We start from the raw sequence: 57,671 nt of genomic DNA, 5'->3' as shown, positions 1-57,671 counted from the left end.
GCCCGGGCCACCTCCGCGTCCCGCAGGAAGGTGTCCATCAGCCGGTCCCGCACCTGGTCCCACATCCAGCTGACCTCCTGCCGGCTACGAAGCTCGGTCAGGGCACCGTCTCGTTCGAGCACCTCCCGGTGTTCGACGACCTTGCCCCACACCTCGTCCAACCCGTCCCCGGTCAGTCCGCTGCACGTCAACACCGGCGGACGCCATGAGGGATGTGGCGGTCGGAGCAGCCTCAGCGCGCGCGACAGCTCCCGGGCGGCCTTGCGCGCGTCGTCCACGTGCGGACCGTCGGCCTTGTTGACCGCGACCACGTCGACCAGTTCCAGCACACCCTTCTTGATCCCCTGGAGCTGGTCGCCGGTACGGGCCAGGGTGAGGAAGAGGAAGCAGTCCACCATGGCGGCCACCGTGACCTCGGACTGGCCGACGCCCACGGTCTCCACGAGCACCACGTCGAAACCCGCCGCCTCCATGAGCAGCATGGTCTCCCGTGTCGCCCGGGCCACCCCACCGAGCGTTCCCGCCGTGGGCGAGGGGCGGATGAAGGCGTTGGGGTCCACCGACAACCGCGCCATGCGGGTCTTGTCACCCAGGATGCTGCCGCCGGTCCGGGTGGAGGAGGGGTCCACGGCGAGCACCGCCACGCGGTGCCCCTCCCCGGTCAGCTTGGTGCCCAGCGCGTCGACGAACGTGGACTTGCCGACCCCGGGCACACCGGTGATCCCCACCCGGTGGGCCTTACCGGTGTGCGGTAGGAGCCGGACGAGCAGTTCCTGTGCGGCCCGGACATGGTCCTGGCGGCGGGATTCCACCAGCGTGATCGCGCGCGCCAGCGTGGGCCGGTGCCCCGACAGCACTCCCTCGGCGAGGGCCGCCACGTCCACCGGACGGCGCCGTCTCGCACCAGGCGCCCCCGGCGCCGGAGCCCGGTCGTCCACGCTCTTTCGTCCTCCTCCCGGCCCTGGGGCCGCGTGTGCCGTCCCACGTGCGATGACCGGCGACCGTGGGTGTTCGCCGTTCGGCCGCGAACGGGCCGGTCGGTGGGTCCTGCCGATGGGGTCCACCGATGGGGCCGATCCCACCGACCCCGCGCCTACCCCGCCTTCTCCTCCAACTGGTCGATCAGGTCGATGGCCGCCTCGGCGATGACCGTCCCCGGAGGGAAGATCGCCGCCGCGCCCGCCTCCCGCAGCGGCGCGAAGTCCGCCGGGGGGATGACCCCGCCGACCACGATCATGATGTCCTCGCGCCCGAGCGCGGTCAGCTCCTCGCGCAGCGCGGGGACCAGCGTCAGGTGCCCCGCCGCCAGCGAGGACACACCGACCACGTGCACGTCGGCCTCCACGGCCTGCGCGGCGACCTCCGCGGGGGTCTGGAACAGCGGACCCACGTCCACGTCGAAACCCAGGTCGGCGAAGGCCGTCGCGATCACCTTCTGACCCCGGTCGTGTCCGTCCTGGCCCATCTTCGCCACCAGGATGCGGGGACGACGCCCCTCCTCCTCGGCGAACTCGTCCACCCTGCGGGTCACCCGCTCCATGCGTTCCGCCGCGTCGGCGCTGCCCGCCGCCTCATCCCTGTACACACCCTGGATGGTACGGATCTGCCCGGAGTGGCGCCCGAAGACCTTCTCCATGGCGTCGGAGATCTCGCCGACGGTGGCCTTGGCCCGGGCCGCGTCCACGGCGGCGGCCAGCAGGTTGTTGGTCAGGGACTCGTCGGCCCTGGACTCCCCCGCCGCCGCCTTGGTCAGCGCCTCCAGCGCCGCCTCCACACGCGCCTCGTCCCGCTCCTGACGCAGGCGGGCGAGCTTGTCCAGCTGCTGGGCGCGTACCCGCGTGTTGTCGACCTTGAGGACCTCGATCTCGTCCTCGGTGTCGGGACGGTACTTGTTGACGCCGATCACCGGCTGACGGCCCGAATCGATACGGGCCTGGGTGCGGGCGGCGGCCTCCTCGATGCGCATCTTCGGCAGACCGGCGTCGATGGCGGCGGCCATGCCCCCGGCCGCCTCCACCTCCTGGATGTGCGCCCACGCCCTCGTCGCCAACTCGTGGGTGAGGCGTTCCACGTAGTAGCTGCCGCCCCACGGGTCGACCGACCTGGTCGTACCCGACTCCTGCTGCAACAGCAGCTGGGTGTTGCGGGCGATGCGCGCGGAGAAGTCGGTGGGCAGGGCCAACGCCTCGTCCAGGGCGTTGGTGTGCAGCGACTGGGTGTGCCCCTGCGTGGCGGCCATCGCCTCCACGCACGTGCGGACCACGTTGTTGAACACGTCCTGGGCGGTGAGCGACCAGCCCGAGGTCTGGGAGTGGGTGCGCAGGCTCAGCGACTTGTCCTTGACCGCGCCCATGTCCTTGACCAGGCGCGCCCACAGCAGGCGTGCGGCGCGGAGCTTGGCCACCTCCATGAAGAAGTTCATGCCGATCGCCCAGAAGAACGACAGGCGCGGCGCGAACACGTCCACGTCCAACCCGGACCGCTGACCGGCGCGGATGTACTCCACGCCGTCCGCCAGGGTGTAGGCCAGTTCCAGGTCGGCCGTGGCCCCGGCCTCCTGCATGTGGTAGCCGGAGATGGAGATGGAGTTGAAGCGCGGCATCCGCTGCGAGGTGTAGGCGAAGATGTCGGAGATGATCCGCATCGACGGCTGCGGCGGATAGATGTAGGTGTTGCGGACCATGAACTCCTTGAGGATGTCGTTCTGGATGGTCCCCGAGAGCTTCTCCGGGGGCACACCCTGTTCCTCGGCGGCCACGATGTACAGCGCCAGGACGGGCAGCACCGCGCCGTTCATGGTCATGGACACGCTCATCCGGTCCAACGGGATGCCGTCGAACAGCTGACGCATGTCGTAGATGGAGTCGATGGCCACGCCCGCCATGCCCACGTCGCCCGCCACCCGGGGATGGTCGGAGTCGTAGCCGCGGTGGGTGGCCAGGTCGAAGGCGACCGACAGCCCCTTCTGTCCCGCGGCCAGGTTGCGCCGGTAGAAGGCGTTGGACTCCTCGGCGGTGGAGAACCCGGCGTACTGACGGATGGTCCAGGGCTGGTTGACGTACATGGTCGGGTAGGGGCCGCGCAGGTAGGGCGGAACACCCGGCAGTCCGGACACGAAGTCCAGCCCCGCGACGTCGTCGGGGGTGTAGAGGGGCCTGACGCCGATGCCCTCGGGGGTCTCCCACTCCAGGGCGTCGGCGGCCTTACCTGTACTGGCCTCCACGGCGCGACGCCATGCGGCGTCACCGCCTTCGCCGGAGAACTCGGGCGGCTCCGGGGCCACGGTGGAGAAGTCGGGGATCATGAACGCGCCCCCTGGGCTGTGGTGGACTGTGCCGGCGGATCGGTGAGCAGGGTGTCGAGCAGGTCGGTGAGCAGGGCGACGGCGTCGCAGCCGGCGTAGGCGAAACCGTCCACGCCCGCCTCGCGGTAGGCGTCGCGGGGCTTGCCTGCGAGGAGGACCCGCCGGGCGCCCGCCCCCTTGAGCGCTCGGGCGACGACCTCGGCCTGCTCGGCGTAGACCTCGTCGGAGGAGCAGATCACCGCGACGCGGTGACCCGAGGCCGCGAAGGCCGAAGCCACGGCCTCGGCGTCCTCCAACGGTCCGGGGTCGTGGGAGTCGACACCGCCCGCCGCGAGCAGGTTGGCCGCGAACGAGGCGCGCGCGGTGTGCACGGCCACCGGCCCGAGCGTGGCCAGGAAGGCCGTGGGCCGGTGCCCGGTGTCGCCCGCCTGGGTGTCGCTGCGGTCGCGCAACGCCTCGTACTCCTCGGCGTACCGGCGGACCGGGAAGCCTCCGGTGACCGGCGTGGCGGGAGGGGAGGCCGGGTCGGGGTCGCGCACCAGCGGGACCTCGGCCGCGTTGGGGAACTCGCTGACCCCGGTGAGCGGGGCGCGGCGATGGGCCAGGTCCAGGCGTCGACGCTCCCACACCGCGTCCACCCGCTCGCGCAGGAGTCCGCTCTCCAGGGCCTGGGCCGCGCCCCCCGCGGCCTCCGTCTCCTGGAAGAACGCCCAGCCCGCGCGGTACAGGTCACGGGTGAGGGCCTCGACGTGGAAGGAGCCCCCGGCGGGGTCCACGACCCGCGCCAGGTGCGACTCCTCGATGAGCAGGGACTGGGTGTTGCGGGCGATGCGGCGCGCGAAGTCGTCGGGCAGGCCCACCGCGGAGTCGAACGGGGCCACGGTGACCGCGTCGGCGCCGCCGACCCCGGCGGCGAAGCAGGCGACGGTGGTGCGCAGCATGTTCACGTGCGGGTCGCGGCGGGTCATCATCGCCTCGGACGTGGGCGCGTGCAGCCGCATGGTGCGCTGGTCGGCGGTCACCCCGCTCGCGGCCAGCACCTGGTTCCACATGGCGCGCACGGCCCGCAGCTTGGCGATCACCGCGAACTGGTCGGCGTTGGCGGCCAGCCGGAACTCGATGCGCCGAGCGGCGTCGGCCACGTCCAGCCCGGCGTCGTGCAGGGCGCGCAGGTAGGCGGTCGCCGCGGCGACGACCCACCCCAGTTCCTGGCCGTCGGAGCCGCCCGCGTCGTGCACGAGACGGCCGTCCGCCACCACCAGTCCCAGTCCGGGCCGGTTCTCGGCGCGGTCGACGGCGAAGCGCACCGGGTCGGTGACGTCGGGGCGCTCTCCCGCGCGAGCGGCGGTGGTGAGGGGGTCCACCCCCAGGTGGGAGATGATCCGCCCGTCGGGCACGTCGGCGTCGGCGTGGGCGCGCAGCAGCGCGTCGGCGGCGTCGGAGTAGTGGGAGCCCGCATCCAGCACCACGGGTGCCAGGTCCAGGTGGACGTCGGTGAGGGCCTCGCCCAGCGCCGAGGCCGGCAGGCCGGTACCGCCGACCGCGATCCACAGCGAGCTGACACCGTTCATCAGGTCGTTGTGCACGCGGCGGCGCAGGACGGCCGGGTCCGCGTCGGTGTGACGGGCACGGATGTCCCAGCCCTGGGCGACCCCGCCGCCGGGCCTATAGCCCCGGGTGAAGGGGGGCAGCCCCGGGAAACCGGGGTCGGCCGCCGCGGGCTCGGCGGTGGCGAGGGGTGCGATCGCGAAACCGTCGTAGGTGTGCGTGGCGAGCACCGACTCGGGTGCGTCGGCGAGCCTCTCCTCGGGAACACCGCTCTTGCGCAGCACTCCCGCGACGAGTTCACGCCACCGTCCGTACGTGGCGGCCGGGAACCCCTCGGCCAGGTCGGGCGCGCCGGAACCGGCGGCCCCGTTCTCAGGGACGTCCATACATCGGATGGTAGGAAATCACGCTCGGTCACGAAACGTCGGGGGTGCTCCCACCACCCGGATGCCAGTGCCTTGACCTGCTGAAGTCGTCTGCGTCTCCGCGCGTGTCGGGTGGGGTGGGAGGGGCGGATGGGGCGGGGCAGGCGGGTAGGGCGGATGGGGCGGGGCAGGCGGGTAGGGCGAGCGGGGCGGGGCAGGCGGGTAGGGCGAGCGGGGCGGGGCAGGCGGGGCGAGCGGGGCGAAGAGCAACCCTCACCCCGTGATCTTGCTCCGGGTGCCACTGCCGGACGCCCCCAGTGACGCTAGGAGCAAGATCACGGGGTGGAGGGGAGGCGGGCGGACGGGTGGTGGAGGGGAGGCGGCCGTCCACAGGCCGCAGGAAGCCCTGGTGGAGCGACGGCTCTGGACTCAGAGTGTGAGCATGAACCAGACGACCCCCTCACCAAGGCCTTCACGTGTTACCACCACCATGGCGGCGGTCGCGGTGGCGTCCCGGCAGTACGGAATGCTCAGCTGGGAACAGGCCCGCGACCTCGGCCTCACCAAGGACGACATCCGTCGGCTCCTGCGTGGCGGCGCATGGGGGCGTCCCCACCCCCGGGTGTACTCCGTCCGCTCCATGATCGAACGCTCTGATCCGGCCATGCGTCTGCGCACCTCGGCCATGGCGGCCCAGCTGTCCCTGGGGCCGCAGTCCTTCGCCGGAGGTCGCACCGCCGCCCTCCTGTGGGGGATGGAAGGGCTTCCGCAGTGGGACGGCCGGGAGGTGCACATGGTCATCCCCGCCCTCGGTGCCCAGCGCCACGTTCAGGGGATCACCCTGCACAGCTGGTACGTGTCCAGGGAGGAGGTCACCACGGTGGAGGGCGGTCTCCGCCTGACCGATCCCGGCAGGACCCTACGGGACGTCCTTTTGCACGTGGACCGGGAGACCGCCGTGTGCCTCATGGACTCGGCGCTCAACCAGGGTCTCATCACCCGCGAGGACATCCCGCAGTTGGAGAGGGCCAATCGGGGGCGCAGGGGCTGTGTGAACGTGCGCAGGTGGTGGCCGCTCGCCGACGGCCGCGCCCAGAGTCCTCTGGAGACCCGCGTGCGGCTGCTGTGCGTCGACGGGGGCCTGCCGCCCACCGATCTTCAGCACCGGTTCATCGATGGGCACGGCAGGCTCATCGGCATCGTCGATTTCTGGTGGGAGGACCTGCGTCTCATCGGTGAGGCCGACGGCGTCGGTCCGCACAGCACTCCGCAGGCGTTGGCCAGGGATCGGCAACGTCAGAACGCGCTTCAGGTCTGGTATCCGGACGTTCGGATCGTCCGCTTCACCTGGCGGGACCTCAAGCGCCCCGACTACGTGCTGTCCACCGTCGCCAGTGCCGGGCGCTGAGCGCCTTATCCCCGGTGATCTTGCTCCGGGCGACACTGCCGGACGCCCCCAGTGACGCTAGGAGCAAGATCACCGGGTTCGTTCCGGCTCCTCCCGATCCCGGCCGCCACCGTGGCACGCTCACCTGGCCCCGACTCCCACCGGGGGACGGCAGACGGCCTTCCTCGACGGCCTTCCTCGGTGCCGCCCGGGTGGAGAAGCACGCCTTTTCCCCGGTGATCTTGCTCCGGGTGACACTGCCGGACGCCCCCAGTGACGCTGGGAGCAAGATCACGGGGGAAGGCGGCAGACCGTAGAAGCGCCACGGGAAAAGGCAGGGAAAGGCGAGGGGCGGTCACCACACCGCTACATCGCGTGCAGAAAGCGAGAACCACCCCGACCCCAGGAGCATCACACCCCTCCGGAACGACGTCCTGTCCCCCTTTTCCCGACAACGACCACGAAGGAAACCCGACGATGCCCCTGCGCCCGTGGAAGTTCCTCCTCCCCCTGACGGCCGCTCTCGCCCTGACCGCGACCGCCTGCGGCGGCGGCACCGCCGAGGAGTCGGGCGGATCCGCGCGGGGGGATCTGAGCGAGGCCTCCCGGGAGGACCTGTCCGCGCTGCTCGTGGAGGGCGAGGTCCCCGCCGACCCGCCGGAGGCGGACCTGTCCGACCTGCCCGCCGAGCCCGACGAGTCTGCGCCGGTGCATGAGCGCGCCGCATGGCACCTGCTGTCGGACGTCTCGGGGGTGGCGGGCGAGGTCGATCCCGACGCCGTCGCCGAGTGCCCGGACGACCTGTCCACCGTGTGCACGCTCACCTACGGCGGGGTCGACCTCGAATTCCCGGTGACCTCCGAGGAGGTCGCGGGCGGGGTGGAGTTCTCGTTCGAGTACCCCGAGATGCCGGTGACCCGCGAGTTCCTGGAGGACTGGCTGCGGCACTACTCCGAGGCGGAGGCGGTGTTCTGCGACACCGACGACGTGGTCGTGATGGTGCCCGGAGCCGAGGACCCGGCGGACTTCCTCTGCTACGCGCAAGATGGCGGAGTGGCGTGGGTGGACTCCGCTGAGGACACCGTCAGCCCGTACGAGGCGTACATGATCAACGGCGGGTCGCTCGCCTTCTACCAGAAGCTTCAGACGAGCGGGGACTGAGCGGGGACGGCCTCTCCGCCGCCTGCCCCCGTGATCTTGCTCCCAGCGTCGACTTCGACTGTTCACAATGACGCTGGGAGCAAGATCACCGCGAATGGGACTTCTTTCTTTTATCCCCGGAGCCCAACGGCATCCTGACCAGCCAGAACACCCTTCCTGAGAAATTCTTCGGCGTTCTGTGCGAAAAGTGTGCACGCGGCCCCGCCGTGCCCTATTCTGGCCGCACAACCGAAGAAATCGTGACCCCGCGACGCTCTGTCAGCGCCCGGGGCCATGGCCAGCAATTCAACTTCTTTCAACCCAAGGATTGCCAGCGTGAGCCAGTTTAGTGCCGCGCTCCTCAGGAATGCCCTCGGGCTCCTGCGAGCGCTGTTCGCCTCTCCCCGTGGCCGTCACGTCCGCCGACGTTCGACCCGCGTGCGCCGCTACGCCGCCCACCCCGGTCCCGCCGTCCGACCGCTTCCCCCCGCCGCCCCGCGCCTGGCCGAGCCGCGCGAGGTCTTCCCGGCCGACGACCTTCCCCTGGTCAGGCCCTACTACACCGCCCACGAACAGAGCCGTGTCCAGGCCGCCGCGACCGCGCGCCTCCAGCGGTGGGCCGCGCCGCGCATCCCCGAACCCCGGATCGCCGAGGGCGACCTGCTCGCCTCCGACCCGCCGCCGGTCACCTTCGACGACCTCGCCGAGGCCGTCCGCCGGTGGCAGGCCCAGCAGGAGCACAAGCAGACTGCGGGGGTGGGAGCATGACCCCGACCCGCCTGTGGGAGCACCGCCTCTACCCCGGGGACCTCTCCCACCTGTCCCGGGTCCGCCGCGACCTGCGCGCCGACCTGGAGGGGTTCGACGAGGACGTCGCCGAGACGCTGGTCCTGTGCGGCAGCGAGCTGTTCGCCAACTGCGTCAAGTACACCGCTTCGGGAGGGGATGACGGGCGCGTCGTCCGGACCCTGTGGCTGGTGGACGACGGCTCGGTGACCCTGGGGTTCACCGACGACGGACTGTCCGGGGGCGTTCCGGAGATCCCCGAGGCGCGCACCGCCGCCGAGTGGGACGAGGCCGAGGGCCAACGCGGGCTGCTCATGGTCGGGGAGTTGTCCACAGCCTGGGGATACTCCCGCGTCTGCCGCTTCGGTGACCTCGGCACCCACACCTGGGCCGCCTTCGACCTCGCCCGATAGCGACACGGGCTCCCTCGCCGGCGGGCTCCCCCCACCCCAACGGGCTCTCCCGCCAGCGGCTCCCTCGCCGGCGGGCTCCCATCCCATCCCAGTGGGCCCCCGCCCCGGCGGGGAGCCCGCCGGGCATCAGCCACAGTCGGTTTCCTCGCGGACGGCCCGGTCGTCGCCGATCCCGCCGCCTCGGTCCACGAAGCCCCTTTCCGAGGCCACGTCGTCGGTTCAGCTCGCGTCGTCGGACGGCGAAGGGTTCGGAGAGGGGCTCGGTTCCTCCTCCTGCGGTGGGGGACCGTAGACGAAGCGCTGCCGGTCCTGCACGAGGACGGCGTGCCCGCTCTCGGTGACCGCCTCCACATAGGCCGGAAGTTCGTCCTCGACCACGTCCATCGTGACGGCGTCGAGGACGAGTTGCCGGTCCTCGCCCGTGCTGGCACGGGAGTCGCCGTAGACCAGACCGTCGAAGGCGAAGGCCGGCGAGATGGATCCGGCCTCCTCCTCCAGTCCCCACAGGACCTCTCCGGTGGCCAGGTCGATCGCGATCATGGGGGCGGCGCCGCTGGCCTGGGACAGCAGGAGGGTGCCCGTGGCGGCGTCGTGCAGGCCGCCCGGAGCCCTGGCCGTGTGGAAGGGGTCGGCCACCGGGTTGGTCCCCGGCTCCTCCAGGGACCACACCAGGTCGCCGTCGCGCGGGTCGTGCGCGGTGAGGACGGAGGGCGCCTCGGTGTAGGCCCAGCGCAGCAGCAGGACCTCGTCCGCGTCCTCACCGTCGTCCTCAGTGTCGTCCTCCTCCTCGGCCGGGGACTCCGGTTCGTCCCCCGGCAGCGGGTAGAAGCCGAGCACCTGCGGTGCGGGGGCGGGCGCTGAGGTCGACAGTCCCAGGTCCGCGTCCTCGCCGTCGACCGCCCACACCTTCTCGGCGTCGGCGTCCTCGTCGTCCTCGTCACCGGCGTCCTCGGCGTCGGGGTCCACCGAGTAGGCGTTCAGACCGGGACCGCCGTGTGCGAGCAGGACCAGGTCGCCCGACACCGCCACGGGAACGCCCGGTTCCGGTCCCCCACCGGACTCGTCCGGGTCCTCCTCGCCCTCCTCGGAGTCCTCCTCGCCCGAGTCCTCCTCCGGCTCGGGCGGCGCCTCGAAGTCGTAGGACCACAACTCGTCGCCCTCGGCGTCCAGCAGGGAGAAGGCACCGAACGGCTCTTCCGAGGACCATTCGTCGGGGCGGCGCACGGCCAGTCCGTCGAGGTAGACGTCGCCCTCCTCGGCGGGTTCCCACACCGTTTCGCCTCGGGCGTCCAGGACGAACGGCGCTCCCTCGGTGTCGGCCATGAGCAGGACCTGTCCACCGTCACGGTCGGTGTCGAAGCCTCGGAAGCGCGCCTGGCCCTCCCACAGGGTCTCGCCGGTGGCCGCGTCGTGCAGCAGGTGGCGGTCCTCGCCGCCGGAACTGATGAGGAGGGCGTCGCCCACCGGGCTGATCCGGACACCGAAGGGGTCGTCGAGGATCTCGTGGACGTCCGCGGCGTCACCGTGCAGGTACCGCAGGACCTCGCCCTCGATCCCGGGCGGGGCCTCGCCCTCGAAGGCCGTGGGGATCGGGCTCGGCTCCTTCTGCGACGGAGGCGCGGGAGGTTCCGCATCGCTTGTGCACGCGGTGATCAGCAGCACCGCGAGGCCACAGGTGAAAGCCTGGGGCACCCGAGAGCTGCGCATGGACGGTCTCTCCCCCACGAACGGTGACGTTTACGGCAAAATCCTAAGCCGCGTCATGACACGTGCACACCCTGGGGCGCCACTCGTTACTGCTACGTGAGCGTTTCCCCGCACGTCCTCAGGGCTCCACCTCCACCATCGTGGTGCCCTTCACCTCGAACTCTGCCCTGCCTCCGGTCAGTTCGGCCAGGCGGACCTCGAAACCGGGAAGGTCGTCCTCGGGCAGGGCCACCTCGATGCGGACCCGGTCGGCGTAGGCGACGTCCCGCACGGTCAGGGAGGAGTCCCGTAGGTCGCTCTCCAGGCGTCCGCCGAGCATGTAGTCGGCGAACACGTCCACGACGAGCAGTTCGCGGCGCTCCAGGATCCCGATCTCGTCCACGGCGGCCGACACCGCTCCGCCGTAGGCCCGGATCAGCCCGCCGGCGCCGAGTTTGACCCCGCCGAAGTAGCGGGTGACCACGGCGACGGTGTCGGTGAGGCGGCGGTGCCGGAGCACCTCCAGCATGGGCACCCCCGCCGTTCCGCCGGGCTCCCCGTCGTCGCTGGAGCGCTGCACTCCTCCGTCGTCCCCCAGTACGTAGGCGGTGCAGTTGTGGGTGGCGTTCCAGTGCTCCCTGCGGCGCTCGGCGATGAAGGCACGCGCCGCGTCCTCGTCGCCCACCCTGGCCAGCGCGCAGATGAAGCGGGACTTGCGGATCTCCAGCTCGTACTCGCCGTCGCGTTTGATCGTTCGCATAGCACCTGTTCGCCGCGGATCGTGGTCGATCACCAGTGTCCCATCACCACGGGAGCGTGGGCCACAGGGTGACGGGGCGACTCTCCTCGTACGCCACGGGCCACCGCGAGCGCGAACATCCGGAACCGCCGCATGGCCGAAAAGCGTGGTTCGGGCGCTCCCCAGAGGCGCATTCGGCCCTAGGCTGGACACCCAGGGATACGATCCCCCTTCGAGGAAGCCGAAAAGCGCCCGCTTCTGTCGTGTGAGCACCGACCCTGGTCGGGATCCTTCACACACAGGACGCCTTTCCCTCCCCGTCGACACAGAACTCGCACGCTCAGTTATTCATTCGATACCTTGGGTAGTCTTGCGTGCGACCGTCCAGAAGACATCGGGAGTCCGTCATGCGCACCGCACCCTTCGCCGTCGGCCTGGCCCTGACCGCGCTCCTCGCCTCCGGATGCGCCGACGCGGAGCCCCCCGTGGTCGAGGAGGAGTCGGCCGCCACGGACGACGCCCGGGGGATCCAGGCCACCGCGTCTCCCAGCGTGACGGCCTCCACCTTCCTGCCCCCCGGTGAGGGCACGGGGGCCATCACCTACGACGAGACGGCCGTTCCCGAGGGCGCCACCTCCGACGTCCAGGTGCGCGAACAGGACGGACAGACCTCCGTGCGGTTCACCGGCACCGGTCTGGAGGCCGACCGCGACTTCGGCGCCCATGTGCACACCCGTCCCTGTGGTGAGGACCCCGCCGACGCCGGCCCCCACTACCAGAACGAGGTCGACCCGGCGGCCACCGAGGACGAGCCTTCCACCGATCCCGAGTACGCCAACCCCGAGAACGAGGTCTGGCTCGACTTCACCACCGACGAGAGCGGGAACGCCGTCAGCGAGGCCACGGTGGACTGGGAGTTCCGCGAGGGTGAGGCCCGATCCCTGGTCCTGCACGAGCACCACACCAACACCGGGGAGGGCGAGGCCGGCACGGCCGGGGACCGCTTGGCCTGCGTCAGCGTGGACTTTTGACCGCCGACGCTCAATCGGGGATCACCCTGCGCAGAAGAAGCCGTTCGCCCAGTGCCCAGGCACTGGAGGCCAACAGGTACAGGCCTGCGGCCAGCGGCACGAACGCGGCCACCACCACGGTGACGAACTGCACGTGGCTCAGGAAGGCGAACTGCGGCCGGTGTGGGTCGGCCACCGCGTTCGCCCGCATGGTCGGCAACATGAGATAGCGCCGGTTGGCCCATGCCACGAGGGCGATCAGGGACAGGACGACGGCGAACACCGGCGCCACGACCGGCCCGTCGGCACCGGCCAACATGGTCGCGCCGAGTTCCACGCCCGCGAAGGTGTGCGCGAGCATCGGCTCCTCCGCGTCGCCCGCCCCGACGAACACCCCGTAGAGGGAGATCATGAGCGGGATCTGGGCGAGGGCGGGCAGACAGCCCGCCAGCGGTGAGGTGCCCGCCTCGGTGTAGATCCTGCGCTGTTCGGCCACGAGCTTCTCGGGGTTCCCTTTGTGCTTCGCCGCGATCTCGGCCAGCAGCGGGGCTATGCGCGCGCGGGACTTCTCCGCACGGACCTGGATCACCCCCAGGGGGACGAGCAGCAGGCGCACGACCACGGTCAGGAGGAGGACCGCGATCCCCGCCGCTCCACCTCCGACAAGGGGTGTGAGCAGTGAGGTGAAGGTGCTCAGGGTCGTCGAGAGCAGGGTCATGGCCGCGGAGATCGGCCCGAAGTCGTACATGGTGGGATGGCCCTTCGTCCGGAGGGGAGAGACAGACGTCGGGCCGCTCGGGACCGCCGCTCGACACAGGACCCCCGGGTCACGTCCCGAACGCGCCGAAGGCGCGGGGCACCGGGGCACGGCGGGGACGCCAAAAGGCGGGCGGAGACGGAACGGGCGCGCGAGGGCGCGCGGGTGGTCGTCGAGACGGTCAGCGAGCGGCCGGGAGGGCCGCTCCCGGTGCTCGTGGACGGGGATGTCCGTCCGCGTCGGGATCGCGAAGAGCGGGCACGGGCGCCCGCGCGGACCGGCGGCGCATCGCGTGTCCCGCACCCGTGGCGGTGTCCTTGGCGAGTCCGGCCCCGGCGCCGTGCAGGACGCACCAGGTGAGGGCCGCGCCGATGGTGATCAGGACGAGGGCCAGGGCGAGCGGGGCCGGCAGCAGTTCGGTGGGGACGACGCCCAGGACGAGGAACTCGAAGAACGCGAGAAGGAGGCTCATCGGGCTCTTCCTCCTCACTTCCGGGCGAATCTCATCCTATCCATGGCGCTCGGCCTCCCGTCCTCGACACCGCCGCACGCACGACCTGGAGAAATCCGCCGACACTCCGCCGGGGCTCCCCTCGGTTCCCGTGGTCCTGTAGCTAAATGACACAGAGTAATCAGCTCCGTACTCGTCAAGGGCCGTCGCGCCCACGCGAGCCCGGCAGAGAAGGGGAGTCACGTGCCGATCCGCCCTGCGAACCTCGCCACCATGTCCGCCACCATCGCCGGAGCGATCGCCGGGCTGACCCAAAGAGAGGAGCAGGCCCCCCAGGTCAGAGTCACCTTCGAGTCCGGCTACGAACAGAAGGTGGAGAACGGGGGGTGCCGCACCCTCAAGACCGGGCAGGGCGGCGTCACCGGGATCACCACGGAGGGCAAGGTGAAGTTCGCGCTCTTCTCGGGTACCAGTTGTCAGGGCAGTCGCGCCCTGGCCTCCGGGCACGGGTCGGTGAGTTTCGGCGATCCGGTCCTCGCGGGCGCCATCGTCATCGGTTGACCCTTCGATCCCATGCCTCGTGTGGCCCCGACCGAGAGCGCCGGGCCGGGTGCCACGCGGCGTTCGACGCGCCGGTCGGCGAGGGGGCTCAGCCGCGGTTCCTCCGGAGGGACCTCTGCCGGGCAGGCTGTCGGTGCGGCGCCCGTCCCGGACGCTGAACTCCCCGTTCACCAGGACGTGGTGGGTGCCCACCGGGCTCCGGCGGGACCGCTCGTAGGTGGCGCGGGCGGCCACGGCGTCGGGGTCGAAGACCACCAGGTCGGCGGCGCCCACGGGGACGGCGCCCCGGTCGGTGAGGACGAGGGCCGCCTGGTGGGAGGGTCCGCCGGTGTCGTCGGCCGTGGCCCGCGACAGGCCGCCGAGACGGAAATAGTGGATATCCCTCTTTCCGGTAAATACCGGGGAATTGGTCCGAGGTTTCCGCTAGCCTACGCGAGTCCGAAAACCCCTACCGATACAAGGAACACCATGATCATCTGGAAGGGTCGGGGCATCCTCGTCCTGCTGATCGGCGCGCTCTTCGCGGTCCCCCTCGGCTTCGGCGCCGCCTCCCTCCTGGGCACGGAAAGCGCCGGCTTCGGCGTCGGCCTGGGTCTGGCCCTGGCCTCGGTCGCCGTGTTCCTCCTCGGCCAGAAGTGGAACGCACCCGTCCAGGGTTTCCACCCCGGGACAGGACAGCCCGTGCTCTACCGCAACTCGCACACGTTCTTCTTCGTGCCGATGCAGTACTGGGCCTTCATCCTGCCCGTGATCGCCGTCGCGGCGATCATCTCCTCCCTCCCCACCCTGGCCTGAGTGGTCTGAGGCATCCGAGGACGACCGACGACCTCCCCGGTCCCCGGAGGTCCCTCAATCCTCCCGTTCGTCCTCCCACGGCCGCGCCTTCTCGCCCGAATCCTCGGCGAAGTCCTCCAGGCACAGCTCCAGAAGGGCCTGGATCCTGTCCCTGAGCAAGTCTCGATCCAGTGCGCGTAGCGCCGTCGCCCCCTCCACCCGCCGTACCCGGGTCAGTCCCAGCATCACCGCCGCCATCAGGGAGGCGTGGCCTCGGGCGCGGTCTCCTCCCAGGTAGACCGTCAGCGGATCGATCATCGCGCTGGTGATCCTCTCCTGGTAGACCAGTTGTAGGTCGGGGTCGCCCGCGGAGTCGTCCAGGGCCCGCTGGAGCGCGGTGCCCTCGCCGTGCAGACGGCTCACCGAGTGTTCGGCCAGACGTCGCGTGAGCGTGGCGGGATCACCCTCGATGACGCCGGGGAAGACGCCGTCCTCCCGCAGGAGCTCGGTCAGCAGTCCACGCTTGGCGCCGAAGTAGCGGTTGATCAGCGCCACGTTGACGCCTGCGTGCGAGGCGATCATCCTCGACGACACCGAGCCGTACCCCTCGTTGGTGAACAACTCCTTGGCGCTGGCGAGGATGCGGGCCCTGGTGGCCTCACGTCCCCGTGTCGGCCCGGTGCCGCCTCCGGTCTCCCCCGGACGGTCCATCTGCACACCCCTTGGCGGCTGCGGTCTGGTTTTCGGTCCTCCAGATTGGCACCTTCGTGGACCCCTCGCATACCGAAACGTGGGGAGAGATATCGATTTGACAGGTCAACAGTGTTTACATATACCTGAGGGAGAACGATGCCCCACGTGTCACCGCGGGGCCTTTCCTGCGTCCGCGATCGGGGGGCCTCGCGTGGAGTATTCATTGCGTCGGAGATCCGCGCCTCGCAACCCTCCCGCCGACGCCGAGTCCGACCCGGTCGTGCGAACGGAGACCTCCGATGATCCCTCCCTCAGCACCGTGAACCCCCCGAAGGCCCCCGCGCCGAACGTCTCCGTCCCCGGCACGTCCGCGCCCACGCCCCCGACGGAACCGTCCGACGCCCCCGCACTGCCCTCGCGTCGTGCCGTGCGCCGCATCATGTTCGGCCTCGTCCTGGCCATGCTCACCTCGATGCTCACCAACTCCATCGTGGGCACCGCGCTGCCCACGATCATGGGAGAGCTCGGCGGGCAGGACAGGCTCGCCTGGGTCGCCACGGCGGCCCTGCTGACCATGACCGCGTCCACACCCGTGTGGGGCAAGCTCTCCGACATCTGGGGCCGCAAGCTCCTCTTCCAGGTGGCCCTGGTCGTCTTCATCGTGGCCTCGATCGCGGCGGGTCTGGCGCAGGACATCAACTGGCTGATCGCCGCCCGGGCCCTTCAGGGGTTGGGGGTCGGAGGCTTGGCCACGCTGCCCAACATCATCCTCGGAGACGTCGTCGCCCCTCGTGAGCGCGGCCGTTACAGCGGTCTCATCGGCATGGTGTTCGGCGTCTCCACGGTCCTCGGCCCTCTGGTCGGCGGATTCCTGGTGGACAGTCCGCTCGGCTGGCGCTGGTGCTTCCTCATCACCGTTCCGCTGGCCCTGTGCGCCTTCGTCGTCATCCAGTTCATGTTCACCATGCCGTTCGTCCCCCGCAGGGACGCACCGGTGGACTGGCTCGGCGCGAGTCTGATCTTCAGCGCCGCCAGCACGGCGATCGTCCTGCTCAGCCTGGGCGGTACCCAGATCGCCTGGAACTCTCCGCCGTCCTACCTCCTCGGTGGGGCGTCCGTCCTCCTCACCGTCGCCGCCGTGGTGGTGGAGCGCCGTGCGCGGGAGCCGATCATCCCGGCGCGACTGTTCGGCGACCGCACGTTCGTGCTGGCCTCTCTCAGCTCGGTCTGCGTCGGCATGATGATGTTCGGCCTGATCATCTACATGCCGCAGTACCTGCAAATGGTCCACGGCATGACACCGACCGTGTCCGGCATGATGACGCTTCCTCTGGTGGCGGCCTTCCTGACCACCTCGATCGGCTCCGGCTACGCGGTCGGCGGCAACGGTCGGTGGAAGGCCTATCCGGTCGTGGGCATGCTGCTGTGCGTGCTCGGTTTCGCCTCACTCAGCCAGGCCCACCTCGACCCCGGGCTGACCACGGTGATCGTGGGCCAGATCCTGGTGGGTCTCGGTCTCGGCCTGTGCATGCAGATCCTGCTGTTGGCCACCCAGAGCTCCCTGCCGGTGAACGACATGGCCGCCGGCACGGCCTCCGTCGTGTTCTTCCGTAACCTGGGCGGAGCCACCGGTGTGGCCGCGTTCGGCGCGGTGATGGTGGGGCGGCTCAACACCCGACTGGCCGAGGCCGCGGCCCAGGCGCGTGCCCAGATGACACAGGACGCCGAGGCGGGGGTCGACTCGGGCGCACGGGAGCTGTCGATCGGGCTGTCCCGGGCGGGCGAGTCCGCGCAAGGGTCCCCCGAGTTGGTGCACGCCCTGCCCGCGCCGATCCGCGAGGTGGTCGTGGGGGCCTTCGACCACGCCATGCAGGGGGTGTTCCTGGCCGGCGTGCCCATCGCGGTGATCGGCCTGCTCACCGTGCTGTTCATGAAGGGCGTACCGCTGCGCGGCGGCTCGGAGAAGGAGTCGCGGCGCTGAACGAGCGGCGCACCGGTCAGAGGTAGCGGCGAAAACCCTCGGTGGAGTCCGCGAAACCCAGCGAGGCGCAGAAGCGGTGGGCCTCGGGCCCGCTCTCATGGAGCAGAAGCTCGACCTTGTGGCAGCCCGCCCGGGTCGCCCGGTCGAGCGCGTCCTCCATCAGGGCACGGCCGATACCGCGACCCCGGGTCTGGGGATCCACCACGACGTTCTCCACCACCGCCCAGGGCTGGGCGTCGTGGGTGAGGTTGGCCACCACCAGCAGACCCAGGGTGCCGATGATCTGTCCACGTTGCTCGGCGACGAGGATCGTGCGATCGGGGTCGTTCTCCATCCGCGTCCAGGCGCGCACGGCGGCCGAGGACATACGGACGTGAGCGCCCTGCGTGTGGGTGGTGTCGCCGAGTTCCCTGAGCAGACGCAGGATCGCACCGAGGTCGGACCTGATGGCCGCGCGGATAATCATGGTTGTCGGCATCGTAGCCGACAGCCCGCAACAAGGCGGACTTCGCCCTACAACCGACCACAAAACACCAGGGGGCGGGGCTCTGCCCCGCCCCCGGAAAAGCGGTTTCGTGGGCGGATCGACACCGATGCCCTCCGGCCGATCGCCTCACGTACGCGTGTGTTCGGCGCCCGGAAGCCCTCCGCCCCACGGGCGTCTACTGCTTACGGACGACCCGCACGCTCTCCTCGCCCTTGGGCGGCTGGTGGGGACCGACCTCCGGGTGCCGGTAGACACCGGTGATACCCGGGTCACCACCGACGGTCCGCGCGACCGACGGCCCCTGGGCGCCCTCCGGCGCGGGGCCGTTGAAGCGGCTGCCCTGCGGAGGACGGGAGACGGTCTGCGCCGGAGCGCTCTGGCCGCCCTCCTTCTTCCCCTCTCCCACCGAGGTCCGGTCGACCTTGGGCGCGTCCTGTCCGCCCCGGTCCGGCTTGGCCACCGGAGTGATCCGCACGGTCGCCTCGTCCGCCTCCGACTGGGACGGCGCGGTCACCTTGGTGGCCGCCTCTCCCTTCCCGCGGTCGGCCTCGGGCCTGGCCGCACCGGCGGGCTGGGGCTTCTTGTCCTGACCGGACGCGACCTGCTCCTGCCGGGGCTTCTTGTCCTGACCGGACGCGGCCTGCGCCCGCTCGTCCTTCTCCTCCCGATCCGAGGCGGTCTCCTCACGCCCCAGACCGGTCTCCAGCGGACCCGCCTTGTCCTCGGCCTCGACCAGGTCGGCCAGGGTCGAGTGCATGTCCTTGAGTCGCCGCAGGGCCTCGGCGTGGGTGGCGGTCAGCGTGGCGAGCCTGCGATCCGCCGTCTCATGGATCTTCTTCGCCCGTGCCTCGGCCTCGCTCAGCCGCCGCTCGCCCTCCTTCCGGGCCTGGTCACGCAGTTGGTCGGCCTCCTTCTTGGCGCTGTCGACCAGATCGGTGGCCTCCGAGCGCGCGGAGGACAGGACCCGTTCGGCGTGCTGCTCGGCGTCCTTGCGGTGCTTGGCGATCTCCTCCTGGGCCTTCTTCTGGGCCTCCTTCACCTCGGCCTCGACCTTGGAGCGACGCTCCTTGGCCTCCTCCTCGGCGATCCGCAGGATCTCCGCCATGCGCTCACTGATCTGCTCGTGCTCAGGCTTGACCTGAGCCTTCTCGCGGGCGATGGCGAGATCGCGCTTGTACTGCTCCAGTTCGTCGTCCATCCGTTGCAGACGCTCACGGAGGCTCTTGAACTGGTTGTCCATCCGTACGTAGTAGTCGTCGACGTGCGCCTTGTCATAGCCGCCCTTGCGCACTGTCGGGAACCTGTCTTGTTGCAGTCCGCCGCCCGGCAACATATCGCTCATGTGCCTTTCATGTCCTTACACCGTTTGACTGCACGTCACAGAAGGTGCGAGTTGACCCGTACCCATTGTCACAAGGACACCCATCGAGTCCTGTTAACGACATCCGACCGAAAGTGTCCTTCTGTTCTCTCCCGGTCCGCCCGCCTGGGGGAGAGCGGCGGCCGGGGAAGGGGTGTGACGCCGTGGACACCGTCCAGAAGACCAAGGTAGACACGCGTGGCGCGATCGCGTCAAGATCACCGACGGGGTACACCACCGTGTGGACCTTGGTCACGTTCTTACTAAGGTATGCGCGATCATCCCCGTACGGGGGCAGAGCGGTCAACTTCCGGCCGTTCCACCCGTCGACGGCTGGAACGGCGAACACCGGTACTCAGGGAGGGGCACGGATGGGCAGTGCGGCGGAGGCGGAGAACGGACCCACGGCACCGCGCGTGGGGAGTGCGGATTTCGGACGACCGGACATCCACCCCACGGCGTGGATCGCGCCCGGCGCGGTGGTGGTGGGACGCGTGCGCCTGGGCGAGCGGAGCAGCGTCTGGTACGGGTCCGTACTGCGTGCGGACAGTGAGGACGTGGTGGTCGGGGACAGGGTCAACATCCAGGACCAGTGCTGCCTGCACTCCGACCCCGGCGAACCCGCGATCCTGCACGACGACGTGAGCCTGGGGCACAAGGCGATGGTGCACGGAGCCGTCGTGGAGGAGGGCGCGCTCATCGGGATCGGCGCGATCGTCCTGGGCGGCGCCAGGGTGGGGCGGGGCGCCCTCGTGGCCGCGGGCGCCCTCGTTCCTCCGGGCAAGACCGTCCCCCCGAACACCCTGTGGGCGGGTGTGCCAGGCAAGGTGATCCGCGAACTCGGCGATGACGACCGGCTCGTGCTCCAGCACACCCCGGTCCACTACGCCGCGCTCGCCGAACGGCACCAGAGCGTCGACTGGGCCTGATCCGCGCGTCCGGCGAAGCCCTCGGAACCACGGCCGGGGTCGACCGGGAAGAGGGAGGTGGAGGGGCGCGGGGCGAGGGGGACGATGGTCCGAAAGCACCGTCTCCGCCGGTGTTCGATGCGCTCTGGCTAACCCGGGTGACCCCTCCACTGGTCCTCACGGGTCATGCGCGGTCCGGTCGCCTCCGCATAGCCTGGAGCCCCATGCCACGTGGGTCCGGCCCCGTCACGTCCGGAGTCCGCGTCGGCCTGTCCGCGGCCGACCGGCACGACCCTCCGCGGCGCCGTCGTCTCCGGGAGGTGAGCGCACATGGAATACGACACGTACCCGCGCCTGGGCGACCATCCCTTCCTCCATGACCACGTCGCCCTGGACGAGATCGAGCTGTACGCCGAGGTGCTCATCGCCGTCGCCGACGCCGATCACCCGCTCAGCACCGAGGAGATCGACCGGGTCCTGGGCCTGTCGTCCGTGGACGTGGACGCCTCGACCGGACCGGAACCCGGCCGGCTGCCCGGTCCGACGCACACGGGGGTCGGTCCCTGCGTCCCCGACGAGCGGGCCGGGAGGCCGCCGTCCCCGGAGCCGTGCCAGGAGGAGCCCCGCGTCCGTGTCCTCCCCGACACCGGCCCCCTGTCCTCCCAGGCACGCGTCCTTCCGGAGGCCGTGCCGTTGGGCGACATGTTCCCGCCACCGCTCGGTGTGCTCCTCTCGGCGGCCGGTCCGTCCACTCCTCCGCTCGTCGGCTGGCCCTTCTGACCCGGGCGGCGTCGCCTTCGCCGCGTGTACGGCGAACGGCCCCATCCGGCCATCCCACTTCGGATCTGCCGGCCCCTCCGCGGGGTATTGCCTCAGGCGGGGCGTCCGCCCCGAGGTGAAGCCCGCCAGGAGAGGCACGGAAAGCACATGCAGACGAAGGACCCGGACCACCGAAGGACCCCGGACGGTACCGCCGCGCGCCGCAGACCTTCGAGGGAACCGGACTCCGCGCGCAGGGTGACCCTGGTCGTCGCGCTCGCGGTGACCTCCGTCTTCCTGCTCGTGACCGCCGTCGGTCTGATCTGGTTCCTGTCGGGGAACGGGCCTCTGTCCTCGTCCTCGAAGGGGGAGGCCGCTCCCGACGGACGAGCGACCCAGGAGGACCCCGGAGCCCGGGACACCGGCGACACGTCCACCGCCGGGGAGGACATGGTCGATGATCCCGCGTCGGGGTTGTCCTACCGACTGCCCGATGAGGACTGGCGCCGGCTCGGCGACGACGAGGTCCCCCCGGAATACTCCTCCTACGCGGTGTACGGCTCCCCCGCCGATCCGGACGCGTTCATCGTCACGGGGAACCGGGACCTCCTGGCCGTGGAACCCCTGCCGGTGGCCGGGGCGCGTCTGGCTCTGGACGCACTGGGCGGCATGGTCTCGGACATCGGATCGTTGCGACTGGGAACCTCCGGCCCCACGGAGGTGGACGGCACCCCCGCCTTCGAAGCGGCGGTGGAGGGCGCGGAGGGGACCTACGGGCGTTTCCTTCTCGTGAAGACGGGCGAGCAGAGGGGCGCGTTCGTGTTGGGGCTCAACACGAACGGGGGCGAGGCGGTCTCCACCGCCATCGACGAGGCCTTCGACAGCCTGCGACTGTCCTGAGGCCGGTCACGAGGGGATGACCGCCCGGAGCAGGAAACCGTCGTCCTTGGTGCGTGAGGCGGACAGGGCGCCCCCGGCCATCGCGACGCGCTCGGACAACCCCGCCAACCCGTTGCCGGAGGACTCCTCACCGTCCCCGCGCCCGTGCGCCCGATCGTTGGCCACCTCCACCACCAGGGCCCGGCCCATGTCGGCGCCCCGGGTGGTGACGAAGGCGATCTGGCATGCGCCGGCGTCGCTGTGCCGCAACACGTTGGTGGCGCCCTCCCGGACCACCCACGCGGCCAGGGAGGCCTGGCGGGGAGAGGGCTCCAGACCGTCCAGGCCGGTGACCGACACCCGGGTGCCGTTGGCGGACAGGACGGCGCTCACGGCGGCCACCTCGTCGGCGAGGTCGATCTCGCGGTAACCGTTGACCGCCGTGCGCACCTGGTGGAGCGCCTCGCGGGCGAGTTCGTGCACCTCGCCCATCTCCATGGCGGCCCGCTCCGGCGCGCGTTCGGCCAGTCTGCTCGCCAGCTCTGCCTTGACCGCCAGGGCCGACAGGCTGTGGCCGAGCAGGTCGTGCATGTCCCTGGAGAAGCGCAGACGCTCCTCGGTGACCGCCAGCCGGGCGCGTGCGGCCTGACCGTGGACCGCCTCGTTGGTGATGTCCCACAGCCAGAGGGAACTCAGGGAGCCCACGGCGAGGAACAACGCCCAGAGGCTGGAGACGACCCACACCACGAGGTGGACGAGGGGGTCGGTGGCCATGGGGTCGAACGGGAAGAGCAACCAGGGCGTCGCCAGCAGGCCGAGTGTGACCACGGTCGCGAGCCTGCGAGGGGTCACGAAGATCCCGATGGCCCACCAGGAGGCCAGGAAGAACATGGAGTACAGGGGCATCTGGACGGTGGCGGAGCCGATCACCGCCAGGGCGATCGACGCCCAGTAGATCCGGCGATCGGGTTCGCGTCGTCCGTCGAGTCTGCCGCGCAGGAGGAGGAACAGCAGCACGCTGAGCGAAAGCGCGACGATCTGGGAGACGATCGGGCGCCACGGGGCGATGTCGCCCCCGCTGCCCGCCATCGTGACGTCCAGGGCCGGGATGAGCAGGACGAAGAGGACCAGGACCAGCATCGACCCGAGGATGACGCGTCGGGCGATACGGAGCTTGCGTCTGTTCTTCCGGTCGCCGTCGGTCGGCGTGGCGTCCTGTCTCAACGCGGTGTCTCCTCGCGAGGGACGGGGTTCTCCGGGCGGGGCGGTCACTCCACGCCTCGTCCGGGACGTCCCGTCCCCGGTGTTCGTGTACGGACTCAGTGTGCCGTGTCGGGCGGAGCGGTCCGTTCCCGTTCCGCCCGAGGCCGGGTCCGCGGGTCCGCTCAGGGTCGACGGGGGTCCCACTGGAAGTACCGGCGCACCAGTAGCCCCAGGACCACGGTCCAGGCGAGCATCACACCGATCGAGGGCAGCGCCGCGGCCCACAGGCCCAGGAGGGTCTTCTCCTCCGCGTCCGCGAAACCGCCGAACACGTCGTGACCGGTGTAGGCGGCCTGCGCCATCTCGCCGGCGGGGACCGAGGGGAGGAGACCCACGACCTGGCGGACGGTCTCGGGCAGGAACTCCAGCGGGATGACCCCGCCACCGACGAACAGCAGGATCGTCATCGGCACCATCGCCGCCATCTGCGCGGCCTCCGCGTTACGGACGAGCGGGGTGATGAGCAGACCCAACAGGGAGAACATGACACCGCTCAGGAGTACGGCCGTGAGCAGCATCAGGGGGTCTCGCGGCAGCGCCTCGGAGAGGGCGAAGATCACACCTGCCACCAGCGCGGTGATGATCAGGGAGAACAGGAGCACGACCGCGATGGTCGCGCCGAAGATCACCGTCTGGGGGACGCCGCTCACCCGCAGCCGTTTGAGGACCAGCGACTCACGGCGGGCGGTGAAGACGTTCGAGGGATGTCCGACGCCGAGGATGAGGCCGGCGGTGCTGATCGACGCGACCATGGCCAGGTCGGACGTGCCGAAGCCGGGTACGACCTCGTCGTTGGGCAGTTGAAGTGTCATGAGGGACACGAACAGCGGCAGGGCGAGGAACATCCAGGCGGTCTTGTACCGCACGAACAGGGTGAACTCGGTCCGGGACAGGCGTAGGACCTGTCTCGCCCAGCCGATGGTGGGCCGGGGGCGGGCCGGGGCGGTGGTGGTCGTGCTCATCGGGGCTCCTGAGGGGCTCTGTGGGGTGGGTGCGGTGAGGGGCCCGCTCAGCCGTGGACCAGGTCGGCGGCGCCGTCGGCGACCCGGAGGAAGACGTCCTCCAGGGAGGCTCCACGTACCTGGAGGTGCTTGAGCGTGGTTCCGTGCTCGGCCGCCCAGGCGATGAGCGCCGCGACCGTGTGGTGCGCCCTGTCGGACACGTCGTCGCCCATGGCGGTGTAGGTGGCCCACAGCTCCTGGTCACGGCTCTCCACCGCCACCTCGGTGCCGGGGAGCGCGGGCAGGTCACCTGTGCGCACGTCGGCCGGGATCAGGAAGCTCACCCGGTCGCCCCAGCCCGCCAGCACACCGGCCAGGGTGCCCTCGACCCTCACCTCTCCGCGATGCATGATCGCCAGCCGGTCGGCGAGCCGCTCGGCCTCCTCCAGGTAGTGGGTCGTGAGCAGGATCGCGACCCCGTCCTTCTTCAGGCCCGCGATGATCCGCCAGGTCTCGTGCCTCGCCTCGGGGTCCATACCGGTGGTCGGTTCGTCCAGGTACAGCACCTCGGGTCGGGTGACCAGGGCCAGGGCCAGGTCCAGGCGACGTTTCTGGCCACCGGACAGCTGACGGACCGCGACCCCGCGTTTGTCGGCGATGCCCACCAGTTCCAGGATCTCGTCGGTGTTCGCCGGGTCGGCGGCGAGGTCGTGGGCCAGGTCCATGGTCTCCGCGACGCTCAGGTCCTCCAGCAGACCGCTGCCCTGGAGGACGGCGTTGGTGCGTTCACGGACCCCGGTGGGTTGACCGTAGGGGTCCAGGCCGAAGACCCGGACGGTGCCGGAGCTGGGGCGGCGGAAGCCCTCCAGCGTCTCGATGGTGGTGGTCTTGCCCGCGCCGTTGGTGCCCAGCAGGGCGAAGAGTTCACCGGGGCGGATCTCGAAGGAGACGCCCTTGACGGCCTCGAAGTCGCCGTAGTGTTGGCGCAGGTCCCGTACCACCACCGTGGGGTCGGCGGTGGTGCCTCGACCGTCCGCGCCGGCCGCCGTGGTGTTCGCTGTCGTGGTCATGCTTCCAGGATCGCGTGAGCCGTGCGCGCGGCACAGACGCCGTTGTCACCGACTTCGGTGTCGAACCTCCTGGATCGCGCACTGACGAATGTCATCCCCGCGCGTCGGCGGCCCGATCGTCTCTCCTCGCGACGGTGAGCGCGGTGATCGCGGCCTCCACCGCCGCACGTGGGGCGTCCAGCGGGGTTCCCGACGGCTGACGGACGGCGCTGAGCCAGACTCCGTCCACCAGGACCAGGAGGAGTTCCACCAGGGCGTCGGGATCCTGTCCCGGCGCCAGTTCCCCCGTCTCGACGGCCCAACCCACGGCCGCGCGCAGGGCCTCACGCGAGTGGGCGTCGAGCTCGGCGAGCACGTCGGCGAAGCGGTCGTCCACCGCGGCACGCGCGTAGAAGGCGGACCAGACGCGGGCTTCGGCCAGGCGGTCGTCGTCGGTGGGCAGCAACTCGGTGAGGACCCGACGCAGTCCTTCGGCGAAGGAGAGTCGTCCGGGCCCGATCCGGACCTCGGAGATCCGCTTCGCCACGTTCGCGAGCATCTGGCGCAGGGCGAAGTGGAGCAGTTCGTCCTTGGTGCCGAAGTCACGTTGGACGGCGCCGACGGAGAGTCCCGCCTCGGCCGCGACAGTGCGGATGCTGACCTTCTCCAGTCCTTCACGCGCGGCGATCCGATGAAGCGCTCCGGCCACTTGGCGGCGACGCTCGTCCTTGTCCACATACCTGGGCACGAACGCATTCTGACACACTCCTCCTGCTGATACATTCGTATCGATACGACCGTATTGAAAGGAGGGCGTGATGCCCCCTTCCCCCTCGTCCCCCCGTCCGACCACGGTCGGACGTTGGTCCGCCCTCGTCCTGGCGAGCGCGACGGCGCTGGTCGGCACGGGTGCCGCCGCACTCGTCCTGCTTCCTCCCCTGTCCTGGGATGCCTGGCAGTACGGACTCCTGATGCTGGAGTTCAGCCTGCTCCTCGCCGCTCCGGCGGCGATCGGCCTGGTCCTGGCGCTCCTCTCCCGGGGACGGGCCCCCGAGAGACGCCTCCGGCCGGGGCGAGCCCGCCTGGCCGCGACGGCGGCCGTGGTCAACGGGGCCCTCCTGGTCATGGCGCTCGTCCCGCCCGCCGCGCTCTGGTCCACCGCCCGTACCGAGGGCGTCCGGCTCGACCTCGGCCAGTACACCGCCGGGTTCGCCACCGACACCGACCGCGCGCCCCGGACCCACGTCTACCTGCGGACCGAGGACGGCCCCCACGGGCCCGAGGAACTGGAACTGGACGTGTGGGAGCCCGCGGAGCGTGACGGCGACGCCCCGCTGCCGATCGTGGTCAACGTCCACGGAGGCGCGGACGACCTGCCCCAGAGCCTGTTCCCCCGCTGGGACACCTGGCTCGCCGACGGCGGACACGTGGTCTTCGACGTCGACTACCGGCACTTCCCCGACGGGAACTGGTCGGCCTCGGTCTCCGACGTCAAGTGCGCCATCGGCTGGGCGCGCGAGCACGCCGAAGAGTACGGTGCCGACGCCTCACGGCTCGCCGTCAACGGCCAGTCCGCGGGCGGTCTGCTGGCCATGCTGGCCGCCTACACCTCGAACGAGCAGATCCCGCCGAGCTGTGATGTGCCCGACGTCGGTGTCGACGCGGTCGTGGCCTGGTACTCGGTGGCCGACGGCACCGCCGACGCACCGCGGGTGCCGTGGCGCCAGCGCCACTCCCCCATCCGGGAGGAGCTGGACGAGGGCGCCGAACGGATGACGGGCGGCACCCTGGAGGAGGTGCCCGAGGAGTACGCGTCGATGTCCCCGATCACCCATGTCTCTCCCGACGTGCCGCCCACCCTGGTCATCACCTCCGGTCACGACCTGTTCCTGGACCCCGAGGACAACCGCCGCCTGGTCTCCCGGCTCGACGCCGCCGGGGTCGCGCACCGGCACCTGGAACTGCCCTGGACGGAGCACATGTTCGACATCAACTGGGGCGGGTTCGCCTCTCAGACCACCCGGCACGTCCTCGACGACTTCCTCTCCGAGCATCTGGCCCCCTGAGCGGCGGGGAGCCCGCCCGAACACGCGGAAGGGGGCCGGTCCGACACCAGGGTGTCGGACCGGCCCCCTCGGGGTGGGTCGGCGTCGGCCGGCGGGTCAGGCCTCGGCCTTCTCCTTGGGCTCGCCCTCGGTCGGGTTCTCGTTCCTGACCGAGCGCAGCAGCAGCTGGGAGACGTCCACGACCTCCAGCGACTCCTTGGCCTCGCCCTGGGACTTCTTCTCGTTGATCGCGTCGCCGAGCATGACCTGGCAGAACGGGCACGCGGTGGAGACGGTGTCGGGGTTGGTGGTCAGCGCCTCGTCCACCCGCTCGGTGTTGATGCGCTTGCCGATCCGCTCCTCCATCCACATGCGGGCACCACCGGCGCCGCAGCAGAAGCCCCGCTCCTTGTGGCGGTGCATCTCCTGGGTCTTGACCCCGGGCACCTGCGCCATGATGTCGCGCGGCGGCGTGTACACCTTGTTGTGACGGCCCAGGAAGCAGGGGTCGTGGTAGGTGATGTTCTCGTCCACGGAGTTGACGGGGGTCAGCCTGCCCTCCTCCACGAGCTTGGCCAGCAGCTGGCTGTGGTGGATCACCTCGTAGGTACCGCCGAGCTGCGGGTACTCGTTGGCCAGGGTGTTGAAGCAGTGCGGGCAGCTGGCCACGATCTTGGTGACCCCGGCCTCGTTGAGCGTCTCCACGTTCTGCTGGGCGAGCATCTGGAAGACGTACTCCATGCCCAGGCGACGCGCCGGGTCACCGGTGCAGGCCTCCATGCCGCCGAGGACCGCGAACTTGACGCCCGCGATGTCCAGCAGTTCGGCGATGGCCTTGGTGGTCTTCTTGGCGCGGTCCTCCAGGGCACCGGCGCAGCCGACCCAGAACAGGTACTCGGTGTCCTCGGGCAGCTTGTCGTCGACGACCTGGACCTCGACCGGGTTCTCCTGGGAGGCCAGCTCCTCGATCCAGTCCATGCGCCGGTCCTCGGCCATGCCCCACGGGTTGGCCTTGTTCTCCAGGTTCTTCAGGAGCGTGTTGGCCTCGGAGGGGAAGTTGGACTCGACCATCACCTGGTAGCGACGCATGTCGAGGATGTGGTCGATGTGCTCGATGTCTACCGGGCACTGCTCGACGCACGCACCACAGTTGGTGCAGGACCACAGCTCGTCGGGGTGGATGACGCCGTTCTCCTCCTCGGTGCCGACCAGCGGCCGGTTGAGGAGGGCGAGGACGTCCACTCCGGCGTGGCTCTCGTCGGGCTTCTCGGCGAGGGTCTCGGCGGTGATGCCCTGGAGCAGGTACGGAGCCTTCTCGTAGGTGTGCTGCTGAAGGTCGAGGATGACCTTCTTGGGCGAGAGCGGCTTACCGGTGTTCCAGGCCGGGCACTGCGACTGGCAGCGTCCGCACTCGGTGCAGCTGGTGAAGTCCAGCAGGCCCTTCCAGGTGAAGTCCTCGATCTTGCCCGCGCCGAAGGGGTCCTCGTCCGGGTCGGCCTCCTCGAAGTCGAGGGGCTTGGTGCCGGACTTGTCCATCATCTGCTTGGCGGCGCCGTTGGACGGGCTGCCGTCGGCGTTGCGCTTGAAGTAGATGTTGACCGGTGCGACGAAGCGGTGCCAGCCGATGCCCATGGTGAGCACGCGGGCGATGACGACGAAGAACAGGTAGCTGATGATCAGCTTGAACGCGGCGACCAGGGCGATGGCCGGCTCGGCGATCGCGGGGTCACCGGGCAGGATCCGACCGAGACCGGTGGAGATCGGGGTGGCCCAGGCCGGGAAGGGGAAGTCGCCCATGGCGGACTTGAAGCCGCGGATCACGAAGATCGAGATCAGCAGACCCCACAGGTAGGCCTCGACGTAGTAGGCGGTCCAGTGCCGGGAGTTGGTGAACCGCGAGTCACGGCCCTTACGGCGGGGGCCGTTGAGCAGGCGGTAGATGGTCAGCCCGATGATGCTGACGAGGCTGGCCGCGGTGATGATCTCGATGGCCAGGCCGTAGACGGTCCAGTCATGGATGATCGGAAGCTTGAAGTAGGGGTCGAAGACCTCGCCCTGCGCTTCGATCACCGTGAAGACCAACAGCGGGAAGGAGATCATCACGAACCAGTGCGCGACACCGATCCAGGGGCGCTTGAGCATCCGCCCGTGTCCGATGATCTCGATGAGCGCCATGGTCAACCGCTGTCCGAACGGCCCCTTGCGCTCTGGCTCCACCGCACGGCCCACACTCACGGTTCGCACGATCTGGCGGATGCCTAGAGCGAACATGGTGAACGCGACCACGGCGAAGACCGAGGTGATGATGCCCAGTATGAGGTACAGCATCGTCCGTGGCCTCCCATCCTGCTTCGTCGTCCGGTGCGCCACACACCGGCGTTCCGAGTCTATGTTACTTGCGGGTAATAGCGCGGAGACCCGGGACGGCCCCCCTTGGGGCCCCTGCCCCTGACACTCCGCGCCCCTGCCGTGCGCCACCGGGTCGCGGAACCCGGCCCGCGCGTCGCACCGCACGTCCCTCTATATGTAGCCGACGCCGGTCAGCGGGGATCCGACCGGGGGTATCAGTGCTTCCACCGGCGATCTCCCTCCTCCCAGGGTGCGACACGCGCGGGAGTGGAACGACCACCACGCAAGAACCCCGACGCCCGGGGGACGCGGCTCGGATTCGCACGGGAGAGCGCGAGGACGTACGGGCGCCCCTGAGCCCGACCCGAGGATCCCCCTGAGTCACCCCTGAATTCGTCCTCTTTCTTCGTCGGAATGCCGCGAACCGGGAACATCTCGACCCGGTCACCCGTTGTCCAGGCGTAGGAAACAAGTTGAGCCAGGTTGACTCAATTGATTTGACAGCGACCACTCGACGAAGTAAATTTGCGCCTGAACGACTCAACTCTGACGGAGGAAGCAACCATGGCACGTGCGGTCGGAATCGACCTCGGTACGACGAACTCGTGTGTCGCGGTCCTGGAGGGTGGCGAGCCGACGGTCATCGCCAACGCCGAGGGGGCCCGCACCACCCCGTCTGTCGTCGCCTTCGCCAAGAACGGTGAGGTACTCGTCGGAGAGGTGGCCAAGCGGCAGGCCGTCACCAACGTCGACCGCACCATCCGCTCGGTCAAGCGCCACATCGGCACCGACTGGTCGGTGGAGATCGACGGCAAGACCTTCAACCCCCAGCAGATCAGCGCCTTCGTGCTGCAAAAGCTCAAGCGCGACGCCGAGGCCTACCTGGGTGAGGACGTCACCGACGCGGTCATCACCGTCCCGGCGTACTTCAGCGACTCCCAGCGCCAGGCCACCAAGGAGGCCGGCACCATCGCGGGTCTCAACGTCCTGCGCATCATCAACGAGCCGACCTCGGCCGCGCTCGCCTACCACCTGGAGAAGGAGGACGAGGCGACGATCCTCGTCTACGACCTCGGTGGCGGTACCTTCGACGTCTCCCTCCTGGAGGTCGGTGACGGCGTCGTGGAGGTCAAGGCGACCAACGGTGACAACCACCTGGGCGGTGACGACTGGGACCAGGCCGTCGTCGACTGGCTGGTCGAGCGCTTCAAGAACTCCAACGGCGTCGACCTGTCCAAGGACAAGATGGCCTTGCAGCGCCTGCGCGAGGCCGCGGAGAAGACCAAGATCGAACTCTCCAGCTCCACCGAGTCGGTCATCAACCTGCCCTACATCACGGCCTCGGCCGAGGGCCCGCTGCACCTGGACGAGAAGCTCACCCGCGCCGAGTTCCAGCGTCTGACCGCCGACCTGGTCGAGCGCACCAAGACCCCGTTCCAGCAGGTCATCAAGGACGCCGGCATCAGCCTGGACAAGATCGACCACGTGGTCCTGGTCGGTGGCTCCACCCGTATGCCCGCCATCGTGGACCTGGTCAAGGAGATGACCGGCAAGGACCCCAACAAGGGCGTCAACCCGGACGAGGTCGTGGCCGTCGGCGCCTCGCTACAGGCCGGTGTGCTCAAGGGCGAGGTCAAGGACGTCCTGCTGCTGGACGTCACCCCGCTGTCGCTGGGCATCGAGACCAAGGGCGGCGTGTTCACCAAGCTCATCGAGCGCAACACGACCATTCCGACCAAGCGCTCGGAGATCTTCACCACCGCGGACGACAACCAGCCGTCCGTGCAGATCCAGGTCTACCAGGGTGAGCGCGACATCGCCCAGTACAACAAGAAGCTGGGCGTCTTCGACCTGACCGGACTGCCCCCCGCGCCGCGCGGCGTCCCGCAGATCGAGGTCACCTTCGACATCGACGCCAACGGCATCGTCAGCGTCACGGCCAAGGACCTGGGCACCGGCAAGGAGCAGTCCGTCACCATCTCCGGCGGCTCGGCGATGTCCAAGGACGACATCGACAGGATGGTCCGCGAGGCCGAGCAGTACGCGGAGGAGGACCGTAAGCGCCGCGAGGAGGCCGAGGTCCGCAACAACGCCGAGTCCCTCGTCTACCAGACCGAGAAGGTCATCAAGGACAACGAGGACAAGGTTCCGGCGGACGTGCGGTCCGAGACCGAGTCGGCCGTGGCGGAGCTGAAGACCGCCCTGGAGGGCTCCGACGTCGAGGTCATCCGCACCGCCAGCGAGAAGGTCGCCCTGGCCAGCCAGAAGATCGGTTCGGCGATCTACAGCCAGGGACAGCAGGCCGGCTCCGAGGACACCGCGTCGGACACCACCGAGGACGCCGACGTCGTGGACGCCGAGATCGTCGACGAGGACAACGGCAAGGGCAACCAGTCCTGACCCGAGGTCGAGCCGAGGAAGGAGGGGGTGCCGCAGATGGCACTGTCGGAGAACACGAACGGCGCCGGCGGGGACGAGGAACGCCAGGGACCTGTGATCCGCGACAACCGTCGGATCGACCCCGAGACCGGCCAGGTCAGAAACCCCGAGACCGAGGGCGACGCCGGCGAGGAGATCCCCGAGGTCGCCGAGGAGGAGGTCGTGGAGGCCGACCTGGAGGACGAGACCCTGGAGGTCCCGGACACTCCGGAGTCGGTGGTCACGGAGGCGATCAACGCCGACGAGCGGGTCGTCGAGCTCACCAACGACATCAAGCGGGTACAGGCGGAGTACGCCAACTACCGCAAGCGTGTCGAGCGCGACCGCGTGGCCGTCCGTGAGATGGCCACCGCCCAGGTCCTCAACGAACTCCTGCCGGTCCTGGACGACATCGGACGCGCGCGGGAGCACGAGGAGCTCACCGGCGGGTTCAAGGCGGTGAGCGAGGCCCTGGAGTCCACGGTCACCAAGTTGGGTCTGGAGCGCTACGGGGAGAAGGGCGACGCGTTCGACCCCACCGTCCACGAGGCGCTCAGCCTGGTCCCGGCCCCGGGTCTGTCCATCCAGTCGGTGATCGAGGTGTTCCAGCCCGGGTACCGCATGGGTGAGAGGATCCTGCGCCCGGCCCGCGTGGTGGTCGGAGACCCGGTGGAGGGCGACGAGGCCGCGGACGCGGGCGGAGCGGACACGGCCGGCGGCGGGGGTTCCCCCGAAGCGACCGTCGAGCCCGACTCCGACGGCAAGGAAGAAGACAAGTAACGGGTCCGCCCGTGAATCTCCGGCCGTGGCCCCGCCGTACGACGTGCGGCGGCCGCGGCCGGAGCCGGACCCCGGCCCGCCAGGGCACGGGGTCACGTGGAAACATCGGACACAACCGGCACCAGCGGGAGAAGGCACCTGTCGATGAGCACGAAGGACTACCTGGAGAAGGACTACTACAAGGTCCTCGGAGTCTCAAAGACCGCCTCGAAGGACGAGATCAAACAGTCCTATCGTCAGCTGGCCCGGAAGAACCACCCTGACGCGAACGCGGGCGACCCGAAGGCGGCGGAGCGCTTCAAGGAGATCTCCGAGGCGTACAACGTCCTGTCGGACGACAAGCGCCGTAAGGAGTACGACGAGGCCCGCTCCCTGTTCGGCGGCGCCTACCGGCCCGGCGGCGGCACCGGTCCCGGCGGTTTCGACATGAGCGACTTGTTCGGACAGGGTTCCGGCGGGGCCTCCGGTGGCGAGCGACTGAGCGACCTCTTCGGCGGACTGTTCGGTGGCCGGGGACGCACGGGCGGGGGCACTCGCAGCAGGCGCGGTGCCGACGTGGAGACCGAGACGACACTGACCTTCCGCGAGGCGGCCGAGGGGGCCACCCGTTCCTTCCAGTTGGCCAGCGAGGCGGCCTGTCCCACCTGCAAGGGCACCGGCGCCAAAACGGGGACCGCCCCGCGGATGTGCCCGAAATGCTCCGGTACCGGCCACGAGAGCACCAACCTGGGCGGCTTCTCCCTGTCCGAACCGTGCAGCGAGTGCAAGGGCCGCGGCCTGGTCGTGGACGACCCCTGCGTCACCTGCAACGGCAGCGGGCGCGGCAAGAGCACACGTACCATCCAGACCCGCATCCCCGGTGGTGTGTCCGACGGGCAGCGGATCCGGATCAAGGGCAAGGGCGCACCGGGGGAGAACGGCGGCCCGGCGGGCGACCTCTACGTCGTCGTCCATGTGAAGGAGCACCCGGTGTTCGGAAGGAGCGGCGACAACGTGACGATCACCGTCCCTGTGACCTTCCCCGAGGCGGCGCTGGGTGCCGAGGTGCGCATCCCGACCTTCAACGGTCTACCGGTGACGGTGAAGATCCCGCCGGGCACGCAGAACGGACACAAGCTGCGGGTGCGCGGCAAGGGCGCGACCCGCAAGGACGGCACCGTGGGTGACATGCTCGTCACGATCGAGGTGGCGGTGCCCAGGACACTCAATGCGGAAGCTCGTGAGGCTCTGGAGAAGTTCCGAGCCGCGACCTCTGACCATGACCCGCGCGAGGGACTCGAGGCGCGGGCGAAGGGCGCGTGAACGACGTGAACGACTCTTTCGGCGCTGACGCTCCGGTCTACGTGATCTCGGTCGCCGCCGAACTGGCGGGTATGCACCCCCAGACCCTGCGGCAGTACGACCGACTCGGGATCGTCTCGCCCGGCCGTACGTCCGGCCGTGGGCGACGCTACTCCATGCGCGACGTGCAGACGCTGCGCCAAGTACAGCGTCTGTCCCAGGAGGAGGGCGTCAACCTCGCCGGGATCAAGCGGATCCTGGAGCTGGAGGAGGAGGTGGAACAGCTACGTGAACAGGTCTTCCACCTGGCGAACGAACTGGAGGCGGCGCGGCGGGCCGTCTCCCGTCGAAGCCGCCCGGCGCACTCCGAAGGGGGTACGCCGGCACGCGGGGAGCTGGTGCGCCGCACCCGCATGACGATCTTCACCACCGCCGAGCCCAGGGACGGCGAGAACGGTCCCCGAAGCGGGGGTTCCGACGGTGGCGTTTCCGACCGCGCCGAGAACGGCCAGGACTGACGAAGCTCCGCCACAGCGATACGGGGGCGCGGCCGGCCCGTCGGACATCACCCCCCGTGAGGTGATCTGCGAAAGGAGTCACCGCTCATGGATTACAAGCTCACCCAGAAGAGTCAGGAAGCCCTGTCCGTGGCGATCCGGCGGGCCACCGCGGACGGGAGCCCGCAGACCGAGCCCCTGCACCTGTTGGCCGCCCTGCTGGACCAGGCGGAGGGCATCACCCGGCCTCTGCTCAAGGAGGTCGGGGCCAATCCCGACATCTTGAAGGACAAGGTCGAGGCGGCCGTCGACGCGCTCCCCAAGGCCTCGGGGGCCACGGTCAGCTCGCCCACCTCCTCACGCCAGCTGATCGTCTCCATCAACACGGCGGCACAGCGCGCCCAGCAGATGGAGGACGAATACGTCTCCACCGAACACCTGCTGGTGGGGCTGGCCACGGACGGTGGCGAGGCGGCCCGACTGCTCACCGAGGTCGGTGCCACCCCCGAGGCGCTCCTGGAGGGGTTCGAGCGGGTCCGCGGCTCGGCCCGGGTCACCTCCGAGAACCCCGAGGACACCTACCAGGCCCTGGAGAAGTTCGGTGTCGACCTCACCGAGCGGGCCCGCGAGGGCAAGGTGGACCCCGTGATCGGCCGTGACGGCGAGATCCGACGGGTCATCCAGGTGCTCAGCCGCCGTACCAAGAACAACCCGGTGCTCATCGGTGAGCCGGGTGTGGGCAAGACCGCGGTCGTGGAGGGTCTGGCCCAACGGATCGTGGCCGGCGACGTGCCGCAGTCGCTGCTGGGCAAGCGCCTGGTGAGCCTGGACCTGTCGGCGATGGTGGCGGGGGCCAAGTACCGGGGCGAGTTCGAGGAGCGGCTCAAGGCGGTGCTCTCGGAGATCAAGGAGTCCGAGGGCCAGATCATCACGTTCATCGACGAGCTGCACACCATGGTGGGCGCCGGCGCCGCCGAGGGCGCCATGGACGCGGGCAACATGCTCAAGCCCATGCTGGCGCGTGGTGAGCTGCGCATGGTGGGCGCGACCACGCTGGACGAGTACCGCGAGCACATCGAGAAGGACGCCGCCCTGGAACGCCGGTTCCAACAGGTCATGGTGGGCGAGCCGTCGGCCGCGGACACGATCGCGATCCTGCGCGGCCTCAAGGGCCGCTACGAGGCGCACCACAAGGTCCAGATCGCCGACTCGGCGCTGGTGGCCGCCGCGACCCTGTCCGACCGCTACATCACCGCGCGCTTCCTGCCGGACAAGGCGATCGACCTCATCGACGAGGCCGCCTCCCGGCTGCGCATGGAGATCGACTCCAGTCCGGTGGAGATCGACGAACTGCAACGCACCGTCGACCGCCTGAAGATGGAGGAGATGGCGCTCTCCAAGGAGTCGGACCCGGCCAGCCGTCAACGTCTGGAACGGCTGCGCGCCGATCTCGCCGACCGGCAGGAGCAGCTCAACGGCCTCGTGGCCCGTTGGGAGCAGGAGAAGGCGGGTCTCAACCGGGTCGGTGAGCTCAAGGGACAACTGGACGACCTGCGCACCCGGGCGGAACTGGCCCAGCGCGAGGGCGACTTCGACGAGGCGTCCCGGCTGATGTACGGGGAGATCCCGCAGTTGGAGAAGCAGATCGAGGAGGCGACCCAGGCCGAGGAGAGGGCCGCCAGCGAAGGCAGCGACACCATGGTCAAGGAGGAGGTCGGCGCCGACGAGATCGCCGACGTGGTGTCGGCGTGGACCGGTATCCCGGTGGGGCGGCTGATGGAGGGCGAGACCTCCAAGCTGTTGCGCATGGAGGAGGAGCTGGGCAGGCGGATCATCGGGCAGAGGAAGGCCGTCGCGGCCGTGGCGGACGCGGTGCGTCGGGCGCGGGCGGGCATCTCCGATCCGGACAGGCCGACGGGGTCGTTCCTGTTCCTGGGTCCCACGGGCGTGGGCAAGACGGAGCTGGCCAAGGCCCTGGCGGAGTTCCTGTTCGACGACGAGCGCGCGATCGTGCGCATCGACATGAGCGAGTACTCCGAGAAGCACTCGGTGTCGCGCCTGGTCGGCGCGCCCCCCGGCTACGTGGGTTATGAGGAGGGCGGTCAGCTGACCGAGGCGGTGCGCCGCCGCCCCTACACGGTGGTGCTGCTGGACGAGGTGGAGAAGGCCCATCTGGAGGTGTTCGACACCTTGTTGCAGGTGTTGGACGACGGTCGCCTCACCGACGGTCAGGGGCGCCAGGTGGACTTTCGCAACACCATTCTCATCCTCACCTCCAACCTGGGATCGCAGTTCCTGGTGGACCAGTCGTTGGAGGAGTCGGTACGCCGTGACCGTGTGATGGACGTGGTGCGCGCGACGTTCAAGCCGGAGTTCCTCAACCGACTGGACGACGTGATCATGTTCGACGCGTTGTCCACCGAGGACCTGACGCGGATCGTGGACCTTCAGGTCGACAAGCTCGCCAGGCGGCTCGCCGACCGGCGTCTGGAGCTGGACGTGACACCGGCCGCGCGTGAGTGGCTGGCGTTGACGGGCTACGACCCCAACTACGGCGCGCGTCCGCTGCGCCGCCTGGTGCAGTCCTCGATCGGGGACCCGTTGGCCCGGGAGCTGTTGTCGGGAGAGCTCACCGAGGGCGACACCGTGGTGGTGAACGTGAACGACTCCCTCGACGGCCTGAGGGTGACCACTCGGAAGGCCGCCGCCCCGGCTCTGTGACCCGGGGCCGGACACGGACGAGGGGGACCACTCGGATCGGGTGGTCCCCCTCGTCGCATCGGTCGGTCACGACCGCCCTTCCCCGCACGGTCATCGTCACCGGTGAATTCATCGGCTTCTTTGCGCGTGCGGGTGGAGTCCACCCGGGGGAGCCCGCGGTGGCGTTCCACCGGTCGTTCCGTCTCAGAGGCCGAGCAGTCGCGCTTCGACCCGCGGATCCACCCCGAGCCGGGGACGGTCGGCGCGCTGGGGCGCCCCTTCCTCCAGGGTCCTCAGCCACGCCCAGGTGTCGGCCACGGTCTCCACCACGGGACGGCAGCGCAGTCCCGTGGCGAGCGCGCGGGAGACGTCCGCCCGGTGCAGGCTGTCGTACAGCTCACCGGGTGGCAGCCAGACGGGCAGCTCGGTCCACGGCCGGATTCCCGCGTCGAGGATGGTCCGGGGTTCGGTCCAGCGCAGCTCCGCGTCCGAACCGGTGACCGCCGCACACGCTTCCAGCAGTTCACCGGTGGTGGTGTGCCCCGGCGGACTCACCAGGTTGTAGGGGCCGCCCAGCCCCTTCTCGACCGCGTCGAGCGTCCACGCGGCCAGGTCGCGCGCGTCCACGTACTGCAACGGCAGGTCGCGCGGTCCCGGTGCCAGGACCGGGCCGCCCCGGGCGACGCGTTCCAACCACCAGGGCAGGCGGCCGACGTTCTCGTGCGGGCCGAGGATGAGACCGGCCCGCACGAACAACGCGCGGTCGCCGAAAAAGGCTTCGGCCGCCAGTTCACCACCCCGCTTGGCCCGCGCGTAGTCGGTGCCGTCGTCCTCGGGGGAGGCGTCCACCACCGGTGCGCTCTCGTCCGCCCCGCTCGTGATGGGAAAGGTGTGGACGGAGCGGCTGGAGACGTAGACGTAGTGCCCGACCCGGTCGGCGAGCAGTCCGGCGGCGTCCGCCACCGCCGCCGGGGCGGCCGACCAGGTGTCGACGACCGCGTCCCAGCGGCCCTTCTCCAGGGCGGTGAGCCCGCCCTCCTCGGTGCGGTCTCCGTACAGGACCGTGGGACCGGGGGGCGCGGCGTGCCTGCCCCGGTGGAAGACGGTGACGTCCCACCCTCTTGCGAGCGCGTCCTCCACGACGGCTCGTCCCACGAACTCGGTACCGCCCAGAACCAGAAGTCTCATGTGGAGGAGTCTGCTCGCTCCACGACCGTCCCGCCAGGCTTTCCTGCTCTTGGCAGAACAGTACGAACGCCCGGCGCCGCTCCCGGGGACAGGACGTGGAGCCGTCTTCGCCGGGTCCGCCCCCGCGTTCGCGAACGGGGCAGAGTTCGGCGTGCGTACCGCCGGGCCGTGGCGTCCCTTCTTCCGGAACCCGCCACGCGACCGACATGCACGGGAACGGCGACGGAGAAGAGCAGGATGGAACGCGCGGCCGTGTCCGGCCGCCGGGTGAACGGGTTCGCGCTTGGGTGTGGACGGAGCGACACGTCGCGGGCCTGGCCCGCGGGGTGTCCCCGAGTGAAGGAGAAAGACCATGTCCGAACCGCGTCCACAGCGCCCCCTGACCGTCCGCATCGGCCACGACGAACTGGTCATCCGGCGCCGCTACGAGGTCGCGAGCATCGCCAACGACATACTGATCGCGCTGTGGTTCATCGCCGGCAGCATCATGTTCTTCTCCCCCACCTGGACCACCCTCGGAACGTGGTGCTTCCTGCTGGGCAGCGTCGAACTCCTGGTCCGGCCGGTGATCCGGCTCGGCCGCCTGGCCCACATCCAACGCGTCCGGGGGAAGGACGCGGGGCCCGGGGCTCCCACGGAGACCTCCCAGGACTTCTGACCCGGGTCGTGCCGACCACGTGCCCGGCACTCCCACGAGGGCGGGGCTCCCGTCGCTCCCCGCGGCCCCGGCCGAGGATCAGCCGTCACAGTCACGGACGCGGTCGGCCAGCAGTGCGCGCTCGCGCTCGTTACGTGTCATCCGGGCCGCCCGCTCGAACTCCGTGCGCGCCTCCGCCCGCCGGCCCAGTCGTAGGAGCAGGTCGCCGCGCACGGCGGGCAGGAGGTGGTAGCCGACCATTCCCGGGTGCTCCCGCAGCTCGTCCACGATCCCCAGCGCCGCGACGGGGCCCGAGGCCATCGACACCGCCACCGCCCGGTTGAGTTCCACCACCGGTGACCCCGTGACCCGGGACAGCACCAGATACAGCCCGGCGATCCTCTCCCAGTCGGTGTCCTCGTGTGCGGCCGCACGAGCGTGTTCGGCGGCGATGGCCGCCTGGAGGGTGTAGGGCTCGTGCGGCTCGCCCAAGCCGATCGACAGCGCCCTGTACAGCGACTCCAGGCCGCGGGTGATGAGCAGGCGGTCCCATCGGGAGCGGTCCTGTTCGGCGAGGGGGACCGGGTCGCCGTCCGCACCGACACGGGCCCGGAACCGGGAGGCGTGCAGTTCCATGAGCGCCACCAGCCCGTGCACCTCACGTTCCTTGGGCAGCAGTTCCGCGAGGATCCGGCCCAGACGCATGGCCTCCTCGCACAGTTCCGGCCTCATCCACTCCGAGCCCGAGGTGGCCGTGTAGCCCTCGTTGAACACGAGGTAGACGACCTCCAGGACGGAGGCCAGACGAACGTCGCGCTCCTCGGCGACGGGCACCTCGAACGGCACCCTCCTCCGGGTCAGGACGCGCTTGGCCCGCACGATGCGCTGGGCCACGGTCGGCCTGGGTACCAGGAAGGCGCGGGCGATCTCGTCGGTGGTCAGTCCGCCGAGCAGACGCAGGGTGAGCGCGACCCGGGCGTCGGTGGACAACACCGGATGGCAGCACACGAACATCAGTTTGAGCAGGTCGTCGCCGTAGCCCTCCTCCAGGACGGCGTCGAATGCGTCCCGACCGTCGTGTTCGGCGAGCTCCCGGCCCAGGTCGACCATACGCCGCTGGAAGCGTTCGTCACGACGCCACCGGTCGAGCACGCGACGTTTGGCGACGGTGGTCAGCCAGGCCCCGGGGTTGTCGGGCACCCCCTCGTCCGGCCACTTCTCCAGCGCGCTGACCAGTGCGTCCTGGGAGAACTCCTCGGCGAGGCCGACATCACCGACCATGCGTGTGAGCACGGCGACGAGGCGGGCCGACTCGATACGCCAGACCGCCTCGACCGCGCGCGCGGCGTCGGTGTGGCTCACGAGGCCATCTGAGCACCTGGGGCCGCGCCGACGCAAGCGACTCAGCCGCCGTGTGCGTATCCCCGCGCGCGCAGTTCACGCTCACGTTCCTTGAGGTGCTGGGGCATCTCGTCACCGAAGTCGTCGGTGTCGAGGATCCGCCGCAGGATCAGGTTCGTCTCGGTGCCGTCGCCCTGCGGGGGGTGCGGGCAGCGCTTGGCCCACTCCACGGCCTCCTCGTGCGAGGAGACCTGGAGGACCCAGTATCCGGCGATGAACTCCTTGGCCTCCGCGAAGGGGCCGTCGGTCACCGTCGCCCCGCCGTCGCCGAACGTGATCCGGGTCGCCTCGGACGCGGGGGCCAGGCCGTCGCCGGCCAGCAGGACCCCGGACTTGATCAGCTGCTCGTTGTAGGCGGCCATCGCCTCGAAGACCGCCGGATCGGGCGTGTGGTCGACGGCCTCGTTCTCAGGGCTGGACATGATGGTCATCATGTAGCGCATGGTGTCCACCTCTCGTGCGGTGCGAGGGCGTGTCTCCCCGCTCTCCTCCACACGTCGAACGAGACCGCGTCGGATCGACACGTCCTCAGGCTTTTTCTCAAGGATCCTCGTCCTGCGGCGGTCCACTGCGCGCTAGGCCTCGACGCGGCTCTCCTCCCGGTCGCCCGCCTCCGCCGCGTCGGCCCGGGCGGTCATGGTCCGCAGGGTCGGCAGGAAGAACATCGTCGCCGCGATGACGACGGCCCCTCCGACCAGTGACGGAACGCGCATGTCCAGCCTGCCGAGGAGGCCGCCGATCAAGGCTCCGACCGCGTTCATGCTCATGGCGAAGATCTGGATCGAACTCAGTACCCGGCCTCGCAGTTCAGGGGGGATGACCAACTGCGCGATCCCGGTGATGACCGTGTTGGACACGGTCATGGCCACGGCGATCAGTGCCCAGAAGAAACCGGCGACGTAGGCGTTCGGCGAGAGGATGAACGCGATGCAGCCGGCGCCCATGACCGTGTAGGCGACGACCTCGGTACGGAAGCGGCCCAGGGCGGCGACCGTGCGGGAGACCAGAAGCGCGCCCACCAGGGCGCCCGCGGCGGCCGAGGAGATGAACACCCCGTACAGGGCCTCCGGCACGCCGAAGTGCACCCGCAGGATGAGCACCAGGACCGCGGACTGGATCATGAAGCCCAGGCTCACCAGGGAACCGTGGACGACCATGTTGCGCAGTGGACGTTCTCTCCAGATGAACACCGCGCCCTCGCGAACGGAGGCGAGGATGGAGACGGTCTCCTCTCCCGCGGAGGAGGTGGTCTTGCCGGGACGACGCGCGGCCAGGGGCAACCCGGCCAGGATGAGGGCACCGAGAACGTAGGCCCCGGCGTTGACCGCGAGCGGAAGCGCCGCGGCGACGACGATCAGCAGTCCTCCCAGGGGCGCGCCGCCGAAGTCCTCCATGACGACCCGGCCGCCCACGACACGGCTGTTGGCCTTGTCCAGGAGACGTTTGTCCACCAGCTCCGGCATGAGGGCGCGTCCACCGATGTCGTAGAACGCCTCGCAGGACATGATGACGAACATGGCCGCGTAGAGCGTGTAGATGGTGGCGTTGCCCGAGGCGACCACCACCGCCAAGGCGATGAGCACCGCGGCACGCACCAGGTTGGCGGCGATCAGGACCCGTCCCCGGTCCATACGGTCGACGAGGGCTCCGATGAAGAGACCGAAGAGCAGCCACGGCAGGAAGCGGACGAAGGCGAGCCCCGCCACGAGGACGGGGTCGTTGGTGAGCATGGCGGCCATCAGCGGCAGCACGGTGATCATGATCCCGTCGGCGGCGTTACTGCTCATGCTTCCTATCCAGAAGCGTGTGAAGTCCCAGCCCAGTGCGGGGGATCGGCGTTGTCTCTTCTGCGTGGCCATGATGTCGGCCCTCATCTCCTTGTGTCGCCGGGCGGGGCGTCAGGGCGGTGGTCACAGGGGGTCCGGCGGTTCACACGCGGCTCTTTCACGGACCCGGGAGTCCGGAGCCGGAAACCATCGTGCACGGGTTCCGGCTCCGGCGGGGGCGGTCCGGTTCGACCGCGGGGCGGGGGCGGCTGTGCGGCCGCCGTTCCGGTGCGGGCCGTCGGTGAGGCCCGCACCAGATGTGTACGGTGTGGCGTTCAGGCGTCGACGAGGCTCTTGGGCCGGATGTCGGTCCAGTTCTCCTCGATGTAGCGCAGGCAGGATTCGCGTGTGTCCGCGCCGGTGACGGCCTCCCAGCCCGCGGGGATGTCGGCGAAGGAGGGCCACAGGGAGTGCTGTCCCTCGGCGTTGACCACGACGTGGAAGGTGCCCTCGGTGTTGTCGAACGGGTTCGTCATCTTCAGCTCCTCAGCTGCTTGGAGGTGATGGTTTCCAGACGGTCGGACACGAGACGGCCGATCCGCGCCATCGGCTCCGGGCGCGTCATGCCCATGTGGGTGGAGTCGATGTCGTGGACGTCGATGAGGCCGTCGACGTGTTCCTGCCAGTACTCGACGCGGGGTGAGTACCGGCTCCTTCCGCGTGTGGCGCGGAAGAAGATCGCGTCCCCGACGAAGAGCCGGGGGGTGTGGAGATTCATGACCCGGGCGTGGTTGACGGCCGCGTCCACGAGGGTCGCGACATCGGCCTCCTCCAGATCGGCCAGCACGGGGTCCTTCCCGCGCAGCTCCCTGACCACGGCGTCGCGGTCGAGTTCCTGACCGCCGTCGAGGAGGGCCTCGGTGGCGGGATCGTCGAGCATCATCGCCAGGACCTCCCCGTGGGTGATCCCGGTACGGCGGGCCCCGGCCGGGACGGGATAGGAGTCCATGAGCCCGAGGAAGGAGACCTCCTCGCCCTCCTCCTGGAGACGGACGGCCATCTCGTGGACGACGAGTCCGCCGAACGACCACCCGAGGAGGCGGTAGGGACCGTGCGGTCGAACGCCGCGGATCCGTTCCAGGTACTCCTCGGCGATCTCCGACACACTGCCGGGCAGGGCGCCGGGTGTGGTGAGGGCGCGGGTCTGGAGACCGTAGAGCGGCTGGTCGTCGGCCAGGTGGCGGACCAGACCCGAGTAACACCAGCTCATGCCCATACCCGGGTGGACGCAGAAGAGCGGGGGACGGTCTCCGTCCGTCTGTAGTGGCAAAAGGACGTCCAGGGCGCCTTCCGTACCACCTCGGTCGGTCTCGGCCAGGAGTCCGGCGACGGTGGGCGTGCGGAACACGTCCTTGACCCGGAGCCGCTTCCCCAGAACGGCCTCGGCCCGACCGACCAGTCGCGCCGCGAGCAGGGAATGTCCGCCCAGGTCGAAGAAGGAGTCGTCGATCCCGACCCTCTCCAGTCCCAGGACCTCGGCGAACAGTGCGCACAGGGCCTCCTCCTGCGGTGACCGAGGAGCGCGGCCGACGCCGGCGGGTCCGTACTCGGGAGCGGGCAGGGCGCGTTTGTCGAGTTTGCCGCTGGAGGTCAACGGCAGGGCGTCCACGACCATGGTGGCGGCGGGGACCATGTACTCCGGCAGCGAACGCGACACGTACGCGCGTACCTCCTCGGTGTCGATCCGCCGGTCCTTGGCCGCGACCAGGTAGGCGACGAGGCGTGGATCGCCCGGGTGGTCCTCCCTCACGAGGACCGCCGCGTGGGCGACCGAGACGTGCTCGGAGAGCACCGACTCGATCTCGCCCAACTCGATGCGGAAGCCTCGGATCTTGACCTGGTCGTCGGCCCGGCCGTGGAAGCGAAGGTCACCGCCGAGGGTCCTGGAGACACGGTCTCCGGTCCGGTACATGCGGGTGCCGGGGGGACCGTAGGGGTCGGCGACGAACCGTTGGGCGGTGAGCCCCGGCCGGCCCAGGTATCCGTGGGTCACCCCGTCGCCCGAGACGTAGAGTTCGCCCGTGACCCCCGCCGGGGTCGGACGCAGGCGGTCGTCGAGGACGTAGGCCCGTGCTCCCGGCAGCGCCCGTCCGATGTGGGGGTGCTCACCCGACAGCTCGGTGTGGGAGGCGTTGACCGTGGTCTCCGTGGGTCCGTAGGTGTTGGCCGCCACGACACGGTCGGCCGCGGCCCCCTCCACCAGATCGGTCCACGCCTTGGTCGAGACCGCCTCGCCCCCCAGGGTCAGACGCAGCGGCGGCGCGTCCGCGGGACGGGGAAGGAGGCTGTCGCGTACCAGCTCCCAGTGGGAGGGGGTGAGGTCGAGGTAGGTGACACGGTGTCGGGTCAGCTCCTCGGCGAGGGACCTCGGGTCGTCGCGGGTGTCGTCGTCCACGACCAGGACCGTGTCGCCGCGGCAGATCGGGGCCCACTGCTGGACCGAGGCGTCGAAGGCCGCGCTGGCGGTCCACGCCGAGACCAGCGGTTCGGGCAGGTAGTAGCCCGACTCCTCCATCCCCCGGATCAGGTAGTCGAGGTTGGCGTGGGAGACGGCCACCCCCTTGGGTCGTCCGGTGGAGCCGGACGTGTAGATGACGTACGCCAGGTCGGCGGATCCGCGTGGAACGTCCGGAACGGTCTCGGGTTCCTCCGACGCCACGGTGTGGTCGTCGGCCTCGACGACCACGGTGTCGGTCAGGCCGCGCACGACGTCGTGGGAGCGGCAGTCGTGGTCGGTGAGGAGCAGTCCTCCACCGACCTCCGCGAGGATGTCGGCCAGGCGGTCGGCGGGGTTGCGCGGGTCGAGCGGCAGGAAGGCCGCACCGGACTTGAGGACGGCGAGCATGGCGTTGAACATGTCCGCCGAACGCCTCATCAGCAGGGGGACGGGACGGTCGGGGGCGACTCCGAGTCCGATGAGGTGGTGTGCCAGCCGGTTGGCGCGCGCGTCGAGTTCGCGGAAGGTGAGCGCGGTGTCGCCGAAGAGCAGCGCGACCCGGTCGGGGGTCTCACGTACCCGCTCCTCGAACCTCGACAGGAAGGCGTGACCGGTGTCCGGTCGGACGGCCGTGGTGTCCGGAACGGCGACCCACCGGCGATCGTCCGCCGTGAGGACGTCGAGTTCCTCCAGGCTCCGCCGTGTGTCGGTACCGAAGGCGCCCATCACCTGGACGAGTCGGTGCAGGAGGTCCCGGGCGGTCTGTTCCGTGAACAGGTCGTCGGCGTACTCCAGGGTGAGGGCCGCGGGGTGCGAGCCGTCGCGCGCCCGGTCGGCGAAGGTGAAGCTGAGGTCGAACTTGGCGGTGTCGACCTCGGCCCGTTGGCGGCCGTCCCGGTCGTCCGCGGCCCCGGGCTCGCCCTCCGCCAGGGCGAACATGACCTGGAAGAGGGGGTGGTAGGCGGCGCTGCGTACCGGGTTCACCGATTCCACGACGTGCTCGAAGGGCAGGTCCTGGTGGTCGAAGGCGGCCAGGTCGGTCTCGCGCACTCGTTCCAGGAGTTCGGCCAAGGAGGGGTTCCCGGCGGTGTCGGTGCGCAGGACCAGGGTGTTGACGAAGAACCCGACCAGGTCGTCCAACGCCGGATCCGTCCGTCCCGCCACCGGGGTGCCGATCGGCACGTCCTCCCCTGCGCCCATCCTCGTGAGCAGGGCGGCCAGCGCCGCGTGGACCACCATGAACAGCGTGCACCCGTGGTCGCGGGCGGCGCGTACGAGCCCGGCGTGCACGCGGTCGTCGACGATCGCGGTGACCGTGCCTCCTCCGTGCCCGGCCTCGGCCGGACGCGGGAAGTCGAGGGGAAGCTCGGTGACCTCGGGAAGTCCGAGGAGGTTCCGCTCCCAGTACCGCGTCTGCCGGGAGTACAACGAGTCCGGATCGGACACGTCACCGAGCAGGTCCTTCTGCCACAGGGTGTAGTCGGCGTACTGCACCGGCAGCGGTTCCCAGTCCGGTGCCCGCCCCTGGCGGCGGGCGGTGTGGGCCGTCTCCAGGTCCCGGAAGAGCGGCGTGAGGGACCATCCGTCGGCGATGATGTGGTGCATCAGGAGCACCAGGAGCGATTCGCCCTCGTCGGAGAGGAGGAGGTCGGCGCGGAGGAGCGGTCCGGCCCCCAGGTCGAAGACGTGTGCGTCGATCTCCCGGAGCAGTTCCGGGATCCGGGCGGTCTCGCACTCACGCACCCCGAGCCGGATGTCCATGGTGTCCACGACGTGTTGACGGGGCTCACCCCTGTCGGTGGGGAAGACCGTGCGCAGCGCCTCGTGCCGCTCCACGACGTCCCGCAGGGCGGCCTCCCACACCTTCGGGTCGGGACGACCGTCCAGGCGCAGGACCGTCTGGATGTTGTAGGCGCGTTCCTGGCCGTCCATCTGGTGCAGGAACCACAGTCGGCGTTGGGCGAAGGACAACGGAAGCACCTCGGGACGCTCCCCGGCCACCACGGGTGGACGCACCCGACCACCCCCGGCCGCGTCGACCGCCTCGGCCACCCCCACCACCGTCGGAGAGGCGAACAACGCACGCAACTCCACCTCCGCACCCAACACCGCACGGACACGGGCGATGAGCTTGGTCGCCAACAGGGAATGCCCACCCAGATCGAAGAACGAGTCATCGATCCCCACCGACTCCAACCCCAACACCTCGGCGAACAACCCGCACAGGATCTCCTCCCGCGCATCCCGCGGACCACGACCCGAGGACACCACCGAAAAATCAGGCTCGGGCAACGCACGCCGATCCAACTTGCCGTTGGCCGTCAACGGCAACTCCTCCAACACCACCACCGCCGACGGCACCATGTACTCCGGTACGACACCGGCCAGAGCAGAACGGACCTCCGCCCCGTCGAGCGTCGCACCCGATTCCGGCACCACGTACGCCACCAGGGACAGGGCGCCGCCAGGGTCTCGGCGAGGCACCACCACGGCCTGGGCCACACCCGCGAGTCTCGCCAGGGCGGCCTGGACCTCTCCGGGTTCCACTCGGAAACCACGGATCTTCACCTGGTCGTCGGCTCGGCCCAGGTACTCCACACAACCGGGCGCGATCCAACGGGCCAGGTCTCCCGTGCGGTACATCCGCCCGCCCGGTGTACCGAAGGGGTCGGGCACGAACCGCTCGGCCGTCAGGTCGGGCCGGCCCACGTAACCGTGCGCGAGCCCGGCGCCGGCCACGTACAGCTCTCCCGGGACTCCCACGGGCACCGGACGCAGCCGTCCGTCGAGGACGTAGGCACGGCGGTTGGCCAGAGGCCCTCCGATGGGGATGCCGGCGCCGTCGGTGTCCAGGACCCGGTGGGAGTGGGTGAACACCATGCTCTCCACCGGTCCGTAGCCGTTGTACAGGCGGACGTGAGGGAAGGCGTCGCGGAACCGGCGCATGTGTTCCACGGACGGCTTCTCACCGCCGACGTGGACCTGGCGGGCGCCGGCGAAGATCTGCGGGTACTCGTCCACGACCAGGTTGAACAGGCCGGTGGACAGGAAGAACGTGTCGACCCCGTACCTCTCCGCGAGCCGGGCCATACGCGGTGGTTCGGGCACCTGGCCGGGTTGGAGGACACAGACCGACCCGTACAGCAGGGCTCCCCAGAACTCCAGGACGAACGCGTCCCAGGACACGGGGGCGGTCTGTAGCCAGACCCGGTCGGGTCCCAGGTCGACGTAGTCCTGACCGGTGAAGGTGGACACGATCGCGCGGTGGGGAGCGAGTACTCCCTTGGGGGTTCCCGACGATCCGGAGGTGAACATCACGCACGCCGTGCTCTCCGGCGAAACGACCGCTCCGAGGGGCCCGTCGTCATGACGCGCGATCGCGGCGGCCTCGGTGTCGACGGCCACGACGTGCGCGGCGGTCGTGTCTCGTCCGGTCAGCCCGGAACGGGTGACCACCAGCCGGGCTCCCGACATCGACACCATCGAGGCGAGCCTGGCGTCGGGGAAGGCGGGGTCGAGGGGAACGTACCCGGCACCGGCCTTGAGCACCGCCAGCAGGGCGACGGCGTACTCGACACCGCGTTCCAGCAGGACTCCGACCATCGCCCCCGGTTCCACACCGTTTTCGCGCAGGTGGCGGGCGAGTCGGTTGGCCCGTGTGTCCAGTGCCGCGTAGGTGACCTCCTCGCCCTCGAAGACGAGGGCGGTCGAGTCGGGGGCCTGCGCGGCCCTCCGTTCGAACAGTTCGTGGACGCACACCGACTGTTCGCCGGCGGTGGTGTCGTTGGCGTCGATCACCAGGGTCTGGAACTCGTCGGCGTCCAACAGTCCGATGTCGCCGACCCTGATCGAGGGATCGTCCGCCACCGCGGTCAGAACCCGGGCCAGTCGAGTGGCGAGTCCCGCGACGGTGTCGTGGTCGAACAGGTCGGTCGCGTAGTCCACGACCCCGGCCAGGCCGTCGGGGCCCTCCCCGAAGGCGAAGGTGAGGTCGAACTTGGCCGTCTTCCACTCGAAGGGTTCCCGGCTCACTTCGAGTCCGGGCAGGTACGGTTCCACGACGGTGTTGTTCTGGAGGACCATCATCACCTGGAACAGCGGGTGGTGCGCACCCGACCGCTCCGGGTTGAGGTTCTCCACCAGGAGGTCGAAGGGCACGTCCTGGTGGTCGAAGGCGGCCAGGTCGGCCTCACGCACCCGCTCCAACAGCTCCGCGAACGACGGATCCCCCGACACGTCCGTCCGCAACACCAGGGTGTTGACGAAGAACCCCACCAGATCGTCCAACGCCGGATCCGTCCGCCCCGCCACCGGCGTACCCAGCGGGACGTCCTCCCCCGCACCGGAGCGGCCGAGGGTGACCGCCAACGCCGCCTGGAGGACCATGAACAGGGTGACACCGTGGGCCCGCGCGAGTTCGGACAACCGCTCGTGCAGGTCGGCGTCCAGGTCCAGGACGACGCTTCCGCCCTGGTGCGAGGGGACCATCGGACGCACCCGGTCCAGCGGCAGGTCGAGGACCTCCGGGACACCGTCCAGCGTCTCGCGCCAGAAGTGGAGCTGTCGGGCGGCGAGACCCTCGGGGTCCTCCTCGTCCATCAACCCGTTCTGCCACAGGGTGTAGTCGGCGTACTGGATCGGCAACGGCTCCCACCCGGGAACCCGTCCTTCGCACCGCGCACCGTAGGCCTCGGCCAGGTCCCGCAACAGCACACCCTCGGACCACCCATCGGTCGCGACGTGATGCATCAGCACCACCAACACCGACTCCTCCTCCGAGACACGCAGCAGGTCCGCGCGCACCGGCAGGTCCACCGCCAGATCGAAGGCCCGTCCGTTGACCTCCTCGACGAAGGGCGTGATCTCGGAGTCGGCACACTCGGCGGCCTCGAAGAGGAGACGCTCACGGGCCTCCTCCGGCCCGAGCACCCGCTGGTAGGGCTCCCCGTCCCGCTCCCCGAACACCGTCCGCAGCACCTCGTGGCGCTCCACCACATCACCCAGGGCGTGGTGGAGGGCCGACACGTCGACGGTGCCGCGCAGGCGCAGGGCCAGGGACACGTTGTACGTCGCACTCGCTCCTTCGACCTGGTCCACGAACCACAGACGACGCTGGGCGAAGGACAGCGGGTACTCCTTCCCCCGCTCGACCGGAACCAACGACGGCCGCGTCACCGCGTCACGGGCCTGCCCGACCAACCGGTCCACACCCGCCACCGTGGGATCCCGGAAGAAGTCCCGAATCCCTATCTCGGCGCCCAGCACCGACCGCACCCGCGACACCAGGCGCAACGCCAACAGCGAGTTACCGCCGATCCGGAAGAAGTTGTCCCCCACCTCCACCGAATCCCGCCCCAGAAGCTGCGCGAACAACCCGCACAGAACCTCCTGCCGCACCGTCCGAGGGCCGTCCTCCACATCCCTGTTCCGGTCGACGCCTTGGTCCTCCGCCCCGTTCAGCGGGACACGTCGGGTCAGCGCGGTCCGTTCCTGTTCGGTGAGTTCCACACTGGCGCCCACGGTCACCGAGGCATCCGCCACGATCGCCCCGAGCACCCGCTCCAACACCCCCGCCAGAGCCCGAACCGTGCCCTCCTCGAACACATCCGCGGAGTACTCCACCACCCCGCCAAGACCCGCCGGAGCCCCCTCCCGATCACGGCGCTCCACGAAACCGACCGCCAGATCGAACTTGGCCGCACCCGTGGCCACCGAGGACACCGACACCGACTCCACACCGGCGAACGACACCCCGTCCCCGGCATCACCACCGATCTCGGCCGTGTCGTTGACCGCGATCGTCACCTGGAACAGCGGGTGGTGCGCACCCGACCGCTCCGGGTTGACACCCTCGACGACCAGATCAAAAGGCACGTCCTGGTGGTCGAAGGCGGCCAGGTCGGCCTCGCGCACCCGCTCCAACAACTCCGCGAACGACGGATCCCCCGACAGATTCGTCCGCAACACCAGGGTGTTGACGAAGAACCCGACCAGATCGTCCAACGCCGGATCCGTCCGCCCCGCCACCGGCGTACCCAGCGGAACGTCCTCTCCGGCCCCGGCCTTGGACAGCGCGACCGCCAACGCCGCCTGCACCACCATCAGCAACGAGCAACCATGCTCCCTGGCCACCCGCACCAACCCCGCGTGCAGATCGGCGTCCAAGTCCAGGACGACCCTTCCGCTCCGATGCGAGGGGACCATCGGACGCACCCGGTCCAGCGGCAGGTCGAGGACTTCCGGAGCGCCGTCCAGCGCCTCACGCCAGAACTCCACCTGACGAGAGAGAAGACTGTCGGGATCGTCCTCCGCACCGAGCACGTCGTTCTGCCACAAGGTGTAATCGGCGTACTGCACCGGCAACGGCTCCCACCCGGGAACCCGTCCCTCGCACCGCGCACCGTAGGCCTCGGCCAGGTCCCGCAACAACACACCCTCGGACCACCCATCGGTCGCCACGTGATGCACCAGCACCACCAACACCGACTCCTCCGGACCACACCGGAAGAGCCGCACCCGCACCGAACGATCCACCGCCAGATCAAAACGCGACCGCGCGAACTCCTCCACCCGCGCATCCACCACATCCGAGGCACACTCCACCACCTCGAACACCGGCAACCCCTCCACCGGACCCAACACCCGCTGGTAGGGCTCCCCGTCCCGCTCCCCGAACACCGTCCGCAACACCTCATGGCGCTCCACCACATCACCCAGGGCGTGGTGGAGGGCCGACACGTCGACGGTGCCGCGCAGACGCAGGACCAGGGACACGTTGTACGCCGAGTCCGCGCCCTCCACACGATTGAGGAACCACAGACGACGCTGAGCGAAGGACAGCGGGTACTCCGTCCCCCGCTCGACCGGAACCAACGACGCTCGCGTCACCGCGTCACGGGCCTGCCCGACCAACCGGTCCACACCCGCCACCGTGGGATCCCGGAAGAAGTCCCGAATCCCTATCTCGGCGCCCAGTACCGACCGCACCCGCGACACCAGACGCAACGCCAACAGCGAATTGCCGCCGATCCGGAAGAAGTTGTCCCCCACCTCCACCGAATCCCGCCCCAGAAGCTGCGCGAACAACCCGCACAGAACCTCCTGCCGCACCGTCCGAGGGCCGTCCGAACCTCTATCGGAGGCAACGGCCTGCTCCGTCCGCTGTGGCGAGACGCGTCGGGTCAGGGAGGCGCGTTCCTGTTCGGTGAGTTCCACACTGGCGCCCACGGTCACCGAGGCATCCGCCACGATCGCCCCGAGCACCCGCTCCAACACCCCCGCCAGAGCCCGAACCGTCTCGGCATCGAACACATCCGCGGAGTACTCCACCACCCCGCCAAGACCCGCCGGAGCCCCCTCCCGATCACGGCGCTCCACGAAACCGACCGCCAGATCGAACTTGGCCGCACCCGTGGCCACCGAGGACACCGCCACCGACTCCACACCGGCGAACGACACCCCACCCCCGCCGGCCTCACCGTTGACCGCGACCGTCACCTGGAACAGCGGGTGATGCGCACCCGACCGCTCCGGGTTGAGGTTCTCCACCAGGAGGTCGAAGGGCACGTCCTGGTGGTCGAAGGCGGCCAGGTCGGCCTCGCGCACCCGCTCCAACAACTCCGCGAACGACGGATCCCCCGACAGATTCGTCCGCAACACCAGGGTGTTGACGAAGAACCCCACCAGATCGTCCAACGCCGGATCCGTCCGCCCCGCCACCGGCGTCCCGATCGGCACGTCCTCCCCCGCACCGGCCTTGGACAGCGCGACCGCCAACGCCGCCTGCACCACCATCAGCAACGAGCAGCCGTGCTCCCTGGCCACCCGCACCAACCCCGCGTGCAGGTCGGCGTCCAGGTCCAGGACGACGCTTCCGCCCTGGTGCGAGGGGGCCACGGGACGCACCCGGTCCAGTGGCAGGTCGAGGACCTCCGGGACACCGTCCAGCGTCTCGCGCCAGAAGTGGAGCTGTCGGGTCGCGAGACCCTCGGGGTCCTCCTCGTCCATCAACCCGTTCTGCCACAGGGTGTAGTCGGCGTACTGGATCGGCAACGGCTCCCACCCGGGAACCCGTCCTTCGCACCGCGCACCGTAGGCCTCGGCCAGGTCCCGCAACAGCACACCCTCGGACCACCCATCGGTCGCGACATGGTGCATCAGCACCACCAACACCGACTCCTCCGGACCACACCGGAAGAGCCGCACCCGCACCGAACGATCCACCGCCAGATCAAAACGCGACCGCGCGAACTCCTCCACCCGCGCATCCACCACATCCGAGGCACACTCCACCACCTCGAACACCGGCAACCCCTCCACCGGACCCAACACCCGCTGGTAGGGCTCCCCGTCCCGCTCCCCGAACACCGTCCGCAACACCTCATGGCGCTCCACCACATCACCCAGCGCCGACTCCAGAGCACCCACGTCCAACCCGACCCCGAACCGCACCACCACCGGCACGTTGTACGCCGAGTCCGCGCCCTCCACACGATTGAGGAACCACAGACGACGCTGAGCGAAGGACAGCGGGTACTCCCTCCCCCGCTCGACCGGAACCAACGACGGCCGCGCCACCGCGTCACGGGCCTGCCCGACCAACCGGTCCACACCCGCCACCGTGGGATCCCGGAAGAAGTCCCGAACCCCCACCTCGGCGCCCAACACCGACCGCACCCGCGACACCAGACGCAACGCCAACAGCGAATTGCCGCCGATCCGGAAGAAGTTGTCCCCCACCTCCACCGAATCCCGCCCCAGAAGCTGCGCGAACAACCCGCACAGAACCTCCTGCCGCACCGTCCGAGGGCCCTCTCCGGGCTTGTCTCGGTCGGTGGCGACCCGCTCCGGCTCCTCGACACAGGACGTCAGCGCGGTCCGTTCCTGTTCGGTGAGTTCCACACTGGCGCCCACGGTCACCGAGGCATCCGCCACGATCGCCCCGAGCACCCGCTCCAACACCCCCGCCAGAGCCCGAACCGTCTCGGCATCGAACACATCCGCGGAGTACTCCACCACCCCGCCAAGACCCGCCGGAGCCCCCTCCCGATCACGGCGCTCCACAAAACCGACCGCCAGATCGAACTTGGCCGCACCCGTGGCCACCGAGGACACCGACACCGACTCCACACCGGCGAACGACACCCCACCCCCGCCGGCCTCACCATTGACCGCGACCGTCACCTGGAACAGCGGGTGATGCGCACCCGACCGCTCCGGGTTGACACCCTCGACGACCAGATCAAAAGGCACGTCCTGATGCGCGTACGCCTTCAGGTCGGTCTCACGCACGGCTTCCAGCAGTTCCGCAAGCGTCTGCCGGGAGTCGAACCTCGTCCGCAGCACCAGGCTGTTGACGAAGAACCCGATGAGGTCGTTCAGGGCTTCGTCGTCACGGCCGGCCACGGGGGTACCGATCGGGATGTCCTCTCCGGCCCCGGCCTTGGACAGCGCGACCGCCAACGCCGCCTGCACCACCATCAGCAACGAGCAGCCGTGCTCCCCGGCCACCCGCACCAACCCCGCGTGCAGGTCGGCGTCCAGGTCCCACTCCAGAGTCCCGCCCTGGTGGGAGGTCGTCTTCGGCCTGGGTCGGTCGAAGGGCAACGTCAGGACCTCCGGAGCGCCGTCCAGCGCCTCACGCCAGAACTCCACCTGACGAGAGAGAAGACTGTCGGGATCGTCCTCCGCACCGAGCACGTCGTTCTGCCACAAGGTGTAATCGGCGTACTGCACCGGCAACGGCTCCCACCCGGGAACCCGTCCCTCGCACCGCGCACCGTAGGCCTCGGCCAGGTCCCGCAACAACACACCCTCGGACCACCCATCGGTCGCCACGTGATGCACCAGCACCACCAACACCGACTCCTCCGGACCACACCGGAAGAGCCGCACCCGCACCGAACGATCCACCGCCAGATCAAAACGCGACCGCGCGAACTCCTCCACCCGCGCATCCACCACATCCGAGGCACACTCCACCACCTCGAACACCGGCAACCCCTCCACCGGACCCAACACCCGCTGGTAGGGCTCCCCGTCCCGCTCCCCGAACACCGTCCGCAACACCTCATGGCGCTCCACCACATCACCCAGCGCCAACTCCAGAGCACCCACGTCCAACCCGACCCCGAACCGCACCACCACCGGCACGTTGTACGCCGAGTCCGCACCCTCCACACGATTGAGGAACCACAGACGACGCTGAGCGAAGGAAAGGGGGATCACGATGACTCCTTCTGGGAGTTGGGTACTGTCTTCGATCTCCGGGAGCGTGGCCTGTCGCCATCGTCCCGGTGCCGGTCCGATCGGTGAGGGTTCTCGGGGGTGGCCCTCGGGAGGACGGGGATCGGGGCCCCGTCCTCCCCTTCGCGAGACGGCCACCACCTACCCGCGCGGAGGGCCGTGCGGGTCGGGGCGAGGGCTTCCGCTCAGGCCCCGGAGTCGATGACCGCTGCCAGGTCGCACAGCTTCGGGTTCTCATAGACGGCCTTCAGCGGGATCTTCACCCCCAACCTCGCCTTGACCTGGGAGACGAGCTTGATGGCCAGGAGCGAGTGGCCGCCGAGGCGGAAGAAGTCGTCCTCCCTTCCGATCCGCGAGACGCCGAGGACCTTCGCCCACACCTCCGCGATGAGCTGTTCCACGGGGTTCAGGTCCAGGCCGGAGTCCACCGATCCGCTTTCGACCGGGCCGGGGTCCGGTAGCGCGGCGCGGTCGAGCTTGCCGCTGGGCGTCCTGGGGAACTCGGGGAGTTCCACGTAGGCCGCGGGCTCCATGTATCCGGGAAGCTCGGCCGCGGCGAGATCGCGCAGCTCCTGGAGCAGTCCGTCCTGGTACGTCCGGTAATAGGCGACCAGTCCCGGCCCGCCTGCCAGTTCGCGGATGTCGACGGCGACCTCGGCCACACCGGGATGAGAGCCCAGGACTCCTTCGATCTCACCCGGTTCGACCCGGAAACCGCGGAGCTTGATCTGTCGGTCGCCCCGGCCCAGGTACTCCAGGCGTCCGTCCTCCATCCGACGAGCCAGGTCCCCGGTGCGGTACATGCGCGACCCATCGGCGGACATGACGTCCGGGACGAACCGCTCGGCGGTCAGGACGGGCGCCCCGCGGTAACCGCGTGCCACCCGGTGCCCGGCGAGGTAGATCTCACCGGTCTCCCCTTCGGACACGGGGTTCAGCCGTGGGTCCAACAGGCGCAGTTCCAGTCCGGGGAGCACGTGACCGATGTGCGGCTCCCGGGTGGAGTTGATCCAGCCGGCGGTGGCGTCCACGGTGCACTCGGTCGGCCCGTAGACGTTGACCGCCCGGATCAGCCCCGCTTCCACCAATCTGCTCACCCTCCGCCAGAGGGGCGGGCTGATCGGCTCGCCGCCGATGAGCAGGGTGAGGGGCTCTCCCCTCTGGTCCTGGTCCGGGCGTTCCTCCATGTGGTCGAGGAGGAGGTCGGCGTGCGACGGGGTGATGTCCAGGTCGGTCAGGGCGTGTTCGTCGATCAACCGGGCCATGGCCGCGGGGTCCGAGCGGGTCGCCTCGTCGAGGGTGATGATGGTGTCCCCCCTGCACAGGCGGACCCATTGCTGGACCGACGCGTCGAAGGACGCGGAGGCGTTCCAGCCCACGCGCCCACCGGGCGGGCCGGCCAGATGCTCGTCCTCCAGGTCCTGGAGGAGTGCGGAGACCGATCCTCGGCTGACCTCCACGCCCTTGGGTCGTCCGGTCGATCCGGAGGTGTAGATGACGTAGGCGAGGTTGTCGGGCCGGACCGCGAGGGGGCGGAACGGGGCGGTGTCGGTGCCCTGCGAGGTGATCGCGCAGACGGGGACGGTCTCGATGGCGGTGTCGGTGTCGGATCCGCAGTTCTCGTGGTCTCCGTCGGAGGACGTGCAGGCCACGAGGGCGAGATCCGCGTCGGCGTCGTCCAGGAGGTGGTGCCGGCGTTCGGCGGGCAGGGCCGGGTCCACGGGCAGGTAGGCGCCACCGGCCGTCAGGGTGCCGATGAGGCCCAGGACCAGGTCGGCTCCGCGGGGCATGCACAGGGCCACGACGCCCTCCCGACCGATCCCTCGCTCGGCCAGTTCGCGGGCGATGCCGCCGGCGCCCGCACGGAGTCGGTCGAAGGTGAGGACACGGCCACCGTCGATGACGGCGGCGCGGTCACCGGGCACCTCGGCGAGACGGTCGAGGAGGTCGCGGGCGATGGTGTCCCGCCTGGTGGGGGTGTCGAGGGTCTCGGTCCGAACGATCATTTCGCACCTCCCCGCCGGCTCACCGTGGTGGAGGGGGCCGTGGTCGGGGAGCAGGCGTCGAGGGGCACCGGGTCGCCCATGGCGACGAGGATCTTGCGGTCGCCCTCGAAGGCCTCCCGGCCGTGCGCGTTGAGGATGTTGTCGACCAGGAGCAGGTCGCCCCGGCGGTAGGTCTCCCTGCGGGTGACCTTGGTGTAGGCGGCGTTGAGCGCGTCGGCCTCCTCCTCGGTCAGCGGGGTCCCGTCACCGACGAAGGTCTCGAAGGGCAGCCCGTCCTCGCCGTAGGTCTCCACGAGCACGTCACGGACGTCCTCGTCCAGGGACCAGCGGCTCCAGAAGGCGGCGTGGTTGAACCAGACCTTCTCTCCCGTGGTCGGGTGGGTGATGATCGCGGACCTGCGCTGCCGGGTGCGGAGCGTCTCCTCGTCGAGCCACTCACAGCCGATGACGTTCTCTCGGCAGTAGGCTTCGACTTCTTCCCGGGACTCGGTGGCGAAGCTGGTCTGCCAGGGCAGACCCGCCAGGGCGGAGTAGTTGCGGACCAGCAGCCAGCCGTGCTCCTCGAACCTGCGGCGCAGGTCCTCGGGGATCAGCTTCAGTGCCTCCCGCATGTCGCCGAC

Annotated in this window: 41 protein-coding genes (2 of these 41 cut by a window edge); 18 read left to right on the top strand and 23 right to left on the bottom strand. The window is 69.8% G+C overall.

The features are described 5' to 3' along the window. From meaB to PFX91_RS17295, 3 genes are all read right to left on the bottom strand, one after another. Positions 1-938, bottom strand: the 5' portion of a protein-coding gene (gene meaB, locus PFX91_RS17305) for a methylmalonyl Co-A mutase-associated GTPase MeaB (RefSeq protein ID WP_285733162.1). Its footprint begins 109 nt before the window's first position; only the first 938 of its 1,047 coding nucleotides appear in the window; the start codon lies at positions 936-938; the stop codon falls past the left edge of the window. A 155-nt stretch (positions 939-1,093) separates the two neighbouring features. Beyond that, positions 1,094-3,304: a methylmalonyl-CoA mutase gene (gene scpA, locus PFX91_RS17300; RefSeq protein ID WP_285733160.1), complete on the bottom strand. Its 2,211-nt coding sequence runs from the start codon at positions 3,302-3,304 to the stop codon at positions 1,094-1,096. Next, positions 3,301-5,238: a methylmalonyl-CoA mutase subunit beta gene (locus PFX91_RS17295; protein ID WP_285733158.1), complete on the bottom strand. Its 1,938-nt coding sequence runs from the start codon at positions 5,236-5,238 to the stop codon at positions 3,301-3,303. Before PFX91_RS17295 ends, scpA begins: the two co-directional genes overlap by 4 nt. A 421-nt stretch (positions 5,239-5,659) precedes the next feature. On the opposite strand from PFX91_RS17295, the gene PFX91_RS17290 reads away from it, so the two are divergent. From PFX91_RS17290 to PFX91_RS17275, 4 genes are all read left to right on the top strand, one after another. Then, positions 5,660-6,625 (top strand): PDDEXK family nuclease, encoded by a 966-nt coding sequence (locus tag PFX91_RS17290; RefSeq protein WP_285733156.1) that lies wholly within the window; start codon positions 5,660-5,662, stop codon positions 6,623-6,625. 456 nt (positions 6,626-7,081) lie between these two features. Next, on the top strand, positions 7,082-7,765 hold the full coding sequence (locus tag PFX91_RS17285; RefSeq protein WP_285733154.1) for a hypothetical protein: 684 nt from the start codon (positions 7,082-7,084) through the stop codon (positions 7,763-7,765). 315 nt (positions 7,766-8,080) lie between these two features. Beyond that, positions 8,081-8,512: a hypothetical protein gene (locus PFX91_RS17280; protein ID WP_285733153.1), complete on the top strand. Its 432-nt coding sequence runs from the start codon at positions 8,081-8,083 to the stop codon at positions 8,510-8,512. Continuing rightward, positions 8,509-8,943, top strand: a complete 435-nt coding sequence (locus PFX91_RS17275) for an ATP-binding protein (protein WP_285733151.1) — start codon at positions 8,509-8,511, stop codon at positions 8,941-8,943. Before PFX91_RS17280 ends, PFX91_RS17275 begins: the two co-directional genes overlap by 4 nt. Before the next feature lie 219 nt (positions 8,944-9,162). On the opposite strand, the gene PFX91_RS17270 is transcribed toward PFX91_RS17275, so the two are convergent. Both PFX91_RS17270 and PFX91_RS17265 read right to left on the bottom strand, forming a co-directional pair. Then, positions 9,163-10,650, bottom strand: a complete 1,488-nt coding sequence (locus PFX91_RS17270; RefSeq protein WP_285733149.1) for an outer membrane protein assembly factor BamB family protein — start codon at positions 10,648-10,650, stop codon at positions 9,163-9,165. Between the two features lie 118 nt (positions 10,651-10,768). After that, a complete protein-coding gene (locus PFX91_RS17265; protein WP_285733147.1) occupies positions 10,769-11,389 on the bottom strand; it encodes a YigZ family protein in 621 nt (206 codons plus the stop codon). A gap of 386 nt (positions 11,390-11,775) precedes the next feature. On the opposite strand from PFX91_RS17265, the gene PFX91_RS17260 reads away from it, so the two are divergent. Next, complete coding sequence (locus PFX91_RS17260) at positions 11,776-12,399, top strand: superoxide dismutase family protein (RefSeq protein ID WP_285733144.1); 624 nt, start codon at positions 11,776-11,778, stop codon at positions 12,397-12,399. 10 nt (positions 12,400-12,409) lie between these two features. On the opposite strand, the gene yidC is transcribed toward PFX91_RS17260, so the two are convergent. Next, positions 12,410-13,126, bottom strand: coding sequence for a membrane protein insertase YidC (yidC, locus tag PFX91_RS17255; protein WP_285733142.1), 717 nt, complete (start codon positions 13,124-13,126; stop codon positions 12,410-12,412). 190 nt (positions 13,127-13,316) lie between these two features. Further along, the gene (locus tag PFX91_RS17250; protein WP_285733140.1) at positions 13,317-13,607 is read right to left on the bottom strand and encodes a DUF6412 domain-containing protein; all 291 of its coding nucleotides are present in this window, start codon (positions 13,605-13,607) and stop codon (positions 13,317-13,319) included. Between the two features lie 222 nt (positions 13,608-13,829). Between PFX91_RS17250 and PFX91_RS17245 the strand changes: the two genes are divergently transcribed. Together PFX91_RS17245 and PFX91_RS17235 are read left to right on the top strand one after the other, a co-directional pair. Then, positions 13,830-14,147: a hypothetical protein gene (locus tag PFX91_RS17245; RefSeq protein WP_285733138.1), complete on the top strand. Its 318-nt coding sequence runs from the start codon at positions 13,830-13,832 to the stop codon at positions 14,145-14,147. 468 nt (positions 14,148-14,615) lie between these two features. Next, positions 14,616-14,942: a hypothetical protein gene (locus PFX91_RS17235; protein WP_285733136.1), complete on the top strand. Its 327-nt coding sequence runs from the start codon at positions 14,616-14,618 to the stop codon at positions 14,940-14,942. A 54-nt stretch (positions 14,943-14,996) separates the two neighbouring features. Here the strand turns inward: PFX91_RS17235 and PFX91_RS17230 are convergent, their stop codons facing one another. Then, entirely contained in the window at positions 14,997-15,632 is a 636-nt protein-coding gene (locus tag PFX91_RS17230; protein ID WP_285733134.1) for a TetR/AcrR family transcriptional regulator, read from the bottom strand. Positions 15,633-15,933: 301 nt separating this feature from the next. Between PFX91_RS17230 and PFX91_RS17225 the strand changes: the two genes are divergently transcribed. Next, positions 15,934-17,595 carry an MDR family MFS transporter gene (locus tag PFX91_RS17225; protein WP_502888327.1) on the top strand — a complete coding sequence of 554 codons (1,662 nt, stop codon included), beginning with the start codon at positions 15,934-15,936 and terminating at the stop codon, positions 17,593-17,595. A gap of 16 nt (positions 17,596-17,611) precedes the next feature. Here the strand turns inward: PFX91_RS17225 and PFX91_RS17220 are convergent, their stop codons facing one another. Both PFX91_RS17220 and PFX91_RS17215 read right to left on the bottom strand, forming a co-directional pair. Continuing rightward, positions 17,612-18,061: a GNAT family N-acetyltransferase gene (locus PFX91_RS17220; RefSeq protein ID WP_285733133.1), complete on the bottom strand. Its 450-nt coding sequence runs from the start codon at positions 18,059-18,061 to the stop codon at positions 17,612-17,614. A gap of 196 nt (positions 18,062-18,257) precedes the next feature. After that, positions 18,258-19,415, bottom strand: a complete 1,158-nt coding sequence (locus PFX91_RS17215) for a coiled-coil domain-containing protein (RefSeq protein ID WP_285733181.1) — start codon at positions 19,413-19,415, stop codon at positions 18,258-18,260. A gap of 398 nt (positions 19,416-19,813) precedes the next feature. On the opposite strand from PFX91_RS17215, the gene PFX91_RS17210 reads away from it, so the two are divergent. From PFX91_RS17210 to PFX91_RS17200, 3 genes are all read left to right on the top strand, one after another. Further along, entirely contained in the window at positions 19,814-20,371 is a 558-nt protein-coding gene (locus PFX91_RS17210) for a gamma carbonic anhydrase family protein (protein ID WP_285733131.1), read from the top strand. A gap of 309 nt (positions 20,372-20,680) precedes the next feature. After that, entirely contained in the window at positions 20,681-21,130 is a 450-nt protein-coding gene (locus PFX91_RS17205) for a hypothetical protein (protein WP_285733187.1), read from the top strand. 147 nt (positions 21,131-21,277) lie between these two features. Next, complete coding sequence (locus PFX91_RS17200) at positions 21,278-22,009, top strand: hypothetical protein (protein WP_285733129.1); 732 nt, start codon at positions 21,278-21,280, stop codon at positions 22,007-22,009. A 6-nt stretch (positions 22,010-22,015) separates the two neighbouring features. Here PFX91_RS17200 and PFX91_RS17195 read toward each other — a convergent pair whose 3' ends face one another. The 4 genes from PFX91_RS17195 to PFX91_RS17180 form a co-directional block, all read right to left on the bottom strand. Beyond that, on the bottom strand, positions 22,016-23,212 hold the full coding sequence (locus PFX91_RS17195) for a sensor histidine kinase (protein ID WP_285733127.1): 1,197 nt from the start codon (positions 23,210-23,212) through the stop codon (positions 22,016-22,018). Between the two features lie 161 nt (positions 23,213-23,373). Next, positions 23,374-24,213 (bottom strand): ABC transporter permease, encoded by an 840-nt coding sequence (locus PFX91_RS17190; protein WP_285733125.1) that lies wholly within the window; start codon positions 24,211-24,213, stop codon positions 23,374-23,376. A 47-nt stretch (positions 24,214-24,260) separates the two neighbouring features. Continuing rightward, positions 24,261-25,262 (bottom strand): ABC transporter ATP-binding protein, encoded by a 1,002-nt coding sequence (locus tag PFX91_RS17185; protein WP_285733123.1) that lies wholly within the window; start codon positions 25,260-25,262, stop codon positions 24,261-24,263. Positions 25,263-25,353: 91 nt separating this feature from the next. Next, a complete protein-coding gene (locus PFX91_RS17180) occupies positions 25,354-25,989 on the bottom strand; it encodes a TetR/AcrR family transcriptional regulator (RefSeq protein WP_285733120.1) in 636 nt (211 codons plus the stop codon). 70 nt (positions 25,990-26,059) lie between these two features. Here PFX91_RS17180 and PFX91_RS17175 point away from each other — a divergent pair, with 70 nt between their 5' ends. Continuing rightward, positions 26,060-27,307 carry an alpha/beta hydrolase gene (locus tag PFX91_RS17175; protein ID WP_285733118.1) on the top strand — a complete coding sequence of 416 codons (1,248 nt, stop codon included), beginning with the start codon at positions 26,060-26,062 and terminating at the stop codon, positions 27,305-27,307. A 96-nt stretch (positions 27,308-27,403) separates the two neighbouring features. Here the strand turns inward: PFX91_RS17175 and PFX91_RS17170 are convergent, their stop codons facing one another. Next, positions 27,404-29,614 carry a (Fe-S)-binding protein gene (locus PFX91_RS17170; protein WP_285733116.1) on the bottom strand — a complete coding sequence of 737 codons (2,211 nt, stop codon included), beginning with the start codon at positions 29,612-29,614 and terminating at the stop codon, positions 27,404-27,406. Positions 29,615-30,199: 585 nt separating this feature from the next. On the opposite strand from PFX91_RS17170, the gene dnaK reads away from it, so the two are divergent. From dnaK to clpB, 5 genes are all read left to right on the top strand, one after another. Beyond that, the gene (gene dnaK / locus PFX91_RS17165; RefSeq protein WP_285733114.1) at positions 30,200-32,035 is read left to right on the top strand and encodes a molecular chaperone DnaK; all 1,836 of its coding nucleotides are present in this window, start codon (positions 30,200-30,202) and stop codon (positions 32,033-32,035) included. 36 nt (positions 32,036-32,071) lie between these two features. Then, a complete protein-coding gene (gene grpE / locus PFX91_RS17160) occupies positions 32,072-32,833 on the top strand; it encodes a nucleotide exchange factor GrpE (protein WP_285733112.1) in 762 nt (253 codons plus the stop codon). Positions 32,834-32,977: 144 nt separating this feature from the next. Continuing rightward, positions 32,978-34,135 carry a molecular chaperone DnaJ gene (gene dnaJ / locus PFX91_RS17155; RefSeq protein ID WP_285733110.1) on the top strand — a complete coding sequence of 386 codons (1,158 nt, stop codon included), beginning with the start codon at positions 32,978-32,980 and terminating at the stop codon, positions 34,133-34,135. Next, complete coding sequence (locus tag PFX91_RS17150) at positions 34,132-34,632, top strand: heat shock protein transcriptional repressor HspR (RefSeq protein WP_285733108.1); 501 nt, start codon at positions 34,132-34,134, stop codon at positions 34,630-34,632. Before dnaJ ends, PFX91_RS17150 begins: the two co-directional genes overlap by 4 nt. Positions 34,633-34,719: 87 nt before the next feature. Next, positions 34,720-37,332, top strand: coding sequence for an ATP-dependent chaperone ClpB (clpB, locus tag PFX91_RS17145; RefSeq protein WP_285733106.1), 2,613 nt, complete (start codon positions 34,720-34,722; stop codon positions 37,330-37,332). Between the two features lie 183 nt (positions 37,333-37,515). On the opposite strand, the gene PFX91_RS17140 is transcribed toward clpB, so the two are convergent. Continuing rightward, positions 37,516-38,499 carry an NAD-dependent epimerase/dehydratase family protein gene (locus tag PFX91_RS17140; protein WP_285733104.1) on the bottom strand — a complete coding sequence of 328 codons (984 nt, stop codon included), beginning with the start codon at positions 38,497-38,499 and terminating at the stop codon, positions 37,516-37,518. 352 nt (positions 38,500-38,851) lie between these two features. Here PFX91_RS17140 and PFX91_RS17135 point away from each other — a divergent pair, with 352 nt between their 5' ends. Beyond that, a complete protein-coding gene (locus tag PFX91_RS17135; RefSeq protein WP_285733102.1) occupies positions 38,852-39,157 on the top strand; it encodes a YrhK family protein in 306 nt (101 codons plus the stop codon). Positions 39,158-39,235: 78 nt separating this feature from the next. On the opposite strand, the gene PFX91_RS17130 is transcribed toward PFX91_RS17135, so the two are convergent. From PFX91_RS17130 to PFX91_RS17100, 7 genes are all read right to left on the bottom strand, one after another. Then, positions 39,236-40,498 (bottom strand): RNA polymerase sigma factor, encoded by a 1,263-nt coding sequence (locus PFX91_RS17130; RefSeq protein ID WP_285733100.1) that lies wholly within the window; start codon positions 40,496-40,498, stop codon positions 39,236-39,238. A 41-nt stretch (positions 40,499-40,539) separates the two neighbouring features. Then, a complete protein-coding gene (locus PFX91_RS17125) occupies positions 40,540-40,980 on the bottom strand; it encodes a YciI family protein (protein WP_285733098.1) in 441 nt (146 codons plus the stop codon). 132 nt (positions 40,981-41,112) lie between these two features. Then, on the bottom strand, positions 41,113-42,324 hold the full coding sequence (locus PFX91_RS17120) for an MFS transporter (RefSeq protein ID WP_502888326.1): 1,212 nt from the start codon (positions 42,322-42,324) through the stop codon (positions 41,113-41,115). Between the two features lie 314 nt (positions 42,325-42,638). Continuing rightward, entirely contained in the window at positions 42,639-42,839 is a 201-nt protein-coding gene (locus tag PFX91_RS17115; protein ID WP_285733094.1) for an MbtH family protein, read from the bottom strand. A 2-nt stretch (positions 42,840-42,841) separates the two neighbouring features. After that, positions 42,842-55,027: a non-ribosomal peptide synthetase gene (locus tag PFX91_RS17110; protein WP_285733092.1), complete on the bottom strand. Its 12,186-nt coding sequence runs from the start codon at positions 55,025-55,027 to the stop codon at positions 42,842-42,844. 203 nt (positions 55,028-55,230) lie between these two features. Further along, positions 55,231-57,051: a non-ribosomal peptide synthetase gene (locus PFX91_RS17105; protein WP_285733090.1), complete on the bottom strand. Its 1,821-nt coding sequence runs from the start codon at positions 57,049-57,051 to the stop codon at positions 55,231-55,233. Continuing rightward, positions 57,048-57,671: the 3' portion of a TauD/TfdA family dioxygenase gene (locus PFX91_RS17100; RefSeq protein WP_285733087.1), read on the bottom strand. It continues 405 nt past the right edge of the window; the window shows 624 of its 1,029 coding nt (coding positions 406-1,029); its start codon lies off the right edge, out of view; it ends in the stop codon at positions 57,048-57,050. Before PFX91_RS17100 ends, PFX91_RS17105 begins: the two co-directional genes overlap by 4 nt.

The organism is Nocardiopsis sp. ATB16-24, from assembly GCF_030271535.1.
GTDB lineage: Bacteria > Actinomycetota > Actinomycetes > Streptosporangiales > Streptosporangiaceae > Nocardiopsis.
The sequence above is the reverse complement of the archived record's forward strand: the minus strand, read 5'-3'. Positions and strand labels throughout refer to the sequence as shown.

What these genes read in the sequence shown, in the direction of transcription:
- scpA (WP_285733160.1), bottom strand. Translation starts at nt 3,304, where the DNA reads ATGATCCCCGACTTCTCCACCGTGGCCCCGGAGCCGCCCGAGTTCTCC.
- PFX91_RS17295 (WP_285733158.1), bottom strand. Translation starts at nt 5,238, where the DNA reads ATGGACGTCCCTGAGAACGGGGCCGCCGGTTCCGGCGCGCCCGACCTG.
- PFX91_RS17290 (WP_285733156.1), top strand. Translation starts at nt 5,660, where the DNA reads ATGAACCAGACGACCCCCTCACCAAGGCCTTCACGTGTTACCACCACC.
- PFX91_RS17285 (WP_285733154.1), top strand. Translation starts at nt 7,082, where the DNA reads ATGCCCCTGCGCCCGTGGAAGTTCCTCCTCCCCCTGACGGCCGCTCTC.
- PFX91_RS17275 (WP_285733151.1), top strand. Translation starts at nt 8,509, where the DNA reads ATGACCCCGACCCGCCTGTGGGAGCACCGCCTCTACCCCGGGGACCTC.
- PFX91_RS17270 (WP_285733149.1), bottom strand. Translation starts at nt 10,650, where the DNA reads ATGCGCAGCTCTCGGGTGCCCCAGGCTTTCACCTGTGGCCTCGCGGTG.
- PFX91_RS17265 (WP_285733147.1), bottom strand. Translation starts at nt 11,389, where the DNA reads ATGCGAACGATCAAACGCGACGGCGAGTACGAGCTGGAGATCCGCAAG.
- PFX91_RS17260 (WP_285733144.1), top strand. Translation starts at nt 11,776, where the DNA reads ATGCGCACCGCACCCTTCGCCGTCGGCCTGGCCCTGACCGCGCTCCTC.
- yidC (WP_285733142.1), bottom strand. Translation starts at nt 13,126, where the DNA reads ATGTACGACTTCGGGCCGATCTCCGCGGCCATGACCCTGCTCTCGACG.
- PFX91_RS17250 (WP_285733140.1), bottom strand. Translation starts at nt 13,607, where the DNA reads ATGAGCCTCCTTCTCGCGTTCTTCGAGTTCCTCGTCCTGGGCGTCGTC.
- PFX91_RS17235 (WP_285733136.1), top strand. Translation starts at nt 14,616, where the DNA reads ATGATCATCTGGAAGGGTCGGGGCATCCTCGTCCTGCTGATCGGCGCG.
- PFX91_RS17230 (WP_285733134.1), bottom strand. Translation starts at nt 15,632, where the DNA reads ATGGACCGTCCGGGGGAGACCGGAGGCGGCACCGGGCCGACACGGGGA.
- PFX91_RS17220 (WP_285733133.1), bottom strand. Translation starts at nt 18,061, where the DNA reads ATGATTATCCGCGCGGCCATCAGGTCCGACCTCGGTGCGATCCTGCGT.
- PFX91_RS17215 (WP_285733181.1), bottom strand. Translation starts at nt 19,415, where the DNA reads ATGTTGCCGGGCGGCGGACTGCAACAAGACAGGTTCCCGACAGTGCGC.
- PFX91_RS17210 (WP_285733131.1), top strand. Translation starts at nt 19,814, where the DNA reads ATGGGCAGTGCGGCGGAGGCGGAGAACGGACCCACGGCACCGCGCGTG.
- PFX91_RS17205 (WP_285733187.1), top strand. Translation starts at nt 20,681, where the DNA reads ATGGAATACGACACGTACCCGCGCCTGGGCGACCATCCCTTCCTCCAT.
- PFX91_RS17200 (WP_285733129.1), top strand. Translation starts at nt 21,278, where the DNA reads ATGCAGACGAAGGACCCGGACCACCGAAGGACCCCGGACGGTACCGCC.
- PFX91_RS17190 (WP_285733125.1), bottom strand. Translation starts at nt 24,213, where the DNA reads ATGAGCACGACCACCACCGCCCCGGCCCGCCCCCGGCCCACCATCGGC.
- PFX91_RS17185 (WP_285733123.1), bottom strand. Translation starts at nt 25,262, where the DNA reads ATGACCACGACAGCGAACACCACGGCGGCCGGCGCGGACGGTCGAGGC.
- PFX91_RS17175 (WP_285733118.1), top strand. Translation starts at nt 26,060, where the DNA reads ATGCCCCCTTCCCCCTCGTCCCCCCGTCCGACCACGGTCGGACGTTGG.
- PFX91_RS17170 (WP_285733116.1), bottom strand. Translation starts at nt 29,614, where the DNA reads ATGCTGTACCTCATACTGGGCATCATCACCTCGGTCTTCGCCGTGGTC.
- dnaK (WP_285733114.1), top strand. Translation starts at nt 30,200, where the DNA reads ATGGCACGTGCGGTCGGAATCGACCTCGGTACGACGAACTCGTGTGTC.
- grpE (WP_285733112.1), top strand. Translation starts at nt 32,072, where the DNA reads ATGGCACTGTCGGAGAACACGAACGGCGCCGGCGGGGACGAGGAACGC.
- dnaJ (WP_285733110.1), top strand. Translation starts at nt 32,978, where the DNA reads ATGAGCACGAAGGACTACCTGGAGAAGGACTACTACAAGGTCCTCGGA.
- clpB (WP_285733106.1), top strand. Translation starts at nt 34,720, where the DNA reads ATGGATTACAAGCTCACCCAGAAGAGTCAGGAAGCCCTGTCCGTGGCG.
- PFX91_RS17140 (WP_285733104.1), bottom strand. Translation starts at nt 38,499, where the DNA reads ATGAGACTTCTGGTTCTGGGCGGTACCGAGTTCGTGGGACGAGCCGTC.
- PFX91_RS17135 (WP_285733102.1), top strand. Translation starts at nt 38,852, where the DNA reads ATGTCCGAACCGCGTCCACAGCGCCCCCTGACCGTCCGCATCGGCCAC.
- PFX91_RS17125 (WP_285733098.1), bottom strand. Translation starts at nt 40,980, where the DNA reads ATGCGCTACATGATGACCATCATGTCCAGCCCTGAGAACGAGGCCGTC.
- PFX91_RS17120 (WP_502888326.1), bottom strand. Translation starts at nt 42,324, where the DNA reads ATGAGCAGTAACGCCGCCGACGGGATCATGATCACCGTGCTGCCGCTG.
- PFX91_RS17115 (WP_285733094.1), bottom strand. Translation starts at nt 42,839, where the DNA reads ATGACGAACCCGTTCGACAACACCGAGGGCACCTTCCACGTCGTGGTC.
- PFX91_RS17105 (WP_285733090.1), bottom strand. Translation starts at nt 57,051, where the DNA reads ATGATCGTTCGGACCGAGACCCTCGACACCCCCACCAGGCGGGACACC.